55 protein-coding genes are annotated in these 54,259 nt (G+C 39.6%); 41 read left to right on the top strand and 14 right to left on the bottom strand.

The features are described from left to right. The first annotated feature begins 619 nt into the window (after positions 1-619). The 17 genes from EG2_RS19905 to EG2_RS13870 all read left to right on the top strand — a co-directional run bounded on the left by EG2_RS19905 (position 620) and on the right by EG2_RS13870 (position 12,014). A complete protein-coding gene (locus EG2_RS19905) occupies positions 620-805 on the top strand; it encodes a hypothetical protein (protein ID WP_029681101.1) in 186 nt (61 codons plus the stop codon). A 137-nt stretch (positions 806-942) separates the two neighbouring features. Then, positions 943-1,233, top strand: coding sequence for a hypothetical protein (locus tag EG2_RS13950; RefSeq protein WP_010709775.1), 291 nt, complete (start codon positions 943-945; stop codon positions 1,231-1,233). 274 nt (positions 1,234-1,507) lie between these two features. After that, positions 1,508-2,041 carry a hypothetical protein gene (locus tag EG2_RS13945; protein ID WP_225596072.1) on the top strand — a complete coding sequence of 178 codons (534 nt, stop codon included), beginning with the start codon at positions 1,508-1,510 and terminating at the stop codon, positions 2,039-2,041. A 78-nt stretch (positions 2,042-2,119) separates the two neighbouring features. Beyond that, positions 2,120-2,290 carry a hypothetical protein gene (locus tag EG2_RS19190; RefSeq protein WP_010709772.1) on the top strand — a complete coding sequence of 57 codons (171 nt, stop codon included), beginning with the start codon at positions 2,120-2,122 and terminating at the stop codon, positions 2,288-2,290. Continuing rightward, on the top strand, positions 2,287-2,532 hold the full coding sequence (locus EG2_RS13940) for a hypothetical protein (RefSeq protein ID WP_010709771.1): 246 nt from the start codon (positions 2,287-2,289) through the stop codon (positions 2,530-2,532). The genes EG2_RS19190 and EG2_RS13940 overlap by 4 nt, the downstream gene beginning before the upstream one ends. Then, positions 2,522-3,187, top strand: coding sequence for a DUF2786 domain-containing protein (locus EG2_RS13935; RefSeq protein ID WP_010709770.1), 666 nt, complete (start codon positions 2,522-2,524; stop codon positions 3,185-3,187). The genes EG2_RS13940 and EG2_RS13935 overlap by 11 nt, the downstream gene beginning before the upstream one ends. 18 nt (positions 3,188-3,205) lie before the next feature. Next, positions 3,206-4,000, top strand: a complete 795-nt coding sequence (locus tag EG2_RS13930) for a ParA family protein (protein WP_071870231.1) — start codon at positions 3,206-3,208, stop codon at positions 3,998-4,000. Between the two features lie 45 nt (positions 4,001-4,045). Further along, entirely contained in the window at positions 4,046-4,894 is an 849-nt protein-coding gene (locus EG2_RS19735; protein ID WP_255210089.1) for a hypothetical protein, read from the top strand. A gap of 76 nt (positions 4,895-4,970) precedes the next feature. Further along, positions 4,971-5,225 (top strand): hypothetical protein, encoded by a 255-nt coding sequence (locus EG2_RS13915; protein ID WP_010709766.1) that lies wholly within the window; start codon positions 4,971-4,973, stop codon positions 5,223-5,225. Positions 5,226-5,237: 12 nt separating this feature from the next. Continuing rightward, positions 5,238-5,537 carry a BRCT domain-containing protein gene (locus EG2_RS13910; protein ID WP_010709765.1) on the top strand — a complete coding sequence of 100 codons (300 nt, stop codon included), beginning with the start codon at positions 5,238-5,240 and terminating at the stop codon, positions 5,535-5,537. After that, on the top strand, positions 5,527-5,712 hold the full coding sequence (locus EG2_RS13905; protein WP_010709764.1) for a hypothetical protein: 186 nt from the start codon (positions 5,527-5,529) through the stop codon (positions 5,710-5,712). Before EG2_RS13910 ends, EG2_RS13905 begins: the two co-directional genes overlap by 11 nt. A gap of 50 nt (positions 5,713-5,762) precedes the next feature. Then, the gene (locus tag EG2_RS13900) at positions 5,763-7,148 is read left to right on the top strand and encodes an ISLre2 family transposase (RefSeq protein ID WP_060815135.1); all 1,386 of its coding nucleotides are present in this window, start codon (positions 5,763-5,765) and stop codon (positions 7,146-7,148) included. Between the two features lie 474 nt (positions 7,149-7,622). Next, positions 7,623-7,751 (top strand): hypothetical protein, encoded by a 129-nt coding sequence (locus EG2_RS19730; protein ID WP_005472549.1) that lies wholly within the window; start codon positions 7,623-7,625, stop codon positions 7,749-7,751. Between the two features lie 171 nt (positions 7,752-7,922). Continuing rightward, entirely contained in the window at positions 7,923-8,516 is a 594-nt protein-coding gene (locus tag EG2_RS13890; protein WP_060815134.1) for a uracil-DNA glycosylase family protein, read from the top strand. Between the two features lie 351 nt (positions 8,517-8,867). Beyond that, positions 8,868-10,337, top strand: a complete 1,470-nt coding sequence (gene abc-f, locus EG2_RS13880; RefSeq protein ID WP_060815132.1) for a ribosomal protection-like ABC-F family protein — start codon at positions 8,868-8,870, stop codon at positions 10,335-10,337. 385 nt (positions 10,338-10,722) lie between these two features. Continuing rightward, a complete protein-coding gene (locus EG2_RS13875; protein ID WP_060815131.1) occupies positions 10,723-11,553 on the top strand; it encodes a class I SAM-dependent methyltransferase in 831 nt (276 codons plus the stop codon). A gap of 203 nt (positions 11,554-11,756) precedes the next feature. Further along, positions 11,757-12,014: a TfoX/Sxy family protein gene (locus tag EG2_RS13870; protein ID WP_003127255.1), complete on the top strand. Its 258-nt coding sequence runs from the start codon at positions 11,757-11,759 to the stop codon at positions 12,012-12,014. Between the two features lie 150 nt (positions 12,015-12,164). On the opposite strand, the gene spxB is transcribed toward EG2_RS13870, so the two are convergent. The 4 genes from spxB to EG2_RS13845 form a co-directional block, all read right to left on the bottom strand. After that, a complete protein-coding gene (gene spxB / locus EG2_RS13865; protein ID WP_060815138.1) occupies positions 12,165-13,892 on the bottom strand; it encodes a pyruvate oxidase in 1,728 nt (575 codons plus the stop codon). A gap of 255 nt (positions 13,893-14,147) precedes the next feature. Continuing rightward, positions 14,148-14,840 carry an N-acetylmannosamine-6-phosphate 2-epimerase gene (locus EG2_RS13860; protein WP_003127257.1) on the bottom strand — a complete coding sequence of 231 codons (693 nt, stop codon included), beginning with the start codon at positions 14,838-14,840 and terminating at the stop codon, positions 14,148-14,150. Positions 14,841-15,214: 374 nt separating this feature from the next. After that, on the bottom strand, positions 15,215-15,442 hold the full coding sequence (locus EG2_RS13850; protein WP_060815130.1) for an aldo/keto reductase: 228 nt from the start codon (positions 15,440-15,442) through the stop codon (positions 15,215-15,217). Between the two features lie 200 nt (positions 15,443-15,642). Then, positions 15,643-16,110, bottom strand: coding sequence for a MerR family transcriptional regulator (locus EG2_RS13845; RefSeq protein WP_060815129.1), 468 nt, complete (start codon positions 16,108-16,110; stop codon positions 15,643-15,645). Between the two features lie 136 nt (positions 16,111-16,246). Between EG2_RS13845 and EG2_RS13840 the strand changes: the two genes are divergently transcribed. Next, positions 16,247-17,725 (top strand): MDR family MFS transporter, encoded by a 1,479-nt coding sequence (locus tag EG2_RS13840; protein WP_060815128.1) that lies wholly within the window; start codon positions 16,247-16,249, stop codon positions 17,723-17,725. Then, a complete protein-coding gene (locus EG2_RS13835; RefSeq protein ID WP_060815127.1) occupies positions 17,722-18,432 on the top strand; it encodes a DUF4811 domain-containing protein in 711 nt (236 codons plus the stop codon). The genes EG2_RS13840 and EG2_RS13835 overlap by 4 nt, the downstream gene beginning before the upstream one ends. Positions 18,433-18,539: 107 nt before the next feature. Here EG2_RS13835 and EG2_RS13830 read toward each other — a convergent pair whose 3' ends face one another. Genes EG2_RS13830 through EG2_RS13820 form a run of 3 tightly spaced genes read right to left on the bottom strand, consistent with a single transcriptional unit; the run spans position 18,540 to position 21,902 of the window. Continuing rightward, positions 18,540-19,691 (bottom strand): pyridoxal phosphate-dependent aminotransferase, encoded by a 1,152-nt coding sequence (locus EG2_RS13830; RefSeq protein WP_060815126.1) that lies wholly within the window; start codon positions 19,689-19,691, stop codon positions 18,540-18,542. Positions 19,692-19,708: 17 nt separating this feature from the next. Beyond that, a complete protein-coding gene (locus tag EG2_RS13825) occupies positions 19,709-20,431 on the bottom strand; it encodes an amino acid ABC transporter ATP-binding protein (RefSeq protein WP_060815125.1) in 723 nt (240 codons plus the stop codon). Next, the gene (locus EG2_RS13820; protein ID WP_060815124.1) at positions 20,424-21,902 is read right to left on the bottom strand and encodes an ABC transporter substrate-binding protein/permease; all 1,479 of its coding nucleotides are present in this window, start codon (positions 21,900-21,902) and stop codon (positions 20,424-20,426) included. The genes EG2_RS13825 and EG2_RS13820 overlap by 8 nt, the downstream gene beginning before the upstream one ends. 497 nt (positions 21,903-22,399) lie before the next feature. On the opposite strand from EG2_RS13820, the gene EG2_RS13815 reads away from it, so the two are divergent. From EG2_RS13815 to EG2_RS13780, 8 genes are all read left to right on the top strand, one after another. After that, the gene (locus tag EG2_RS13815) at positions 22,400-23,044 is read left to right on the top strand and encodes a 3D domain-containing protein (RefSeq protein ID WP_060815123.1); all 645 of its coding nucleotides are present in this window, start codon (positions 22,400-22,402) and stop codon (positions 23,042-23,044) included. A gap of 224 nt (positions 23,045-23,268) precedes the next feature. Continuing rightward, a complete protein-coding gene (locus EG2_RS13810; RefSeq protein WP_060815122.1) occupies positions 23,269-23,934 on the top strand; it encodes a 2,3-bisphosphoglycerate-dependent phosphoglycerate mutase in 666 nt (221 codons plus the stop codon). A gap of 103 nt (positions 23,935-24,037) precedes the next feature. Further along, positions 24,038-24,304 carry an ACT domain-containing protein gene (locus tag EG2_RS13805; protein WP_003127269.1) on the top strand — a complete coding sequence of 89 codons (267 nt, stop codon included), beginning with the start codon at positions 24,038-24,040 and terminating at the stop codon, positions 24,302-24,304. A gap of 10 nt (positions 24,305-24,314) precedes the next feature. Further along, positions 24,315-25,664, top strand: coding sequence for a PFL family protein (locus tag EG2_RS13800; protein ID WP_060815121.1), 1,350 nt, complete (start codon positions 24,315-24,317; stop codon positions 25,662-25,664). 259 nt (positions 25,665-25,923) lie between these two features. Next, positions 25,924-27,486 (top strand): TPM domain-containing protein, encoded by a 1,563-nt coding sequence (locus tag EG2_RS13795; protein WP_060815120.1) that lies wholly within the window; start codon positions 25,924-25,926, stop codon positions 27,484-27,486. 234 nt (positions 27,487-27,720) lie between these two features. After that, a complete protein-coding gene (locus EG2_RS13790) occupies positions 27,721-28,338 on the top strand; it encodes an HAD-IA family hydrolase (protein ID WP_003127274.1) in 618 nt (205 codons plus the stop codon). Between the two features lie 45 nt (positions 28,339-28,383). Beyond that, complete coding sequence (locus EG2_RS13785; RefSeq protein WP_060815119.1) at positions 28,384-28,980, top strand: helix-hairpin-helix domain-containing protein; 597 nt, start codon at positions 28,384-28,386, stop codon at positions 28,978-28,980. A gap of 544 nt (positions 28,981-29,524) precedes the next feature. Further along, complete coding sequence (locus EG2_RS13780) at positions 29,525-31,000, top strand: hypothetical protein (protein ID WP_003127277.1); 1,476 nt, start codon at positions 29,525-29,527, stop codon at positions 30,998-31,000. Between the two features lie 182 nt (positions 31,001-31,182). On the opposite strand, the gene EG2_RS13775 is transcribed toward EG2_RS13780, so the two are convergent. Next, the gene (locus EG2_RS13775) at positions 31,183-32,583 is read right to left on the bottom strand and encodes a glutamate decarboxylase (protein ID WP_021150904.1); all 1,401 of its coding nucleotides are present in this window, start codon (positions 32,581-32,583) and stop codon (positions 31,183-31,185) included. Between the two features lie 31 nt (positions 32,584-32,614). Further along, on the bottom strand, positions 32,615-34,129 hold the full coding sequence (gene gadC / locus EG2_RS13770) for a glutamate:gamma-aminobutyrate antiporter (RefSeq protein WP_005472579.1): 1,515 nt from the start codon (positions 34,127-34,129) through the stop codon (positions 32,615-32,617). A gap of 692 nt (positions 34,130-34,821) precedes the next feature. On the opposite strand from gadC, the gene EG2_RS13765 reads away from it, so the two are divergent. The 3 genes from EG2_RS13765 to holA are packed head-to-tail and all read left to right on the top strand — an operon-like array spanning position 34,822 to position 38,645. Continuing rightward, complete coding sequence (locus EG2_RS13765) at positions 34,822-35,376, top strand: ComE operon protein 2 (protein WP_005472581.1); 555 nt, start codon at positions 34,822-34,824, stop codon at positions 35,374-35,376. Beyond that, positions 35,348-37,588: a DNA internalization-related competence protein ComEC/Rec2 gene (locus tag EG2_RS13760; RefSeq protein WP_060815118.1), complete on the top strand. Its 2,241-nt coding sequence runs from the start codon at positions 35,348-35,350 to the stop codon at positions 37,586-37,588. The genes EG2_RS13765 and EG2_RS13760 overlap by 29 nt, the downstream gene beginning before the upstream one ends. A 31-nt stretch (positions 37,589-37,619) precedes the next feature. Then, entirely contained in the window at positions 37,620-38,645 is a 1,026-nt protein-coding gene (gene holA / locus EG2_RS13755) for a DNA polymerase III subunit delta (protein ID WP_003127282.1), read from the top strand. 44 nt (positions 38,646-38,689) lie between these two features. On the opposite strand, the gene rpsT is transcribed toward holA, so the two are convergent. Then, positions 38,690-38,944 carry a 30S ribosomal protein S20 gene (gene rpsT, locus EG2_RS13750; protein ID WP_003127283.1) on the bottom strand — a complete coding sequence of 85 codons (255 nt, stop codon included), beginning with the start codon at positions 38,942-38,944 and terminating at the stop codon, positions 38,690-38,692. A gap of 270 nt (positions 38,945-39,214) precedes the next feature. Between rpsT and EG2_RS13745 the strand changes: the two genes are divergently transcribed. Beyond that, on the top strand, positions 39,215-40,243 hold the full coding sequence (locus EG2_RS13745) for an inorganic phosphate transporter (RefSeq protein WP_172461419.1): 1,029 nt from the start codon (positions 39,215-39,217) through the stop codon (positions 40,241-40,243). A gap of 12 nt (positions 40,244-40,255) precedes the next feature. Continuing rightward, positions 40,256-40,879: a DUF47 domain-containing protein gene (locus tag EG2_RS13740; RefSeq protein ID WP_003127286.1), complete on the top strand. Its 624-nt coding sequence runs from the start codon at positions 40,256-40,258 to the stop codon at positions 40,877-40,879. Positions 40,880-40,927: 48 nt separating this feature from the next. On the opposite strand, the gene EG2_RS13735 is transcribed toward EG2_RS13740, so the two are convergent. The 3 genes from EG2_RS13735 to EG2_RS13725 all read right to left on the bottom strand — a co-directional run bounded on the left by EG2_RS13735 (position 40,928) and on the right by EG2_RS13725 (position 43,278). Further along, the gene (locus tag EG2_RS13735; protein WP_005472587.1) at positions 40,928-41,761 is read right to left on the bottom strand and encodes an undecaprenyl-diphosphate phosphatase; all 834 of its coding nucleotides are present in this window, start codon (positions 41,759-41,761) and stop codon (positions 40,928-40,930) included. 174 nt (positions 41,762-41,935) lie between these two features. Continuing rightward, positions 41,936-42,640, bottom strand: coding sequence for a histidine phosphatase family protein (locus EG2_RS13730; RefSeq protein WP_005472589.1), 705 nt, complete (start codon positions 42,638-42,640; stop codon positions 41,936-41,938). A gap of 20 nt (positions 42,641-42,660) precedes the next feature. After that, entirely contained in the window at positions 42,661-43,278 is a 618-nt protein-coding gene (locus EG2_RS13725) for an MBL fold metallo-hydrolase (protein WP_003127289.1), read from the bottom strand. A 322-nt stretch (positions 43,279-43,600) separates the two neighbouring features. Between EG2_RS13725 and EG2_RS13720 the strand changes: the two genes are divergently transcribed. Further along, positions 43,601-44,137, top strand: coding sequence for a hypothetical protein (locus tag EG2_RS13720; RefSeq protein WP_003127290.1), 537 nt, complete (start codon positions 43,601-43,603; stop codon positions 44,135-44,137). A gap of 283 nt (positions 44,138-44,420) precedes the next feature. Beyond that, positions 44,421-46,808 carry an ATP-dependent DNA helicase gene (locus EG2_RS13715; RefSeq protein ID WP_060815116.1) on the top strand — a complete coding sequence of 796 codons (2,388 nt, stop codon included), beginning with the start codon at positions 44,421-44,423 and terminating at the stop codon, positions 46,806-46,808. Between the two features lie 36 nt (positions 46,809-46,844). Here the strand turns inward: EG2_RS13715 and EG2_RS13710 are convergent, their stop codons facing one another. Beyond that, the gene (locus EG2_RS13710; RefSeq protein WP_003127292.1) at positions 46,845-47,336 is read right to left on the bottom strand and encodes a YajQ family cyclic di-GMP-binding protein; all 492 of its coding nucleotides are present in this window, start codon (positions 47,334-47,336) and stop codon (positions 46,845-46,847) included. Between the two features lie 149 nt (positions 47,337-47,485). Here EG2_RS13710 and EG2_RS13705 point away from each other — a divergent pair, with 149 nt between their 5' ends. The 7 genes from EG2_RS13705 to EG2_RS13675 all read left to right on the top strand — a co-directional run bounded on the left by EG2_RS13705 (position 47,486) and on the right by EG2_RS13675 (position 53,931). Continuing rightward, complete coding sequence (locus EG2_RS13705) at positions 47,486-48,421, top strand: YitT family protein (RefSeq protein ID WP_003127293.1); 936 nt, start codon at positions 47,486-47,488, stop codon at positions 48,419-48,421. An 82-nt stretch (positions 48,422-48,503) separates the two neighbouring features. Beyond that, positions 48,504-48,833, top strand: a complete 330-nt coding sequence (locus EG2_RS13700; RefSeq protein WP_005472593.1) for a metal-sulfur cluster assembly factor — start codon at positions 48,504-48,506, stop codon at positions 48,831-48,833. A 366-nt stretch (positions 48,834-49,199) separates the two neighbouring features. Next, positions 49,200-49,550: a hypothetical protein gene (locus tag EG2_RS13695; RefSeq protein WP_060815115.1), complete on the top strand. Its 351-nt coding sequence runs from the start codon at positions 49,200-49,202 to the stop codon at positions 49,548-49,550. Positions 49,551-49,738: 188 nt separating this feature from the next. Continuing rightward, positions 49,739-50,674: a dihydroorotate oxidase gene (locus tag EG2_RS13690; RefSeq protein ID WP_060815114.1), complete on the top strand. Its 936-nt coding sequence runs from the start codon at positions 49,739-49,741 to the stop codon at positions 50,672-50,674. A gap of 34 nt (positions 50,675-50,708) precedes the next feature. Next, the gene (locus EG2_RS13685) at positions 50,709-51,221 is read left to right on the top strand and encodes a GNAT family N-acetyltransferase (RefSeq protein WP_082709569.1); all 513 of its coding nucleotides are present in this window, start codon (positions 50,709-50,711) and stop codon (positions 51,219-51,221) included. A 335-nt stretch (positions 51,222-51,556) separates the two neighbouring features. Next, positions 51,557-53,653, top strand: coding sequence for a glucosaminidase domain-containing protein (locus EG2_RS13680; protein ID WP_060815113.1), 2,097 nt, complete (start codon positions 51,557-51,559; stop codon positions 53,651-53,653). Positions 53,654-53,745: 92 nt separating this feature from the next. Continuing rightward, on the top strand, positions 53,746-53,931 hold the full coding sequence (locus EG2_RS13675) for a hypothetical protein (RefSeq protein WP_003127300.1): 186 nt from the start codon (positions 53,746-53,748) through the stop codon (positions 53,929-53,931). Positions 53,932-54,259: the final 328 nt, after the last annotated feature.

The following is a 54,259-nucleotide window of genomic DNA, read 5'->3' as shown; positions in this document are numbered from 1 at the left end:
CCACTTATTGTAAAGCTTTGAGTAAGCTCCTAATATTTGAATGATTTTCAAGCTATGAATAGGATCAAGGTATTCTGTTGTCAAAGAAGTGAAAAGTCAGAAGATTTTCTAATTCATGCATCAGTCATTTGGCTAGTATAACCTAAACCATAACCTGTCAATCGCCAAGGGTAAAATGCACGCTGCGCGCCCTTGGCAATCGTCAGAACATGGTTTCGAGCCGGTTATGCCAAACGACCGACGCACGAAAAGAAAATCTAATCAGAATTTTCACTTTTGATCTTTGACAACAGAATACCTTTTCTTAATCTTTCAGCTGACTATGAAAGTCACTCAAATCAAAACCTTAGGGGCTTTGCCCCTAACACCCTAGCCAACTCCCTCCACCGAAAAGGTTGGAGGGAAGAACAACTTTCAAAAAAATAAAAAACTTTATTTTTAGGAGGAGTCAACTATGATCACACAAACAAAAAACACACCATATCAAGTCGGAGACATCTTTTATAGCTCCTGGGGCTATGAACAAACCAATGTTACTTTCTGGCAGATCGTGAAATTAACGGAAAAAACCGCCTGGTTTCGACCATTAAAAAAGCAGACTGTCAAAACATATACCTCAATGAGTGGAACGACTGCGCCCATACCAAATGAGTTTATTGATTATCCGCTCGCAAGAACAAAAGACAGCATTGTTAGAAAACGAATCAATTCAGCACTATACCCTAATGAGTTATATGGTAATCGCAGTTGGGACACTTTCTATCGCTATGATGGTCAACCAGTATATGAAAGTAGCTATTATTAAGGGGGATTTTCCCCCTTTCAAAGATTTTAACGGTAGCCTTCAAATAGTAGAGATGATTTTGTTTACTGATGATGAAGTATTGAACCCAAAGAACATTAATACGCGAATCGTTCTATAAAAGGATGGGAGGGAAAAAGATGGGTTTGATAGATATTTACCACGAGTTTACCTATATTGGATCTTTTGAGAATACAAATGAAAATATCATTAATTATGTTGCGAGTATTCCACCTTACAAAAATATTTTGCTCGTTGATTTTACAACAGATGATACAGTGCTTACTACGATCGGCAATTTCCCGGACTATGTGTCAGATCAAAAATGGTTAAAAACAATCTTGCCCAAACTGATCGAAAAACAAACTGGAAAACTACCGATCGAAAAAGTCCATATTTTTGATCGGTATGAAGATGCTATGAAGAAATGAGGGAGAAAGATGTATCAATTTTCAAATCGCGAGTGTTTTAATGGGAGATATTTGATTCCAGTCAATCAGTTTAATCAGCACCATCATTGGCCGCCAAGCCATATAAAATATGATTGTTCCGAGTTGGCAGAACACCAAATAAGAAGAAGTAGAGGAAATTTCTATCCAACCTATATTTGGGAATGTCCCAGCTGTAAAAGTAAGTATCAATTAATACGAGGCACAAGGCAGTTTGAACGCCTTTCTTAGAAAAAAGTCTTTATTTAGAGGTGAAATGATGGAATTGGAGGAGTATGTTGATCGTTATATTGAAATCATTAAAACAGGTGTGACTCGTCTATATCCTGAATGTGATTTGACGAGTCGGCGCTCCTTGAATCTTTTGCATAATGAGTATTTGTTTGCGGTACAAGAATATGATTGTTACGTAGCCAAGCACAAACGTAAACCAGACTATCATGTGTTGATGGAGTATTTTGAAGAATGGGGAATCAATCGTTCAGAGTTGTTTCAGGAAAACGAACGAGTGATCTCAGAACAAGATTTTCTTGAATACTACTTAAATGATGTAAAAAGTAGCGGGTTATTGAAAGCTAGTGAATACACAGAAGAAGATTATCGGTTTATTTTGAAGCGTGAAAGGTACTTAGCAAGCCAAATGTTCAAAAATAATTGCCCTGGCATATATGGATATCAAGAGTTAAATATTCGTCAGTCGAAAAAAAGACAAGACTATTGTTTAAACGTATTAAAAAAACGATTTGAGATAGATTGTGCCGGTTTTTATGCAGGAATGAAAAGAAAATGACCCAAGGGAGGGAAATCGATGGAAAAGAAGTATCGAACAAAATTATCACCGAGTCTATCAAAGGAGTGAAATTTCAAGATGAATAAACGATTAATTGTTGCACTTATTTTAGTAGGGATGGTTACACGATTATTACCTGGCATGATTCAACTAGGACTGTTTGCTAGTTTATTCATTTATTTGTTTTTGTCCTGGGACGAGTATATGTATAAGTATGAAGTAGAAGAAAGAAGGGAGTTTTCTAAATGAAAAAAGATGATTCAAGTCCACATGTGAAGGTAAAAGCTCCACATGTGGAAGAAAAAGTAAGAATTGATTGCTTAGTCTCAAGAGAAGTGAAAGAAATGTGGAAGGAGATTGTCGCAAGAGATCGAGCAGAAAGTAACATGAGGTATTTTCCAGCTCATACACTTGAACGAATGATTCGAGCAGAATATCAAGTGATGAAAACATTTGGTATTCAAGGAAGGAGGATAAAAAATGAGCGATAAACGATTTATGAAAATTCAAAAGCTTTTAGCTTTAGCGAATGATGCAAATGACGAAGAATCCATGAGTGCATTAGCTAAAGCACAAGAGTTAATGCTTGCTTACGGAGTATCTGAAGAACAACTATTTGATTGTGAACAATCTTCTTTTGAAGAGAAAGTGGTTGATTTTGTTGTCTATCAAGGAAAGCCGCAGAAATGGGTATATCTCTTAGCAGGAGTTATTTATTGGAATTTTCGCGTGAAATATTACTATGTAGCAGGTACACCAGTTGAATTGCATTTTTTAGGAACAAAATCAGATGTAGAAATTGCGGATATTACGTTTCATTTTGCGAAAGGTAGTATTGCTTATTGTGCAAGAACGTACATGCAACGGCCAGAAATCAAGCGAAAAAGAAAACGAAAATGGCAGTTAAAGCAAGATTATATTCAAGGATATCTTGCAGGATTGCAGGAACAGTTCTGGGAACAAGTAAAAACAAATGGGTATGAATTGGCATTGCAAGTACCAGAATATGTACAAAAAGAGTATAACGAATTATCGCTAGTACCAGGAAAAGACATATCTCAGAAAATAAAAGATCTGGGAGCATTTCAGGAAGGCGTACGAGAAGGAAAACAATTAAGACAAAAGGAACGCCTAGAATATCAATAATAAAGAGAGGGAAAAACAATGACAAAGTATATTGCAGTAAACAATAAAAAAGGCGGTACAGGAAAAACAAGTGTATCTTGTATGTTAGCAGTATATCTTTCACGATTTGGCCAGACATGCTTGATTGATTCCGACGAAAGCGGAAATGCAACAAAACGGTTTACCGAAGAAATCGAGGAACAAGCAGAATTGACACGATTATTTAGACGTCAAGAAGTGGTCCCAATGGCAGTAAGAGAGCAGTTGGATTTAGTGGCAGGTACAGCTGAATTAGAGCTAGTAAATACGGAATTGATTCAGCGAATCAACAATACCTTGATCTTTAGTAGCTATTTACGCCAATTTGATACATTCAAGAAGTATGCGTATGTTGTAATCGATACACGAAACGATAGCAATATTATCACGAATAATATGTTAGCAGCTTCTGATCTCGTTTTAGGTGTGTCTGATCCAAGCGCAGACGGTTTCGAAGCACTCCTAAACTTAAATGGACATATCGAGTATCTAGCGAATGAATTAACAGATGTGTTTACTGGAAAAAGCTATGTTCATGCGGAGGTACGCTATATAGGAAACCAAATTGCGCATAATACCGACGTTTCTCGGCAATTCAAACAAATTATTTCAGGAAATGATATGTTTTTAGGTTATTTCCAGGATCGTACCGCATTCAACGAAGCTAGTTTACAGCGTATTTCTTTATTAAACTTATTTGAACAAGAAAAGTACCAACAAAAACAATACCAGGAGTTCAAGAAGCAAACGTATGAATTGTTAGATAAGATCAAAACTTGTATTGATGGTGATTAGGAGGCGAGCGAAGCAATGCCTCCTAAATCCCTATGGAAAATCCCTATGGAAAATCCCTATGGAAAATCCCTATGGAAAATCCCTATGGAAAATCCCTATGGAAAATCCCTATGGAAAATCCCTATGGAAAATCCCTATGGAAAATCCCTATGGAAAATCCCTATGGAAAATCCCTATGGAAAATCCCTATGGAAAATCCCTATGGAAAATCCCTATGGAAAATCCCTATGGAAAATAGAAAAGATGAAAAGAGGAAAAAATTTGAAGGAAAAATCATGTAGTTGTGAGATATGCAGACAAAAGGAATATTTAGAAAAAATGTATCCAGATAAAATAATAGGTATGCAATATGCTTATTGGGAGATGATGGAAGGTGTTAATCTTTTGATTAGTGCAGAAGAGTTAGAGTTTTTAGAAGAAAAGAGTACAAGAATCAGCTTAACTAGTGAACAATCAGAAAAAATTTTGACGATTGCTTATGGTGTATTTGATAGTCGATGTGGATGGTATGATTGCTTATATGAATTAGAAATGAACAAAGGAACAGCTTATTACTATTTTGATTTAAAACGAATGACTTTAATTTCTGTTTGTTTTAAAGATTATTTTGTATTAGAACAAGAAGGAAATCAGGTGAAAGTTGCTGTTCTAATCAGTAGTTCAGAATCCCTTCCATTTCCCAAAAATCAATCTGAACGATCATTAACATTTACTAAGTTAATTACTAGTTTAGGAAAGCATTTGGATGAATTAATTTTTTCTAGACTAGAATATGGAATTTTTCGATTAGATTATGGGGAGCTTATTGGGACAAAACAGGATTGGAAGAAACAAATAAAAAGAGAAAAACTTTTTTCCATCTATTACAGAAGGTTCTTATTTGTAGATAAATAGATAAAAAATAAAATGAACTTGTTAAAAAAATGATTAAACAGATTACAATGACTATAAAGAGAAAGGAATTGATCGCATGAATCACTTTGAAGTCATTCAACAAAAAGTTACTACAAGAAAGCAAGAAATGACCAAAAATATTGTTCAGCCCTCCAATGCGATAAAAAAGATGGCGAATCAAGAAAAAGAGCAGAAGAAAGATTATATGTTTTCTTTGTATCCTTCTGATCGAGAAAAATTAAATGAATTAGCAAAACAAGCAGGTTATGTTACTCCCCAAGGGCGCCCGAATGCTTCCGCATTTTTTACAGCGTTGATTCGTCAATTATAGGAGGTAGGAAAAATGAATGAGGTCTTTGTGTTTACCGGAACATTGGACTGTTTTACGCGCAAACAAGCACAACAGTTAGTGCTTGCTTTAGGTAGTCGCGTTCAACAGTCAGTCACGAAAGAAACAACTTACTTAGTTGCTGGCAAACAACCAGTAACGCTGTTTGATTTTGGAGAATCACTGAAAAGAAAACAAGCCCTGAAAAAACAGGTGAAAATCATATCAGAAGAGACGTTTTTGCGGTTGTGTATCGAACAGCTTTCAAAATACCAGAAGATCGAATCAGAAAGGAAATTTACCCATGACAAATGAAAGTTTTTTATCACATATCAACAATGTATTAACACAGTCTGAGTTATCTCGAACAGAACGTAGGCAATTAGAAGAGATGTTAAAAAGCTTACTTGAAAATTATACGCCGGAAGAACTTTTACAAGTATTACTTGAAATGATCGGGCCGATGCACAAAACAACCTGCCAGGTCTAAGTTTTACCTGGTAATACATAAGTAATGAATACAGAAAGGACAAGAAGAATATGTTTGCCGCTTTTTTGACAGACTTACATGAAATTTTACGCACCAACAACGATGGTTTAGAGAAAGAGAAACAATTAATGAATTACTCTTCTAATCTCATGAATCGTGTTATTCAATCATGGATCAATTGGCAAGAGCCACAATTGATTCAAAGTTATCAAGTGAAAGGATATACCGTTGGAAAAGCTGTCGAACGTAGTGTGCAGTTCTTGTTTGGCGTGCTTACGTATACAAGAAAATCGGTTGAAAGAAACGGACACATTATTTACCCGATTGATAATTTGCTTGGTTTAGAGAGATATGATCGCTATTCTTTACGAACAAAATACGCCTTGGCAGAGTTAAGTATGGTAACTTCTTACCGGAAGGCGTCAGAATTGATTGAGGTGGTTGGTAATGTTCAAGCCTCAAAAGATACCGTCATGAAAGTTGTTCATGAATACGAGACAAAATACAAAGAACATGAAGCGTATCTAGAAGAATATGGCACAGAAGGAAAGTGTAAAGTGGACTATCTTTATATCGAAGGTGATGGTGTGTTTGTAGGTGGCAAAGATGGAACAAACAAAGAATTGGCACATTTTATCGTTCACGAAGGAATAGAGACAAACGGTCAACGGAAAATGGCTAAAAACCTCAAACAATTTGTCGGTTTAGGTCATCAGAAAACATTGAATCATGTAGAAAATTATTTGTATCGTACCTATGATTTGAAAAACACCGTTATTGTGACCAATTCAGACGGTGGAAAAGGGTATAGCCAAAAAACGTTTAAAAGTCTTTTGCCAGTAGTAAAAGGACATGAACACTTTTTAGATCGTTATCATATCTCATTAAAATTAGAGCAATGTGTCTTTGTACCAGAATTAATTCCTGTTTTTCAGAATTCAATCAATAATTATTCTACTAGAGATTTGCAATGTGCCTTAGATACACTAGAATCGCATGTAGAAACCAAAGAACAAGAAACTCATGTCAAAAAGTTAAGAGCGTATTTGCGGCGAAATTGGAAAATTATCAAGCCGTATCACTTGCGCGAGTTATCAGGTGAAAAACAAGGAATCGGTATTATGGAGAGTCTACACCGAATCTTGACCTTCCGGATGAAACGCAATAGTAAGTATTGGGGAAAAGGTTTAGAGGCAATGGCTTGGTTATTGACCACAAAACGCAATGGTACACTAAAAGAAATCTTTTTAGAGAAGTGGAAAGAAGCGTTTGCGTTGGATGATCGATTGGTGGCAGAGTTAGGAAAGTGCCCAAATCACTTTTTCGAGGATGAACGGCAAAAAGTAGACAATATAAAAAACTATGCCATAAACTATCATAAACCTTCAAAACAAACTAAAGAGCGATTGGATTGGTATAAAGGAAATGAAAACTAAAAAAAGACTCTTTGTAAAGAAACAAAGAGCCACGCAGACTAGTCATGCACTGCGACTAATCTAAATCTAAAATTAATTTTTACAGATTAATTTTACCTTGTTTTTGAGCTATTTTCAAGACTAAATGTCAATTATTGTTTATAAAATAAAACAGTTAGAGATTTTTTTCTAACTTCTCTCTTGCAAAAAGAGTGAAATATGTTAAAGTAAAAGGGAAGAAATCGATAAAGAAAATAATCAAAAGTAAATAAAATAACAATAGATACAAAGTGCACACACAGTGCATTTTTAATCTAAAATTAATTTTTACGGGAGAAAAGAGCTTCCGGGAAAATTACAGACACATACATTGTGCAATCAACGATTGACAAACGGTCAAAATCCAAGTAGATTTAATCAGGATGCTAAATTCTTTTATCAAAGTGATTTGTTTTATCAGATAAGAGAGGGTCTGGGGAAAACGAGGTGGAAATAGTGAACCAAAAAGAAAAAATGCTTGAACTGATCAAAAAGAAACAAGGTGGTGGCCGTTCGAAACAAATGGACACACCAAAAAATGATCGCAAGAATATGCGTAAAGGACCAAAGATTTACAATAAGTAATAAATGAGCGCGACTCATTGAGTATAACTGCGTAAGGAAATCCTCCTTACGCAGTTTTTTGTCTCTTTTAGAGAGGGGTACCGACTGATTTTCTCAACACAAAATACTCCTCGACTTCGCCGCTTTCCTTTTGTATGATTAAGGAAAAGAGAATAGGAACGGAGTGAGAAAATGAATGTGAAAGAGGCATTGATGGCTGGAGCAGAAAAAAGTATCTTTTTGAATGATATTGAAGTCGATCCGAAAACCATTAAAGCAGTATTGATCAATGAAGTCGTTCCCCTAGATCCAACAGATGATTTTTATGGGGCAACAGATGGCGCTTATCTTTCTACGACGTTGCCGTTGTTTCAACAAGCTGGGATCTATGTAGATTCTGCCCATGACTTATTGGATTTAGGGATTTATTTGACCAATGCGATCAAAACGCCAAAACACGCGACGACAATTGAAACACAAACTATCACTGAGAATCTACCGCTATTAGAAAAAGAGTTGTCGTTATTTCCAAATATTGAAGTGATTATGCTAATGGGGGATGTCGCCAAAAAAGCCTTCAATCAAATCGCCAAAAAGCAGCAAAAAAAGAATGCGATTCCCTCCGTTGCAACTTACAAAATACGCCAGACTGAAATCTATTATGGAAAGATCCGCTTATTGCCTTCTTATATTATGACAGGGAAGAACGTATTGATCGAAAAATCTAAAGTTACGATGGCAGCCGAGGATATCGCGAAAATGTATCAAGTGATTACGAAGGAATGATTTGATTAGCAGACGATCCCATGAGCTCGCAGGATGACAGATCTTCCGCTGAAATTATAGGACACACTGGTGTAAGGGACTTCCAGCGAACTCATGCGAACCTTTCTGTACAAGTATTTTCGGATCTGCTATACTTAAGGAAATCATTTACTGAAGGAGGAAAAGTCATGACAGCGGCAATGAAATTGTGGATCGATCTTTTGAATCGTTAATTTAATACTATTCAAAAGTCTAGGTGATCGCGATTTCAAGGGATGAGTGTCTACTTTTCCAATTATTTATGAAGGGATAGCGCCAGGCTATGCCTTTTTTGTGTTTTCCTTTTTCCTAGACGAGAGAGGGAGATCATTCATGGAAACATTAACAGTCCAATTCAAACAGATCAAAAAACAATATGGCGCTAAAGAAGTCTTGTCAATTGAGGCGTTATCCGCCTATCATGGAGAACGAATCGGGATCATTGGTAGAAATGGGGAAGGAAAGTCAACACTGTTAAAATTAATTACTGGAGAAATCCAGCCTGATAGTGGCACGATTCAGACAACCACGACCTTTAATTATTTTGCCCAAATTGGAGGGATCGAGGATTCTTACGATTTTTCATCCGTTGACTGGGAAATCATGAGCCGCTTTTCGTTACCAAAACATTCAATGGATAGCTGGAGCGGTGGGGAAGCCGCAAAGTCACGATTGGTTCGAACACTATCGAACTATGAAATGGGTCTTTTGTTGGATGAACCTACCACCCATCTGGATCAGAAAAGTATTTCATTGCTTATTGAGGAGTTGAGGCATTACTATGGTACATTGCTTTTTGTCAGTCATGATCGGTTTTTCTTGAACCAATTAGCAACGAAAATTTGGGAAATTGATCAGGGGTGTGTACGGGAATATCACGGAAACTTTGATGCGTATAAACAGCAAAAGGAAATGGAATTACTGCATCAAAAACATGCGCTTGAAAGTCACTTGAAAGAAAAGAAGCGCTTGGAAGCGACGATTGAAAGTAAACTTCAGCAAGCTGAAAAGATTAGTAAAGTCTCTAAAAAAATGCAGCAGAAAAATAGTCGTCCTGATCGATTGGCATCATCCAAACAAAAGGATACAATTCAAAAGAATCTTCATAAAACAGCAAAGGCAATGAAAAGCCGTTTGGATCATTTAGGTGAGCATCATTCATTGACTGAGCCGAGACAAATTATTTTTCCAGCACCAAAAGGCATAGAAATTCATAATCCTTATCCGATAAAAGGAGACAACGTTTCAATTCAATATGAACAGAGAGTTTTGTTTGATGATTGTGATTTTCAATTTGGATTAGGAAAGCGTATCGCGATTGTAGGTGCAAATGGTTGTGGAAAAACGACTTTATTGAATCATATTTTAAATGATGGTAAAGGAATTGTCTTATCTCCTAAGGTAGTTTTTGCTAGTTACCAACAATTGTCCTATAAAATGACTGAATCGGAATCAATTCTTGTTTATTTAATGAAACAAACCGATTATTCTGAATCATTTGTCAGAAGTATTTTGCATAACCTTGGTTTTTATCAAACAGAAATTTTAAAGCCCGTAAAAAATTTGAGCGGAGGAGAAGCGACACGAGTTCAAATTGCGCTGCTTTTTGTTAAACCAGCAAATGTTCTCATTTTGGATGAACCAACTAATTTTATTGATCTTCCTACGATTGAAGCCCTGGAAAAACTAATGAGGGATTATCTTGGAACAGTTATATTTACTTCTCATGATCAATTATTTGTTGATCAAGTTGCTAATGAGGTCTATCAAGTCGTTGATCAAAAACTTAAAAAAATCACTTAAACGTATGGCCATTTTCTTAATCGCATATGCTCGTAACGTTGAACGCAAAATCGTGAAAGGGTTTGCTGCAACTGCTTTAATGTGGTAAAGTATAGTCATAATTGAATGAACAGGTGATGAAGTTCGGCATAGCTGATAGTACACAATCAGTGCTATAGGTATGACTGGAAAAGAGTAAATAAAATCAATTGAACAGGCTAAAAATAACCGCTTTTGTAGGTTTATTTAAGTTGCCTAGCTATTGATTTTATCTTACTCTAACTTCTCTTTTCACGGAAGCGATGGGTAACCATCGCTTTTTTTTATTCTTTTATAGTAATCACGCAAAAGGAGGACTAAAGAAAACTATTCAGTTACACAAATAATCAATCAAAGGAGCAGAAAAATGCGAAACAAAATGAAAGACTTCATCAAACAGCCAAAAATCTATCAACAAACCGATACACCATTCTGGACAGATGACTATATTTCTCAGAAAATGCTAGAAAATCATTTGGATCCGAGTATAGATGGGGCCAGTCGAAATCGGTCCTTTATCAAAAAATCTGCTAGCTGGATCTGTCAAAAAGTTCCACCAGCAGATTATCCAACCCTTCTTGATCTAGGGTGTGGACCAGGGCTCTATTCAGAATTGTTTGCTGAATCTGGCTATCAAGTAACAGGGGTAGATTTCTCAAAGCGATCGATCGACTATGCAAAAGAGTCTGCACGAAAAAAACAGTTGCCTATTTCCTACCTAAAACAAGACTACCTTGAGATGGAATTGACAGAAACTTTTGATTTGATCGTGATGATCTATTGCGACTTTGGTGCATTATCTGCAAACGATCGACATCTGCTGGCAGCAAACATTTATCGCTGGTTGAAGCCTGGCGGAAAATTCTTGCTAGATGTCTTTAGTGCAACGAAATATGATCAGACTGTAGTGCAGCAATCATGGGACTACTCAGAAGGAGCTGGCTTTTGGAGCGAGAACTCCTATCTTGCATTGAATAAGACCAGTAAATATCCCAACTTTGTTTGGCTAGATCAAACAATGGTGATCACTCAAGAGGATCAGATAACTTACAATGTGTGGACTAGTTGTTTTACAGAGCACTCATTGGCTGCCGAACTGGCTGCGGTTGGATTTAAAGAGTATCAGCTTTATAGCAACGTTTGTGGCGAAAGCTATACGAAAGAGAGTGAAACAATTGCGATGTTGCTAAAGAAGTAAACGGTAGGGTTACATTTTAGGGGACAATTCGCTAAAATAAAGAGGAGGGATAAAATGAAAAAAGTCTTATTGTTTCTGATGAAGCTTCCTTTTTCTGCCCATCAAAATTAATGCAGATTTGTGAAGGAATATAGGGTAACAATCAAACAAGATTTGTGCAATAAATATAAAACTGCAGAAACATCGTTGAGAGGAGGAGTATCATGGAAGAATTACAAAAAATACCGAATGTAGGAAAGGTTCTTGCCGAACACTTGCATGCGATTGGCATCGATTCGGTGGAGAAAATGAAGTCTGCAACAGCAGAAACCATTTTTATGCGTATTCGTACCCAACGGGATCCCGGGGCTTGTCTACACATGCTCTATGGGATTGAGGGAGCAATACAAGGAATTCCTAAAACGCAGATTTCAGCTGCAAGAAAGCAAGAATTGCGAACGTTTTTCCAGACTGTTTCTTGATTGATTTGCAAAGGGAGTCAAACCAATCAGATTTGTGATCTAAAACACAAAAAAGAAAGACCAAACAATGCCTGACAACTTCCGCGAAAAACATTGGAAGTGTCAGATTGATTGTTCGGTCTTTTTTGTTTCTTAGGGCATAGCTTTATGCTAATTACCTTTAAGCAGTTCTCTCAAAGTAGGCATTTCTTGGACTTGGTATTTTTCTTTAAAGGCGGCGATTTCAGCTGCCGAAAATTTTTCTGGATCCAATTTCAATTCCTCTACAGGAAGTGGACGAGCATTTTCGATCTTGATATCAATAACTACAGGGCCGTTGCTGGTTTTTGCTGCATCAAAAGCAGGTGTTAGGTCTTCGTAACGAGTGATAGTATATCCTTTTGCACCAAGTGCTTCCCCAACTTTCCCAAAGTCTGCGCCTTCTAGAAAGACTCCAAATTTCTTTTGTTCGGTATCCTCTTGTTCTGCTTCAATAAATCCAAAAGAATCATTAGAGAAGACGATATTGATGATTGGTAATTGGTATTTGACTTGGGTCAAAATATCCTGCATTTGCATGGCGAAACCGCCATCCCCACTCAATGTAAAGACTTGGCGATCGGGGAAACTCAATTGGGCGGCAATTCCTCCTGGAACACCGTTCCCCATCGTAGCGAACCAGCCAGAAGTGGTAAAACGCTGTTCTCCTGTCATGTCTAAATGTCGAATACTGTTGATCGTCACATTTCCGACATCACTGACGAAAATCGCATTCGGCTCGGCAATGCGGTTAATTTCTTTGAAGATCGGTTCTGGACGAAGAGGAGCTTGTTGATTGGTGTCAAAGTGATGGCGCCAAGCATGCCAGCGAACAATGTTTTCTTGATTTGCTGCCAGCCATTGGTCTGCTGGTCGTTCGGTTCCTAGGGTGACCCATTGATTCAACGCAGTGATCCCATCGCCTAACACCGAGACATCTGTGTTGTGCCGACGCCCAAATTTCGAGGAGTCAATGTCAACTTGAACAAAATTGGCTTTCGGATTAAAGAAACGACGACCAAATGGAAAATCGCTCCCCACGAAGACAATCAGATCCGCTTCGGCTAGTGCTTCGTTCGCAGGTTTCGTGGCAACTCTTCCGGCAAAGCCAAGAAAATTCTTATACATATCAGGAACGATTCCTTTCGCCAAAACAGAAGCCGCAACTGGCATTGAAAAGAACTCGGAAAATTTTTTGATCGCTGGAAATCCGCCGAACACCCCTTGTCCAATATAAAGAACGGGTTTTTTTGCTTGTTCAAAATAGGGGAGGGCAGCTTTTAAGTCTGCTTCATTAGGTAGGATAACCTCAGTTTTATGGTTTTTGGCTGTGGCGATCTCTTGGGCTTCAATCTCTTTAAAGCCAAAATCAACGGGAATCGTCACGACAGCGACGCCCCGAAATTTATAGGCAGCCTTGATAGCTTCATCTACCACGTGTGGTAGACTTTCAGGGGACATGACCGTTCGATTGTAGATGCTGACATCCGCAAACATCGGATTTTCATTCATTTCTTGGAAATCATTGTAATTCATTGAACTTGATGCCACTTGACCGAGTAATGCTACTACGGGCACATTATCCATTTGAGCATCATACAATCCATTGATTAGGTGGGTAGCTCCAGGGCCTGCTGAACCAAAGACAGCCCCGACTTTACCAGTTAGTTTGGCATCAGCAGCGGCGGCGAGAGCGCCTGCTTCTTCATGGCGAACTTGGATATAGCGAACGGATTCGCGTTCTTGGTATAGTGCATCCATTGTGGAATTAAATGAACCGCCGGGAATGCCATAAATGTGATCGATCCCCCAAGCCTCAAAGACTTTTACCATGGCGACACCTGCATTGATTTTTGTCATTTTCTTCACTCACTTTCTCCTCTTTCTTTCAGTATAAAGTATTCTAAAAAAGACAACAAAAAATGTGACTCGACTCACAAGGGAAACTCCCGGTTATCAGCAATCAAATTCAACAGAGGAAAAATAGTACAAAGAATAGAATACCTGCAAAAAAAGATGCACCTGTGTCAGATGCATCTAAAATCATGGTACCCTTATTCAGCCATCAGAGGCTTGTTCGCTAGAAGCCCTAGAAGTATGCGATTCTTTATGAAACTAATTGGATAATTCTGTGATAAAACGAGCCGCGATTTCTTTGGGGCGGGTAATCGCACCGCCTACAACGATACCTGCAACCCCTAGACGCTGAACTTGTTTGGCTTGTTCAGGAGAATGAATTCTTCCTTCAGCGATGACGGGCAACTGTTCAGCGACAAGTTGTTGGATCAGTTCGAGGTCGGGTCCATCTGTTGGCTCACGGTCTTTGGTATAACCCGCTAATGTTGTGCCAACAAAATCGACCCCAGCTTGGTAAGCATTGCGGCCTTCTTCAAAAGTCGCAATATCTGCCATCAGCAGCTGGTCAGGATACTTTTCTTTGATTTTTTTGATAAATGCATTGATGGTTAGACCATCGTGCCTTTTTCGCAAAGTACAATCCAGCGCAATGACTTCGACACCGGTTGCAACTAATTCATCTACTTCGCGCATCGTAGCAGTGATGAACGGTTCTTCAGGTAGGTAGTCTCTTTTTATGATACCGATGATTGGCAAGGACACTTTTTCTTTGATTTGCTGGATGTCTCGTACAGAGTTGGCACGAATTCCGACCGCACCTGCTTCTTGAGCTGCCACCGCAAAAAGAGGGATCACGCCACCTTCTTCGGTATAAAAGGGTTCCCCTGGCAGAGCTTGACAAGAAACGATCAAGCCACCAGATATTGCTTGTAAAAATTCTGTTTTGTTCATGGATACAGACTCCTTTTCTCGATTTGGTAGCTAGCGCTACGAATGCTACTAAGTTAATTTTGTCAATTTTGTCAATTTTTCAATTAAGTCAGCTATTCAAAGCGGCTTCTACCTTTGACTTCTTCAAAGGGACTATAGCATGGAAAAATGGCTTTTGTAAATGATTTCTCTCGGAAGCAGTCAAATGGACAATGACTGCGAGGGCTGTGAAGATCCTTCTCGTTTTACTGAAAACCGCCGCTCATTCTCAAAAGGAACACTTCAAGCAAGAAACAAAATAAGTTTAGGGCTTTTTCTCATCAAAAAAGCTTTCCCAGAATTCAGATTCTGCACTGAGACAGAAATGATTCTGGGAAAGCGCTCTTCAGTTGCAATTATTTTGTAGCGGCTCGTTTGAAAACAGGAATTTCATTATTAGAGCCATAATCATTCATAGTGATTTCTTTTAATTGAGTCAGATCTTCTTCTGAAATTGTAAAAGCAACATCGGCGTTGTTTTTCATATGTTCAATAGATGCTGTTTTCGGTAAAGGAAGGAGATCTAATTGGAGGCAATAGCGAATCGCTAGCTGTGGCGCTGATACATAATATTTTTTAGCCAAAGAACGAAAGAGGCCCGCAAACAATTACTAGTCGAAGAACGAGAAAATTTGCGGCAACGTTTTGAGGAACTAAAAGGGACTTTGAATCGTTTAGATAACAAAATCAAGTATTATGACGAGCTATGGCAAGAGTAAGGATTGCTGCATTCCCGAAAGACGAAGGGCGTGCAGCAGTCCTTTTTTAACTATTGTTTGTTTTCTCAGAGATTACGGTATTTATCAATGTCCAATGGCTGGTTTTCCGGTAATAATTCGTAGTCAAGCTGATTCGATTCATCATCATGGATAATGTGCAGCCATTGGTTTGAATCCTTGATGGGTCCTAGGCTGATAATAGTAAATCGGTCATTGATTACTTCCAAATTCTGGAGTGCCCCTGTAAAAACTTTACGTATATGGTGTGCAGTTTTTATTTTTTCCTCTGCTTTTTCTACCGCTTTTGTTAAAGTAAAGCCTTCATCAAGGAAACGTTTGATCAACTCAACTTTGATCACCGTGGGCAGTCGATATTTACGTGGCGCATTTTCTTCTTGAGGAACGGATTGGATAAGGCCTTTTTGTTCCCAGTAACGCAATTGACGCGGAGAGACTTCACACATTTGGCTCAGCTCGCTGATTCCTACCAGCAAATTGTCATTTTCTAATAATTTACGAAAGGTTTGAGACATGCTTTCTCCATTCTTGTAAAGGTATTTGTTTATATTGTAACTTGTTTTACTTTTGTGTCAAGTAGGTTGACAAATAAGTGAGAAAGTTTTAAAGTGTATAGTGCTGTTGAAAAATTTTGTGAAAAGAGTGTGAAATATGACAAATAATCGTCCTTTAGATATATACGGTAAACCGTACAATCGTTCTTTATTGGTTGTCGTTTTGCTGATCGGTACGTTTTGTACAGTATTGAATCAAACATTACTGACGACTGCCTTTCCAACCTTGATGAATGCCTTCGATATTACGGCTTCTGATGTTCAATGGTTGACGACCGGATTCTTGCTTGTTAATGGGATCATGATTCCAATTACCGCTTGGCTGATTAATAAATTCAATTCGAAAAATTTGTATTTAACTGCCATGACGATTTTCTTAATTGGTACAATTGCTTGTTTTGCAGCACCTAATTTTTCGATCTTACTATTAGGTCGTTTGATTCAAGCTGCCGGTGTTGGTATCTCCATGCCGTTGTTGCAAAATATCATGTTATCGATCTTTCCGCCAGAAAAACGCGGTTCTGCAATGGGAATGTCGGGGATCGTTATTGGGTTGGCACCAGCTTTAGGCCCAACACTATCCGGCTGGATCATTGACCACTATACTTGGCGCTATTTGTTTGGAATGGTCATTCCAATCGTTATTTTAGTATTGATCTTAGCTGTCTTCTTGATGAAGAGTGTTATCGAGCTGTCTCATCCGAAAATTGATATTTTTTCTGCCATTCTTTCAACCATCGGTTTCGGAACATTGTTGTATGGTTTTTCCAGTGTCGGAGACAAGGGCTGGGGAAGCGTGGAGGTCATTAGTTTCTTAGTAGTTGGGGTCTTGTTTATCGCCTTTTTTGCTTGGCGACAATTGCACATCGAGCATCCATTTTTGGAATTACGCGTCTTTTCATCGAAAACATTCACATTAGCGGCCATTCTTTCTGGTGTGACCAATATGGCCATGGTGGGCGCAGAAATGGTCTTGCCTTTATATATCCAAAATATTCGGGGAGAATCTGCCTTTCATTCTGGTTTGATGCTTTTACCTGGGGCATTGGTAATGGGGGCGATGATGCCGATCACTGGGGCAATTTTTGATAAGTATGGGGCAAAGCGTTTAGCTATTACCGGTATGTTCATTTTGACTGCTGCAACATTGCCTTTTGCCTTTTTAACAAAAGACACACCGATCTTGCATATCGTCATTCTTTATGCGATTCGTATGTTTGGGATTTCCATGGTTATGATGCCAGTTACTACTTCTGGTATGAATGCTTTGCCAGGAAACTTGATCAGTCATGGTACAGCAGTTAATAATACTTTCCGTCAAGTTGCCAGCTCAATTGGAACGGCGATTTTGATCAGTGTCTTATCAAATGTAACCAAAGGAAATCTTCCAAGTGATGGCTTGTTGAAGGCAACACCGCTTGCTTACAAAGAAAAAGCGATCGAAGCAACGCTTTCTGGTTATCATGCTGCTTTTTATGTCGCTGTTGTCTTTGGCTTTTTAGGCTTTTTGATTGCCTTTGCATTGAAGAAAAAAGAGCCTCAGTTGACTGTTCTTAAAGGAGGTGACGGCAAATGATGTTAGTGATTGTCGTCATCAGTGTAATTGCCTTTGCGTTATTAAATGTTTTTGCCAAAAATAAAGTCCAAACTGTTATTTCACTTCTCTTTGGTTTGGTTTTTGTCTTAAGCTTAACAGCAATGATGGCCAATCTATCCGCACATTTTGGGATGGAAAAAACCACCACAACGACTACACAGCCGTTAGTTTCAAGCAGTGACAATGATCAGTTGCCAATGCTGTTGTATCAACCTTTGGGTGATGGAACTGAGAAAATCTATTTGTACCGCACAGATGAGTCGCAAAAGAAACCAAAACAAACAAGAATGGACCATGTGACGAATCATGTCGTCGAAGATGCCAAATCGGCACAAAAAGAAACGAAAACGACCCGTTGGACGTATAAAAATGATTTTTATCGTTTCTTGTTTGGAATAGCTGGGAATGATGAAGAGTTTATTCGTGAAAAGAATACGTTCTCTCTTCCAGATTCTTGGACTCTCTTAACTGTTGATCAAGCGAAAAAACTAGCCAGTCTTGTTGAAAACCAACAAGAAGCGATGAAAACAGAAGCAAAAACTTTTGTTCAAGAGAAGATGCAAGCCGCTTTGATGGCTGACCCAACAATGGATGCGGCGGAACAAAAAGCAAAAATCAGTCAATTCACTGCAGAATATCAAAAAGAAGCAATAGCAAAACTGATTGAAGAAGCAAAAAAAGAATAAAAAATCCCTCTGCAACTAGAGTGATTGAACCATTCGCCAAAAGTTAGCCATAAAAGCTAACTTTTGGGAGTGATTCACTCTCTTGGAGCAGAGGGATTTTTTGTTGATTAAAAAGTGAACTGCTCAATGCGATCAAAGGCTTCTCTTAGCATTGGCATTGATTGCGTAGCAGCTAAACGGACATAATGATCACCAGTCGTCTCACCAAAAGCTTTACCGGGAATCATTAGCACGCTAGTATCTTTTAAAAGTTTTTCAACGAAAGTAACAGAATCCAAGCCAGTTTTTTCTATGTTGATGAAGGCATACATACTTCCTTTGACAGGAGACAAAGAAAGAAAAGGAATAGTAGCGACTCGTTGTTGAATGTAACTTAGCCGTTTTTTGAAGGTTTCCACGACTGCTGGAACAAGTTCGTCGTAGTGATTCAACGCATAGATTCCCGCTCGTTGTGAGGGGGTAGGAGCAGAATAAGCAATACTTTCATTAATCAACTTGGCTGTCTGATTGATGGATAAAGGAGCGATCATGTAACCAATCCGCCAGCCAGTCATAGCAAAAGCTTTTGAAAAACTGCTAAAAGTAATCGTCCGCTCAGGCGCAAAAGTTGCCATAGGAACAAACTCTTCCATAAAACAAAAGGCTTCGTACACTTCATCTGACAAGATCAACAAATCATTTTCTTCGGCAACTTCAGCAATTGCTTTAAAAGTTGTCGGCGAAAAGACAGCACCAGTGGGATTGTTGGGAGAATTAATGATAATGGCTTTTGTTTTGTCGGTAATCGCTGCTTTTAATACATCAATAGCGATCTGAAAACCATCTTTTTCAAAGGTAGGGATGAAAACCGGGCTTCCGCCAGCCATTTCAACTTGCTGCTTATAAGGAGAAAAGTAAGGCTCATGGATAATTACTTCATCTCCAGGATCTAAGATCGCGCACAAGGCAAGATACATGCCGTGTAACGCACCAACTGAGGCCCGTACTTGATCGTTGGCGAAAGTCAATCCATAATGGTTCTGATAAAAATCGACAACAGCTTGAATAAAGTCGGCACTGCCATCAGAAGCCGTGTATTTTGTATGTCCATTTTTGACGTCCGTAAAAGCGGCAGCAATGATCGACTGATCAGTAATCAAATCAGGATCGCCGATGGACAGATCTATCAAATTTGGTGTTTTCTTGGCAATCGTTGCAATGTCCATTAGTAGATTTTCTTCGGGTGTTTGAAATCGTTGTGCAATCATCGACTGTTTCATAGGTTCATCTCCATTTTTTATAGTACTTTTCTTAAAAAATCTTGTGTGCGGCTATTTTGCGGATGGTCAAAGATCGCTTCAGGTGTTCCTTGTTCTTGAATGACACCGTCAGCCATAAAGATCACGCGATCCGCTACTTGCTTGGCAAAGCCCATCTCATGAGTCACAACGACCATCGTCATGCCTTTCTCGGCGAGTGCCTGCATCACCGCTAATACTTCACCAACCATCTCCGGATCTAGTGCAGAAGTCGGCTCATCAAAAAGCATCACATCTGGATCCATAGCCAACGCACGAGCAATAGCTACTCGCTGCTGTTGCCCACCAGATAAACTTGCAGGATAGCTAGTCGCTTTGTCTGCTAATCCAACTTGTTCCAAAAGTGCGTAGGCTTTTTTCTCAGCGGTCTCTTGATCTTGTTTTTTTACTTTTATGGGGCTGATGGTGATGTTCTCCAAAACTGTTTTATGAGGAAACAGATTAAAGTTTTGGAATACCATACCCATTTTTTGACGAATTTGATCGATCACAATCTCTTTAGCCAAAAGATCGTTTCCTTCAAATTCGATTTGACCACTGGTAGGTTGTTCTAAAAGATTCAAACAACGCAGAAAAGTACTTTTGCCGCTTCCAGAAGGTCCAATGATCACAACGACTTCACCCGTGGAGATTTCAAGATCGATCTCTTTCAGAACTTCTGTCGCACCAAAATTTTTTAAAAGTTTTTTTACGCTAATCACTTGTTTTCATTCTCCTTTCTGCAACTCCTAGTAATCGTGAAAGAGCAAAAGTCAAGACAAAATAAATCAAGGAAACAATCACGTATGGTAGGAAAGGTTTGAAACTGGCACCTTGGACGACCCCTGTTTGGAAGATCAATTCGGAGACACCAATGACAGAGACAACAGAAGACTCTTTGATGACTGTCACAAATTCATTGCCGAGAGCAGGTAAAATGTTCTTGATGGCTTGCGGAAAAATAATGAAGCGCATCGCTTGAACTTGATTCATTCCTAATGAACGGGCTGCCTCCAACTGACCTTTGTTGACCGCATTGATCCCCGCACGAATGATTTCAGCCACATAGGCGGCACTATTAAGTGCAAGAGCGATACAACCTGCCGTTAATTTGGATAAATCCAGACCTAGTACGCCAGTCCCAAAATAAACGATAAAGATCTGTACTAAGAGCGGGGTACCTCTCACGTATTCAATATAAACAATCGCAATCCAACGCAAAATTTTTGACGCAGAAAGTTTCATAAATGCCAGTAGACTACCAGCAATCGAGCCAAAGAGTACACCGACAAAGGCTAAAAAAATAGTATAACCGGCTCCTGAGAGATAAAAGGGCAGATATTTGCTAAAGAAGCCTTCTTCAGGTGCTCCTGTTTCTTCATTGAACATTAGAGCATAGGCTTCATCTTGATATTGACTCAATAGATCGTTATCGACAATCGTCTTGATGGAAGCATTGATTTTTTCCAGGAGCAGCGGCGCCTCTTTTGAAATAGCAATCGCTGTTTCTTTCGTACCTTTCTCAAAGACCACATCGTCGGCAATTGCTAAGTTATCATTTGATTGAACATAGGCTTCCGCCACAGGACCTTCCATCACAATAGCATCCACTTTTTTTGAGTTTAAATTTGTGATCAGATCCGGAACTTTTTGCAAAGAGGTTACAAGTGAGCCGGACAACTCATTCTTAGCTAATTCTTCTTGTGTGGTTTGTTTTTGAGCACCGACAGCTACACCGTTGAAATCTGCTGTTGATTGAAACCGGTTCTGATCTTCTTTTCGAACAATCACTTTTTGTTGGACTTCCATATAAGTGTCAGAAAAGTTGACTTCCTTTTTACGTTCATCGGTAGCAGCCATCCCCGAAATGACAAGATCGATTTTTCCAGTTTTTAATGCTCCTAACAGCGCATCGAAACCTAATTCTTCAATTTTAAGATCGACACCTAGATCATCAGCGATTTTTTTGGCAATTGATAGATCAAAGCCGACAATTTCGTCTTTGCCATTAATCGTGGTATGAAATTCATAGGGGGCATAATCCGCAGATAAGCCAACGATCAATGCGCCATTTTGTTTTATTTTTTCATAGACGGGATCTGTTGTTTCAGCGTGTACCAGTTTTGTGGTAACACAAAAGAACAGGACGATCAGTATCATTGTTGAAGCGAACCATTTACACATCTTTTTCATTCAATTACTCCTTTTTGTTTTAAAATACAATAATAGCTTGAATTATGTATAAAAATACAACAAACGTTAGAAATATCGTATCATACCTTTGTGGGAAGTCAATCCCTTTCTTGGAAAAATCACGAAATATATTTGAGTTTTCAGAAAAAACAGTGTTTTCTATAAGTTTACAGGTTGAATTGTTTTTTACAAATTTGTAATATAAGAAAATTTGTTTCAGAAAATTTCCGGAAATTATGAAAATATTTAAGATTCATTCGGCTTTTTTGATTAGCTTAAAAGAAACTTGTAACAGTTAATTGATCTTCTGTTTATTATTAAAGCCTTATTTAGCAAGGTTTTTAGTATTTCTATTTTTTATTTGGTACGTTATTTAATTTCTTTTATCAAAGTGAAATATTTCGTCATCGAACTGTTACCAAGGACTTAACGTATCTTGCTATTATTTATCAAGTCGTTACGACGAAAACTTACATAGAGCGAGGGAAATAAAATTTATGAAATCAATTAAAACATTCGTATTAACTACAGCCACAATTGCTGGTTTTGCTGCATTAAGTACAACTGCTAACGCAGACGAAATCAAACATGTGGTGAAATCTGATGACACATTATCTGGTCTTTCTTTAAAATACTTTGGTAATTTAGATCATATTGATCAAATTGCAAAAGACAACAAACTGAAAGATCCTAACATCATCTACGATGGTACAACTCTGATTATTGACACCGACAAAAAAGTATCATCAGATAACCAAGCAAGTGAACAACCTGCAAAAGAAACCACACAAGCAGAAGACCAATCTGACAACGAAAACCAATCTGAATCTGCAGCAAGCAGCTATTCTGGAACAACGATGACGATGGAAGCAACAGCATATAGTTCTGATCCAGCAGATGTTTTAGGCGGCGGAACTGTGACAGCTACCGGCCAAAACTTGTTGGAAAATCCGATGGCAGTTGCGGTGGACCCATCTGTGATCCCTCTAGGCACAAGACTTTATGTTGAAGGTTATGGAGAAGCCATCGCCAGCGATACCGGTGGTGCGATCAAGGGAAATATCATCGACGTGCATTTCCCAACAAACGCACAATGCGAACAATGGGGCCGTCGGACCGTTCAAGTAACGATTCTTGATTAATTTCTCCAAATTTTAAGAACAGACCCATGCACGTATGAGGCTAGGGCATAAGTAAAAACAGTCAGAAAGATTTACGAGAGGACAGTTGTTCCTTAAAGATCGGGTCTGGCTCAACTTATGCCTAGCCTTTTTGTATACTCAGATAAAAAAGGATGTCTCTGTGAACTTTGCCCAAGACATTTTGCTTTTTTCTTGAGATAATGAATCAAAGAGGAGGCGTTCAAGTGAAGGTAGTATTGATACGGCATGGCGAAAGCGAAGCAAATTTTGAAAACTATTGGACGGGCTGGCTGGATGTGGCCTTGACAGCAAAGGGTCGGGAACAGGCTTGGCAAGCGGGAGAAAAAATCAAAGAATTGGGTATTTCTTTTGATGTAGCATTTGCTTCTTATCTTCAGCGAACCATCATCACCTGCAACACTGTTTTGGAAGCAAGCGCTCAATTGTGGGTACCTACCTATAAGACATGGCGGTTGAATGAACGACATTACGGACAGTTAGTCGGTGTCAATAAAGATGAAATGGTTGCTCGTTATGGAAAAGGTCAAGTCCAAAAGTGGCGACGAGGGTATAATGAACCGCCGCTGTATGTTTCAGAAAATCATTTTGATCGTCGTTATGACGACTTAGATCCACGCTTGATTCCTAAAGGAGAAAACCTAGGAATGGTCGTTGAAAGGATCACCCCTTTTTGGTCGGATGATGTTGTTCCCTTCATTCGATCAGGAAAAAATGTCTTGATCACAGGCCATGGCAATAGTTTGCGGGCTTTAGTGAAGTATTTGGAGAGTGTACCTGAAGAAGAAGTCGACAAAATCGATGTCCCCAATGCAGAGCCAATCATTTATACCTTTGATTCACAAGCTGTTTTACAAGAACGGCTGGGATAAAGACGAACATTATTACTAAAAACCGCGCTTTCGTATGAAGTTTCATCGAAAGTGCGGTTTTCTTATGCTATAATAAGAAAAATTTTATGAAAGGCGGGCTCTTATGAAAGCAGTATTGACCGTTATTGGAAAAGACAAGGTAGGGATCATCGCAGGCGTCAGCCAACTATTGGCAGAATTAGACATCAATATCCTCGATGTTTCACAAACCATCATGGAAGAATACTTTACGATGATGATGTTATTATCGATGGAGGCAAATGCAGATTTTGAAACGATTCGTGAGCAATTGCATACCAAAGGCGAAACACTAGGTGTTAAAATCAGTATTCAAAACCAAGAAATTTTTGATACCATGCATAAATTATAGGAGGGCTTCTATGGAAATCAATCAAATACTAGAAACCATTCGCATGGTTGAAGAAGAAAATCTTGATATTCGTACCATTACAATGGGAATCTCTCTTTTAGACTGTATCGATGCCGATATCGATCAGATGTGCGAAAAAATCTATCAAAAAATTACGACAAAAGCCAAGAACTTGGTGCGAGTTGGCGAACAAATCGAAACAGAATATGGTATTCCAATCATCAACAAGCGAATCTCTGTTACCCCGATTGCCATTGTTGTGGCAGCCAGTCAACCGACGCCACAAGACTGTGTGAAGGTAGCTAAAACATTGGATCGGGCAGCTGAGACAGTAGGGGTCAATTTCATCGGTGGCTACAGTGCTCTGGTTGAAAAAGGGTATCAAGGCGGTGATTTAGCATTAATCCAATCGATTCCAGAAGCGCTGGCAGCAACGAACTTTGTCTGTTCTTCGGTCAATATTGGATCAACCAAAGCTGGAATCAATATGGATGCTGTTCGGTTAATGGGGGAAACAGTCAAACAAACGGCTGAAACCTCAGACATGGGGTGTGCAAAATTAGTTGTTTTTGCTAACGCAGTGGAAGACAACCCGTTTATGGCCGGTGCTTTTCACGGTGTCGGAGAAGCAGATGTCGAGATTAATGTAGGCGTCAGCGGTCCTGGAGTGGTCAAGCGTGCGCTTGAAAAAGTCAAAGGAGAATCTTTTGACGTCGTTGCAGAAACAGTCAAAAAAACGGCTTTCAAAATAACCCGTATGGGGCAACTCGTAGGACGTGTAGCTTCAGAGCGTTTAGGGGTTCCTTTTGGGATCGTCGATCTTTCTTTAGCACCTACTCCGGCTGTAGGGGATAGTGTGGCGCTCATCTTGGAAGAAATGGGTCTGGAATCCGTTGGAACTCACGGGACAACGGCTGCATTGGCGTTGTTGAACGACGCCGTCAAAAAAGGCGGCGTCATGGCCTGCAATCATGTTGGTGGTTTATCGGGTGCTTTCATCCCGGTTTCAGAAGATGCAGGCATGATCAAAGCAGTTGAAAGTGGTTTGTTGAATCTAGAAAAGTTAGAAGCGATGACAGCAATTTGCTCGGTGGGCTTAGACATGATCGCAATTCCTGGAGATACTACTGCAGAAACGATTGCTGCGATGATTGCTGATGAAGCAGCAATCGGCGTCATCAACCATAAAACAACGGCGGTACGTATCATTCCGGCTAAAGAAAAACAAGTAGGAGACCGCATCGAATTTGGTGGTTTACTAGGCACAGCACCTGTTATGAAAGTTAATCCAGCTAAATCTGCTGACTTTATTCAGCGAGGCGGCCGAATTCCTGCGCCGATTCATTCTTTCAAAAACTGATCATCTTCTGAAACTGCGATATAAGGAACACACAAATCAAATGCTCTCGATTGGACGAAAAGGTGATTACTTTTCGAACATTCGCTCATAAAGACCTAATGGTATTTTGGAGGGGATGCTAGTAAAAAAATCGGACATTTTGTTTAGTGTAGCACTTAGTTCGCAGTTTCTTCTTTGTGATCTAAGGCTTTAGCCCTATGCTGATCATCTGGAAGTAATATACAATTAACGTAATTTTATACAGATAGGGGTGTCAAGAATGAAAAAGAGGGTAGTGGGCAGCTCCATACTGATAGTGATCGTCATGTTCGTGCTACTTGTTCCCCAAAAAGTATTTGGTCAAAGTTTTGTGAAGGATAATGCAGGGGTCCTCTCAGCAGAGACAATCGCAAAAATCAATCAATTAAACCAAGAGAGGTTCCAAACGTTGCCAGGAAGTCCAGAATACGCTGTTGTCACGCTTAAAAACTTAGACGGCCAATCGATCGAGACAGTAACCAATCAGTTATTTGATGAATACAGTTTTGGTCAATCCGCGTATAACAATGGCTTAGTTTTTGTGTTTGCCATCGAGGACCGGGAATTTCGTTTAGGCTATGGGGATGGCTTAACGTATATTTTTTCTGATTTGTCAGATGATGACCTGATCGATGAAGATACAAAAGATCTTTTGCGTGATGAAGACTATGATCAAGCTGTTTTAAATGCTTCTGATCGCGTCTATGAGGAAATGAAAACAGCGGACGAAACGGTTGGTCTGAACAAAATTTATGCGGATGGGCAACAGCTACTGGCAGAAAAAAAGGCCCGAGAAGCCGCAGAGTCAAAGAAATTCTGGTTGCTGTTTTGGCAACTTGTTAGTTCAGTTAGTGCATTGGTTATTGCAGCTATTAGCGGAGTGATAGGCTGGCGCAAGCGCCAAACGAAGAAAAGTTTTCAAGCAGCCAATGTGATTCCTCCTCATATTCATTCGGATCCAGCGTTTGATGAAAAGGCTTTTTACAGATGGGCAAGTAAAAGAAGGAATTATCAGACCTTCAATCACTATATTGTTGCTGGAGAGTGTTTGAAGGCGTTAAAAATGTACCTGCTTAGTGAAGTTATTCCGAGGCAATTAGCTGAGTTTGAAAGAATCAGTCCGCAACCAGCTAGAAACCAAATGATTCAACAAGCATTGAAAAATCCGCAGTTGGCCGATCAATTCGTGCAAGAATATATGAAAGATCATAAAAATTTGAAGATCTTTGGGCAAGAGTTAGCCCAAGGCCATGACACATTGCGAACCTATGAAACACAATTGCAGCGGCAACTCAAGGAACAATTACGAGATTATGATTTAACTGGAGATATTCTTGCAGAAAATGCTTATTTGATTCCACAGTATAAAAAAGAGATTCAGCAGTTGGCGGAAGAAGAAATTCAGCGGCGTAGTCTCAACAACGATTATTTGGCTATGCTGCTTACGAAGGAAAAGACGTATCCTGAAATGGTGCAGACGAGTTCTCAGGAAATAGCTAGCTTGATTGATTCTGTTAAAACGGATGCTTTGTTTACTATCGATCTCCATGAAGTATATAAAAATCATCCAGATCTACAAAAACAAGTAGGTGATTTTTCGGGGGAAGATCGTTCAGAACTATTGAATAATGCTCGTCGTGAATACAATCCAACCACTATGGATCAATCTTTAGTTTATTTGTTACTCATCAATCATGTCACGCGACAAGAACAGGTCATCGCAGAGAGTAAAAGCTCGGATAGTGATTTCGGTGGCTTTGGCGGTGGGTCCAGTAGTGGGGGCGGAATTTCCGGAAGCTGGTAATTTTTAAGGGCTGTGACAAAAGGTTGTCATAGCTCTTTTTTCGAACGCACGGTAAGCGGTCGCTTTTGCAGTAATAAGCCGTAATTTCTTGCAACTAATCACTTCTGTCTCAACCACTTTGCCTTTTGATCTAAAGACAAAGGCGGACTTTTGTGATAAACTTTGTAAAGTTGCTGAAAAAACATTTTTTTCACGGAAACATTTCAGCTTATTTTTAGAAAATGAGGGTTGTACATGTATCATTCGTATATTTGGGACTTTGACGGCACATTGTTTGACAGTTACCCAATCATGTTAGAGGCGTTTCTTAAAACATTGAAAGACGCTGGATTTGATCCCGATTCGAGAGAAATTTATCGCATCTTGAAAGCATCGTCATCAAAACAAGTAGCTGAGAAATATCAATTGGATTTCATTGATTTTAGCGCTCGTTTTAAAGCATATGAAGCACTAGATGAGCGGCTACCCGTTTCATTTCCGGGAACGAAAGAAGCTTTACAAGCAGTAGTAGACCATGGCGGAAAGAATTATATTTTGACCCATCGTGACGTTGTTTCAACGAAAGAACTTTTAATGAAAGAAAATCTTGACCATTTGATCGTAGAGATCGTGGGACCGGAGAATAATTTTCCCCGCAAGCCGGACCCAACGTCTTTGAATTATTTAGTGGAAAAATATCAATTGGACAAAACAACGACTGTAATGATCGGTGATCGTGCGATGGATGTGCTGGCTGGACGAGGGGCAGGGGTGCAAACGATGTTCTATGATATTGAAGGATTGCTAACTGATTTGGATGCAGACCATGTCGTTCATTCCATGAAAGAAATCGAAGAAATTATCAAGTCTTGAGCAATCAAGACTTTTTTTGCGTACTTCTTTTTGAGGTGATTCATTATGGACAAGTGGGTGGATTTTGGGAAAAAATATTGGCATTTATCCTTGAGCGCGCTGTTGGTCATTCTTTTTCTATTTGGTTTGTTTTTTACCCCGAATGAGCCAGAATGGCCCGAAGCAGAAGAATCTTCACCAATTTTCGAATCAGAGAGTAGGAAAGAGTCATTGGACCAGATCGTTGTAGATATCAAAGGAGAAATCCGAAATCCGGGTATTTACACCTTACCTAGTGGAGCTCGACTGTATGAGCTGATCCAATTAGCGGGCGGGGTCACTGATGAAGGAAATGAAGAAGTCATGAATTTTGCCCAAGAATTGTCAGATCAACAATTAGTAATCGTTCCTCATTTAGATGATCCGGTAGTTTACGCTGACAACGGAGCAGAAGGAACACTTGCTCAGAACCAGATCGATTTAAATACAGCAGATAGCAGCCAGTTACAAGAGCTTCCAGGCATTGGCGCGAAAAAGGCAGAGGCAATCATCGCTTACCGTGAAGAAAAGGGTTTTTTTAAAACCGTGGAAGAAGTGAAAGAAGTTTCTGGTATTGGCCCTAAAACTTATGAGGCTTTGGAGGGGTTGATCAAGGTGCGATGAAAAATAAGAGAAAGAATAAGAGAATAAGCTCGCGATTCAGTGGCTTTTCTGTTTCGTTGTTGTAGGGGGTATAGGGAGTATAGGGGTATAAGGGGTATAAGGTAAGTAGAGAAGTCATTTTTATTTAGTAGAGCGATCGGGTGAAACAAGTCAGTATCGCGACGTATTATGCTAACAAAAACACACTCTGTCGCAGGCGGCCGGTGGTTGTAAAAATTAATCTTTTGCTCAAAAAGAGTCAATCGATACAACTATATGTTGTATCGAATGCTAGGGGATCTAAGGAATTTATCGTGTGAATACAAAGTAGACCTTTTCTCACTGTGTAATCCATTTGTTTATTTCAGCAGGAAAAGATTTGCTAAAGGTAAGCTATACCGATTACATGAAAAATTCTTCATTTTTCCCAAGATAAAATTAAAAATAATTTTGAAAACAATTTTTTTGCCTAAACTTTTCCTCAGAATGCTATCAATTTCATTTCTTCCTATTTCCTGATAGTTTATAATAACGGACGTAATAAATTCGGGAAAGGAGCGAGCCTATGCTGGAAAGGTATATAGAAAAATGCGTGATTCGTCAAGTCTATCTTTGCGAGCAGTTGTATGAGAAGGAAAGCGTGCTTATTGACCGTTTAGCCGAACAGCTGGATGTCTGTCCTGCGACCATTATCAATGACATTGATAAAATTCTGCTTTTACTAAAAGAACGCATTGCTACCGCCACTCACGAGAAGCATACATATCAAGTGGTTTTTACTGCCGGATCTTCCTTATCAGAGCTTACTCAAACCATTTATCAAGGATCCTATTTTTTACAAGTTCTCTATCAATTTTTGATTGGAGAGAGAAGTTGGCAAAAAATATCGGAAGAGGTGTTTATTTCATTAAGCAAGGTTTATACCATTCGGACAGACTTATGGAGATTTTTTGAGGAAATGGGCTATTTAAATGAAGAGCAAGAGGAGGTCGAGATCCCCGAGAAAGACTTCCGCTATCTTCTATTGGCTGTAATGAACTATTTAGGAAAACGTCCTGAAAAAAATCAGTCTTTTATTGAGCAGGCTTGTGAAGAACTGATCCAATTCGTGGAACAACGTTTTTTTCTGCGTTCTTATCCTGAAGACGAACGTCAAATCATTCATTTAGGGATCCACATCGGATTAGCAAGAAGCCGAATAGCTCCTATTTGTTTTGCATCAAGGGACAAGGAGATGGCACGACAGACACCGCTATTTCAATTATTACAGCAAGGTCTTAAAGAACTTGTAGTTTCTTTGTGTAGCAATGAGGACGAAGAATTTTACATCTATTCACTTTTTAATTCACGCAAGTATCAGTGCAATAATCTGGAGCTGTTGCAAAGAGATTTTGAAGTCGTTTATCGTAATCACATTCATCGCTGTCCGGAGATGTTGGAACTCACGCATTTATTACAAAACCGATTAGGAATCTCCGAGAAAAATCATTTGTTGTTCGAAAAAGCGTTACTACCGTTTCTTCGTTCCGCTTGGGGGGACATGCAGATCTTTCAAACGGATCGTCTATTCTTTCTCTACCCAAGTGAGAGGGAAATGTTTGATCAAATAATGGAGAGCCTTGGGTTATGGGCAAACCAAAACCAGCAGATGATTCGATGGAATGACAATCTGGTTCGTAAATTGACGATTTTACTAAGTTTGCTTCCTGATGCTGAAAAAACTGAACATTTGGAAGTGTATATTGTTGCACCTTCTGATTTTAAATACTTGTATTATCGCCAACAGTTAGAAGAAATGTTAGATGAGCACTTTACCATAAGCAATATGATCTATCACCAATTAACTGATGTGGTGGATGATGTCTTTTTTTGTACCAAACGAATGATTTTATGTGATGCTTCTCTTTATCAAGAAACACTTCAAACGAAAAATACTAAAATTTATCCGGTGACTTTCAACACTGTTTCCTCTGTTATCTTAGCTATCAATCAGACACTATATCAACGAGTCGAGGAAATCTTTGCAACAAAGAGTAATTGAAAAGACTGAAAAAGATAATTATTGATACAAAGAGAGGGATTGCGCACAGCCGTGCGCAATCCCTCTCTTTGAACTAAAGTAGTGCAAGCGAATGGCACTACTTGGGACAGTTCCGCAATAGAAGTAACGTTGAGAGCTCTAATGATTTTGGGGAAGTTTCTTGCTAGAACGTGTTGGCCTTTTTAATGAGTAAAGCCGTAGGTTTTGATTTCTTGTTTTTTATGATAGACCAGATGAGCCTGATCAAGTGCCAGCAGAGCTTCTTTCATGTCTTGAATATAATCGTGGGCCATATTCATACCAAAGTCTGCACGAATGACCAATCGTTGGATGATTTGGTCGTCTAAATTGGCTGGTAATGGATAAGCTGGAACTTGCCAACCTTTCATGAGTAAACGGTCTGCTAAGTCATACAACGTCCATTCCCGTTTTGGATCGTCTTTCAATTTGTAGCAGACGATCGGAAGTTGAGCGCCATCATTGATCATTTCGAATAGATCGGTTTTTTCGATTTCTTTTGCCAAATAAAGAGCAACTTTATGGGTCTTGTCATGAATCGCTTTGTAACCATCAAAACCATAGCGCACAAAATTATAGTATTGTCCGATCAACTGAGCAGCACTATGGGAGAAGTTGATGGCCATGGTTGGTAACTCACCGCCTAAATAGCTGACTTTAAATACAAGTTCTTGAGGCAAGTAAGATTGATCGCGCCAAAGTACCCAACCCACACCCGGATAAACGAGACCGTATTTATGACCCGATGTGTTGATTGATATGACATTTGGTAATTGAAAGTCCCAGACGAGATCCGGTTCAGTAAAAGGGGTATAGAGACCACCAGAAGCAGCATCCACATGAATGTAGACTTTATAGTCCGTTGTTTGGTTGTATTGTTCAACAAGTTCATTCAATCCTTTAATGTCGTCATAGCGTCCTGTATAGGTGATTCCTAGAATGCCAACGATGCCGATCGTATATTCATCAACATAGTCCATCACTTTATCAAGATTGATCGACAAATGGTTTTCATCCATAGGGACTTCTCTCATCTCGATATCCCAGTAGACACAAAATTTTTCCCAACAAACTTGATAACCGCTTGAAATCACTAAATTAGGTTTATGAGCATTTAGATCGAGACCGAGTTTTTCCGCCCGATTACGCCAAGCAAATTTCATTGCCATCCCACCTAACATACAGGCTTCTGAAGAACCAATGGTAGAAGTGCCCATGAATTTTTCTTCTTTGCTTGCATGCCACAAATCTGCAATGATATTCACACAGCGATTTTCAATTTCTGCTGTTCGTGGATACTCGGATTTGTCGATGGCATTTTTTTCTAGAGTTTGTGTCATCAGCTTAACTGCTTCCGGTTCCATGTAGGTTTGACAGAATGTAGCTAAATTCAAACGGGCATTTCCTTCATCAAGTAGCTGATCTTGTACGAGCTGATAGGCCATTCTAGGTTCAACAGATTGTGGATTTAGTTTGTATTTCGGTAAATCTTCTCCTTCACAAACAGCTCCAAAAATTGGTTCCAAATAGTCTGCTTCTTCGCGGTTTTCTTTTCCATATAACATGATAATTCCTCCTAATAGATAAAAAATACGGTTAATGTTTGATTGTATACTTCTCGTTTTGAACGATGTGGTGTTCTCCTCGAGCGCTTGGATAAGTGGCAGGGTTCACATCTCCTGTTTTCATATGAACCGGTTCGTCGATTTGAGCTTCTTTGCCACGTTTGTCATGAAGTTCATAGAGAATGAATGGTAACAATAAAGTAACGATGAAACTAATCAACAAGATGACTTGGTAAGTTCTGTCTTCACTGGCAGGAATCGAAGAAGGTGGGAAGAACGAAACGAATAATGCGAGCAGCGACATGATGAGCCCTAATCCTGCGATTATTGTTTTTCCGATTGTTTTTCCTGGAACATTATAGGTACGAGGAAGATCTTTTTTCTTAAAAAGCAGAACAAAATAGCCCAAGAAAAACAGCAAATAACCAATCAAATAAATCACTACTGTCAGCGAAATAGCTACCAAGAAAGATAAGTTGTTTCCACCGCCGCCAAACGTTAGAACAGCACCCCATATTGAAACGATGATTCCTTGAATCATGATTAGCGGAACAGGGACGCCATGTTTATTGTGCTTTCGCAAAAAAGTCGGCAGTAATCCTCGTTGTGCCGCTGCAAACATACCTCTTGATGGGCCAACGACCCATGAGCTGACCTCACCCATGACACCAAAGGCAATCATTAGTGCGATTAACTTCACTAGCCAACCAAGATGCGGATTGAAGTGAAGCAACAACGATTCAAAGGTTTGAATCACTCCGGCACTGAGAGATAATTCTTTTTGCGGAATGACCGCAGCAACAGAGAAGCCGCCAATAGCGTCTAATGCAATGGCAAGAATGACTAGCAAAATCATTGCTAGTGGATAATTTTTTTGCGGATTTTTTAGTTCATTAATGTGGGAAGCAGAGGCCTCCACACCCATATAAGCCAAAATAAAAGAAACAAATACCACGAGAGTAGAAACTTTTGAAAAGTCAGGGATAAATGCTTTTTCACTCAGGGGTATTTGAATAGGATTTCCACCGATGAAATAAGCTGCTGCTAGCACAAATAAGAGGATAGAGGGAATGACGATCCCGATAACAAATCCTGCTTTTGCAATTTTTGCTGTTCTTTTGGTTCCACCTAACTGAGAAAACGTTAAGAGCCAAAAAATAATCAGCAAACCGATGTACTTCATCAATGGATCATTGTTGAGGGCGGGAAAATTCAGCACATAAGAAAGTGCTCCTAAGATGAAGTAAATCATCGTAACAAACCCGACAGTAATCTGAAACCACTGAAAGAAGATCGCTGCAAAGCCAAACCGTTCGCCTAATGTTTCACTAACCCAACTAAATATCCCACCGTTCTGCCAGCCTTTTACCGTCGACATTTCTGCCGCGCAGAGTGCAACAGGCAAAAACCAGAGGATACCTCCTAATAATAAGAAGAAAACCAAATGAAGTTGTGACGTGGCAAAAGTTGGGTACTCGTACACAGTCAGGACCATCGAGGCTGTTAGTGCGAAAAAACCAAATAAAGATAATTTTTTCTCGTTCATCAAATCGCTTCTTTCTAAGTCTAATATCTTTTTGGCGCTGTTATCTCGGAGGAGAAAGCTGATGTATGCTTCTGTTCATTGTGTGTCCACCTCTTTTCTTACAAAACGAAGTATAAAACTTTTTGGGTAAGAAAATTTCCAAGTTTTTTCTGAAAACAAAAGTGAAAAAGAAAAAAAGCTGGAAATAAAAAAGAAGCGTGTATTTTGCTGTTAAAAAAAAGCAAGAGCACTCGAAAGGCGTATTATTTTATGTACCCCTGAAAAACTAGAAATAGGCAGATGGTGTTGCTACAAAGGTTTTATGAAAAATTTGCGTTAGGCAAGTGTTTCAATGAAAGGGAGGAATCGGAAGAAGAAAGAGAGAAAAGGCGAAAAAACTATTATACCTGGGAAGAGTAAAGTGAGGATCTTTCGTTCCATCCGTTAATAGCATCAAATATTAGTAGCATCAAAGAAAATAACAAGCAGTTTTATTCCCAGTCCCTTAATCAAAAACAATACCCAGCAGGTAGTGGAGTCATTTTGAGAACTGTTTGACTGACGGTAGCAGTAGGAAAAACAAGCAGAAGTGAATGGAGAAAAAGACACTAAAATTCATTAGCCCCTAGATTAATCAGTGGGGGTATAGTATATTATAAAAAATTGTGTACTATTATTTCGCAATCGGAAAAATAGAAAAAGGAGGTACGCAGATGACAAGCGATCTGAATAAAAAGAATCAATGGGTTAATTCTCAAAACCGATCGATAGAAGGAAATAAACGAATCCCTTGGGACCAGTATTTTATGGCTCAAGCTGTTTTACTTTCTCTTAGAAGTACATGCTCTCGGTTAGAGGTGGGGGCGACACTAGTCAAGGACCGACGGATTATTGCCGGCGGCTACAATGGCTCAGTTAGTGGAGACGTTCATTGTATTGATGAAGGCTGCTATGTGGTTGACGGACATTGTATCCGCACGATCCATGCAGAAATGAACGCATTACTGCAATGCGCCAAGCTAGGTGTTTCAACCGACAATGCCGAGATTTATGTGACACACTTTCCATGTTTGCCTTGTACGAAGGCGATTTTGCAGGCAGGCGTCAAGAAAATTCATTATCTGAATGACTACCGCAATAATCAATATGCTCTAGATTTGATTCAACAAGTTGGTGCTACCGTCCACCAAGTTGAACTTGATCCAGCATATTTTGAAAAATTATCTTTTGGTGCCTTGAATGGGGCTACACATACAAACATGCCGTGACCATTTCCTTTTTGTTGGAGTGATCATTGGTTGCTGGGTAACAGGTTTCTATTTGAAATCTGTTCTTTTATTTATTATCGCAAGTTATCTTCTTCTGGGACTACTGATAAAAAAACAAGTTGCTTTATTGGCACTTTGTTGTCTTGGCAGTGTATTGATAGGGGGACGTATGGTCAGTTTTCAAAATCGTCAGTTGGAAGAAGGATCGTTAACTGCTGAGGTTCTTATCTATTCTGATACGATCAAAGTTAATGGTGATTTAGTGACATTTGAAGGGAAACTGCCTGAAGGTAAAGTGATGGGGCGTTACCAAGTTTCTTCTCTTTCCGAAAAAGACCAATGGCTCAGCCGACAAAATTGGCAGAAATCACTAAGAGTACATGGAAATTTCAAGATAGCAGAGCCAATCCGAAACAAACATGCCTTTGATTACTCATTTTATTTGGCTAGCAGGAACTTCTTAGGCACATTGACGATTACTGAGATTCTCGCAAGCAAACAAACTGCCGGGATTTCTTCGATCTACAGGTGGCGAGCAGCTGCAGTGACTCACGTGAAGCAGTTTTTCCCTGAGAAGCTGGCATCTTATATAAACGCATTGTTATTTGGGTATAAAGATCATGAGTTTCAAGAGATCCGTCAATTATTCAGTAGCAGTGGCTTGCTGCACTTTTTTACTGTGTCCGGACTGCATGTGTCTTTCTTTTTCTACTGGTTAGAACGAGGTCTGAGACGAGGAAAGCTCACCAGAGAGGAGATGCTGCTTCCTCTTTTGCCAATTATCCTGATAGCCGCCATTTTATTTGGTGGTTCTATCAGCGTGATTCGAGCTGTTCTCGCTTATGGGATGACCGTTCTTTTGCGACTGTTTTCCTGTCACCTTTCAGCCTGTGATCGTTACGGTATCGTGCTTTTTCTAACACTTATGATCGACCCAAAAGTTTTTCTGCAAACGTCCGGGCAGCTATGTTTTTTGATGACTTTTTTATTGCTCATGCAAAGAAACGTACAGGTTTCCTCAGTGATCCGTTCTCAGTTTTTGCCGTTATTGGCAGCGCCGCTGCTGATGCACTTATTCTATGAATTTCCTTTGTTGGTTGGGATTTTTACTCTTCTTTTGCTTCCGTTGTTTCAACGTTTTATCTTACCTAGCTGTTTTGCTCTTTTTGCCGTAAGTCTTTTGATACCAAAAATACCCTATCTGGATAGTTGGAGTGAAACACTTTTGCATGGAATAGAGGAAATCGTCTTTTTTCTTGGAAGATTTGCCCTCACGACTGGAAGGATTCCCATAGAACTTGCTATTTTCTGTAGTCTTCTTGGTTTATTTTTGTATCAGCGACATCAGTTCTTTTTTTGTTTCTTAGTCAGTTTGTTTTTACCGCTACTTTTACAGCGTCTTTTTGTCCCTGCTGCCGTTACATTTGTCGATGTTGGGCAAGGTGATAGTATTGTCCTACAAACAGCCTTTAACCGGGAAGTGTATGTGATTGATACCGGCGGCAGTTTATCTTTTCCTAAAGAGGCGTGGCAGCAACGCGCGTATCAAGAAAATGCACACGCCTCATTGATTCCATTTTTAAAAGGCGAGGGAGTCAGGCAAATCGATGGGCTTTTTTTGACTCATGGAGACACGGACCATCTAGGTGATGCACTGGCATTAATGACAGCAATCCCTGTCAAAAAAATATACCTAGTTCCTGGAAGTGAACACCATCCTCAGATTGCCGCGTTAATCAAGCAGCTTCCGCAAGGAACTGTTCACTGGACAAAAGTGGGTGAAACCATTGGTCGCGACCTTGCTATCACTGTTTTAGCTCCTGAGTCTGGGCAAGGTGAAAATGAAGATTCTTTAGTTTTGAAGGCTGAAATTGAGAAGTGGCGATTTTTATTTACCGGTGATTTAGATCAAAAAGGGGAAGAAAAGTTGATTCAACAGTACCCTCATCTCCAGGCAGAAGTGGTAAAGCTAGGGCATCATGGCAGTCGTACCTCCACTTCTGCTCGTTTTATCGAGAGCCTTTCACCCAAAATCGGCATCATTTCTTGTGGCAAAGACAATCGCTATGGACATCCACATTCTGAAGTTTTGGAAGTGATGGAAGGAAGAAGCATCTTGAGAACAGATCAGCAGGGGATGATCCGCTTCAGCTGGTCAAATTGGCATCGTGTCCAACAGCTAGAAACATGGCTAGACTATCGATTAGAATGATGATAGGATGGAAAAGAAAGCGGGGGAATCTATGGAACTGCAAAAAGCGTTGCAAGAGATTCGGACGAAATCTCTGCAACCTATCTATTTAGTGACAGGCACAGAAAAATTTTTACAAGAACAAGTACGTCAAGCATTTTTGACGCGTTTTGAAGTTTCAAAAGATGACTTGAATTTTGCTTCTTTTGATATGGAAAGAGAGCCTTTGGATTTGGTGATTCAAGAAGCGCAATCGTTGCCGTTTTTCGGTGATCAGCGATTGATCTTTGTGGAGCGGCCTTTTTTTCTAACAGCAGAAAAAAAAGCCAATGTTCCAGAACATGACCTTGATGATTTTTTGCTGTATTTAAAAAATCCAATGGACACGGCTGTTTTGGTGATTTTTGCCGAATATGATAAGCTGGATGAACGAAAGAAAATCACGAAGCAGTTGAAAAAAGCAGGGATCATCATCGATGTGGCACCAATGAAAGAAGCGGATGTTCGTCGGTACTTGCAACAGACATTGACAAACGATGGTATTGAAATGACTAGAGAAGCTTTTGAACTGTTCCTGCGGTTGACTGATCTCCATTTATCAAAAGCGATGCAGGAGCTGCAAAAATTACGCTTGTATGCAGGAAAAGATGCGAAGATCACAAAAGAAATCGTTCAGCAATTGATTCCTAAAACCTTAGAACACAATGTTTTTGAATTGACTAATGATGTGTTACAAGGAAAAGTAGCGGATGCCTGGCGGTTGTATGATGACTTGTTGTTACAAGGGGAAGAGACCATTAAAATCAATGCAATTTTGATTGGACAAGTACGCTTGCTTTTACAAGCGTCGATTCTGATGAAGGTGGGCTATCAACAGGCAAATATTGCTGAGACACTAAAAATCCATCCCTATCGGGTCAAGTTAGCGATGCAGCAGGCAAGAAAGTTCAATGAAAAGCAATTAGCAGCCCTTTATCATGAATTGATTGAGAATGATTATTTGGTGAAAAGTGGTCAAATCGATAAAGAATTTCTGTTTCAATTGTTCGTTTTAAAGCATGGTAAAAGACAAGGGTAAAAGAAAGCCGAAGCAATCATTTGATTGCTTCGGCTTTAATTTGCTTATTTCGCAATTTTTTTACTTAAACGAGATTTGTCACGACTAGCTTTGTTCTTGTGGATCAATCCTTTAGTCTCAGCCATATCGATTGCTTTAACAGCATCTTTATATAACGCATCTACGTTATCAGCACCAGCTTCAACAGCTAGATCAAATTTTTTGATTGCTGTGCGCATTGTGCTTACTTGAGATGAATTCTTAGCATTAGCCGCTTCGCTTGTGCGAACACGTTTGATTGCAGATTCAATGTTTGGCATGTATTTCACCTCCAAAAATAAGTTCTTATACGTTTGAAACGTATAAATCAACACTAGTCATTATACCTAATGCAAGTTTCATTTGCAATAAAAGTTGTAAAGAAATTTTACTTAACACAAAAAAAGGTGCTTTTGCCAGCTATTTTTTCTTGTTCTATATTATTATTTTAATCCTTTACATATTTTTTAATGAATACTTACAAAAAGTTTACACTTTGTTCACTTTCTATGCTATGATTACTTCGGAATTTTTAAATGAGGTGTATAAATGTGAATATGGCTTTAGTTATAACCATCGTGCTCTCGTTAGGCGTTATTTTCGTCAATGGGTGGACGGATGCTCCAAATGCAATTGCCACCGCAGTCTCTACGAGGGTCCTACGTCCAAATGTCGCTATTGGAATGGCGGTAGTGATGAATTTCCTTGGGGTCTTAGTGATGACGTATTTCAATGCGCAAGTTGCTGAAACCATCAGTAACATTGTCAGCTTTGATACTGCTGGCGGCTTTCATGTTGCACATGTTGCACAAATTGCTTTAGCTGCTGCACTTTTTTCAATCGTCGTCTGGACGGTTGCGGCTTGGTACTTCGGTATTCCAACTAGTGAATCCCATGCATTGATTGCTGGACTTACAGGAGCAGCAATGGCACTGGGCGGATTACATGCAGTAAACGGACAAGAATGGGTCAAAGTACTGATAGGGCTGGTGGTCTCAACATTGATGGGGTTCATTGGTGGGTTTATCATCACCAAATTGATCGTTTGGCTCTTCCGGGGAACTTCTCGTCGTAAAGCAAATAAAGTTTTTACGATCGGGCAAGCGGTCGCAGCTGGAGCAAACGCTTTTTTGCATGGCGCACAAGACGGTCAAAAGTTTATGGGGGTCTTTATGCTAGGTCTTTACTACAATAACCTTGTAGAAAAAAGCGGCAACGGCTTTACGATCCCTTTGTGGGTAATGGCGTTATGTTCTCTTACTATGGGAATCGGAACCTCTGTCGGTGGGATGAAAATCATTAAATCTGTCGGCATGGACATGGTCAAACTGGATAAATATCAAGGTTTTTCGGCTGACTTAACAGCGGCAATCTGCTTGTTCTTATCTTCCGTGTTTGGGATTCCCGTTTCGACGACACATACAAAAACAACTGCCATCATGGGTGTTGGCGCATCACGTCGCTTTTCCAGCGTTGACTGGCGCATCGTGAAAGAAATGATTTATGCTTGGATCTTGACTTTCCCAGGCTGTGGCTTGATTGCCTATGTAATGGTAAAAGTATTACTTGTGATTTTGTAAGGAGAGAGAAGAATGGCACGAAAAAAAAGTTTTGATTATTTTGCAGCGATGGAGCAGCTGGCAACCAATGGTCATTTAGCGGCAAAACGTTTCTCAGTTCTGATAAATGATTATTCAGAAGCAGCGTTAACTGAAGCAGCAGCAGAAATTCACGCATTAGAAAAAGAAGGCGATCAAGTGATCGCAGAATTGACCAATGAATTATATGATTCTTTTATCACACCGATCGATCGTGAAGATATTTTGATCATTTCTGAACGCTTGGACGATATTTTAGATGGCATCATGGGATTGACTTATTTATTTGAAAATCTTGTGATCAAGTCATTACGTCCGGAAACAGCTGATTTCGCTGTCATGATCGAACAGGCCACACAAGGTGTGCAGACGGCATTAAAAGAGTTTCCTAAGTTCAAAAATTCAAAGACGCTACGTCAAATGATCAATGATGTCAATCGTATCGAGTCTGAAGCGGACCTTTTGTACTCTAAATTGAAAAAGGCCCTTTTCACCGATGAAAAAGATGTCTTAGAAATCATTAAATGGAAAGATATTTATGACCGCTTTGAAACAATCATCAACGACACAGAAGGTGCTGTCGATATTATTGACGGCATGGTCATCAAAAATACGTAATTTAGCTAAAAACACTGCGATGTCCAAAAGGACATCGCAGTGTTTTTATTATAAAGATACTAACCAGTAAACGATCAAAACCGCACCAAGTACGATACGATACCAACCAAAGAAAGTGAAATCGTTTCGTTTGATATAATTCATCAAGAAGCGGATGGCTAACACGGAAACGATAAAGGAAACGATCGTTCCAGTTAATAAGATAACTGTTCCTTGCAAGTCAAAAGCATTTCCATCTTTCAGAAATTTAAATATTTTTAAGGCACTTGCACCGAACATGGTAGGGATACCTAAGAAGAATGAAAATTCTGTTGCGACAAAGCGGGAGGCACCAATCATGATTCCTCCAAGAATCGTAGCGCCAGAGCGTGATGTTCCGGGAATCAATGCTAATACTTGAAACATCCCGACAATTAGTGCTGCTTTATAAGTGAACTTGTTCAAATCGGTACATTTTGGTTCTTTGTTTTTGTTTCTTTTCTCAACGACGATGAAGCCGATCCCGTAGATGATCAGAACGATCGAAACAGAGAGGAAATTATAGAAGTGAGCGTCTAACCAATCGTCCAGTGGCAAACCAATGATGACAGATGGTAAGACAGCAATGATCACTTTCGACCAGAGTGTCCAAGTGTCTCTCTTTTCCAATGCATTTTTGGTGGGTGAAAAAGGGTTTAATTTATGGAAATAGAGGTAAACAACCGCCAGAATCGCTCCTAACTGGATCACGACGTTGAACATCGCCATAAATTCCGGGCTTACTTTCAACCCAATAAATTCATCAGCAAGGATCAAGTGACCGGTACTACTGATGGGAAGCCATTCGGTAATGCCTTCAATGATCCCGAAAAGGATGGCTTTAATAAAATTCGCAAAAAACATTTGTTCAGTCCTTTCTTGTATGGTGAAATACATTACATAGTATACCTGTTCTAGGAAAAAATACCAAACACTTCCTAAAAAAGAGCAGTTTTTCTTGCTGAAAAAATCGTCAAGCCGAGGATCTTTTCAGCAAAAAACTACTCTAACTTTTGTTGATTCATTATTGCAAGAAAATCAAGCGAGGAGATCTTGTGAAAGGGCAAGTCCTTTCTTGATATATTCAGTGTTGCCCACTTCCGCAATTGTGAATTCACCATTTTCATAAATCAGTCGGGTAACCGAACCATTATCGATGTCCATACGCACGTTGTTTTCGTTATTGATCAAATGCAGCAAGAAGGCGATCGTTAGACCATGGGACACAACTAACGCATTGCCGCCGCCTTTTTTCTCAACCCGATACGCGATGTCTTCAAAGCCGGTTTTGACCCGTTCAGTCAATTCATCGAAGGATTCGGCCCAATTCGCTGTGTCCGCACGATGAATCGCATTGGCAACAGCCTCAAAGCTGACATGGCTAGCAATCATATTGTCATAATCAGGGAAATCCAACACACGAGGAATGACGCCCCACATTTCTGCATCATAAGCCCCTTCTAAAGACCCAAAACACCATTCTCTGATTCGTTTATCAATATGATAAGGAATCTGAGGCCCACGTAAATGCTCGCCCAAGATCAAGCGCATGGTTTCGATAGCACGACCACTATCACTGGATACTGCTTCCACAAAATCGATCTCCCGGAGACCAAGCCCAAGATAATGGATTCCTTGTTCACCTGTGCGGGTCAATGGAGTATCACACCATCCCTGAACGCGCTGTAATGTATTGAACATTGTCTTACCGTGTCGCACGACATATAATTCTGTTCTTGCCATATCGTTTCCTCCTTTTACATTTATCTAAAAAATGGATTTGTCCGTTTTTCGTTTTCAATCGTCGTTGGCTCACCATGCCCTGGATAAACAGTTAATTGGTTGGGCAGAATAAACAACTCAGATTGGATACTCGTTAATAATTGTTCCAAATTACCAGTTGGTAGATCCGTACGTCCAATACTGCCTTTAAAAAGGGCATCTCCTGAAACGACAAAATCATCAAAAATAAAGCTGACACTCCCAATGGAATGTCCCGGAGTTGCCACAACGCGAAAAGAGATGCCGTCAATTTGATAATCTTTTAACGCCAATTCATGCTCTGCAGGACGTGCAGTAATACCGCCTAAGTCAGGATGGCGACCAGAAAGATTTTTTAGAGGATCTCCTAACCAATCTTGTTCTAATGGACTGACATAAACTGGGATACTGTAATAGTCTCTTAAGTGATCCACTGCACCGATATGGTCATAATGAGTATGGGTCAATAAGATTGCACTAGGCTTTGCTTCTGTTTTTTCGATTTCAGCAATGATTCGTTCAGCCTCTGCTCCCGGATCAATGATTAATAAATGCCCATCTTGCCAAACCAAGTAACAATTCTCTTGAACAGGGCCGGTGACTAAGCCAATGATTTTCATATTTTAACCTCCTCTGTTTCTTCTTTTAGTATAGCCTAAAGTATTCAAGGAAACAAAAAAAGCTTTTTAAAGATTCACAGTTTTGCTCTTTATTTAGGAAAAAGCAAAAGAGCGTAAAATGGCTCTTCTTGCGCTGGTGGAAGAAACCAAAGAGAAAATGAGATTAAAAAAATCTGCAAAAAACGGCAGTTTGATTAAAAATAGGGTCGTTTTTAAAAAACTATCCCGAAAAATTTTCTAAGAAACCTCCGTAAAAAAAATACACTGTTATACTGTAATTAATTTAAAAAACCTTAATTATGGAAATAGTGGAGGCGGTAACATGAATAAGAAAGTATGTCTAGTTTTATGCTCATTCTTTTGCAGCTTGTTACTCGCAAGCTGTGGGCAAGAAAATCAAGCAATCAAAACGAGCGAACCTACGACAGCTACTGCGACCAAGCTCAGCTCCACAAATGCCGAGAATGTCGACTTGATGCTGATTCAAGAAGAAAGCAGTCAATTTCCGCAAAGCCAAGGTGTCTATGATCTGCAAGGAGAAGAATTGACCATCGTCAAACAATACTTGCCTATGACAGAAAGTAGCAGTGATGAAACGTTGAGTGGTTCGGCACTCAAAAAAAGAAATGAAACGATCCAAGCAGACTTTGAAAAAAATTTTGCTTCCGCGAATCTTCGCTTAAAAGATGATCCCTTTGAAATCTACGAGACGACCTTACATGGGGCTTCGTTTTCCATCGATGGAAAATATTTATTTTTACGAGCCCATGGGTTGGAATTAAAATTTCAGTATGATGAAGCAACCAATCGTGCCTACGATGAGAACAATGTGCGCTATGAAGTTCAAGTGGATCAGTGACGGATACTAATGAGAAATGCCTGAAAATCAGAACAGTATGAGAAGTTTAAGAGAAATAGATGCCACAAGAAAGTGACAAGTCGATTGAGACAACTTTCGATTGCGATGATGCCAAGAATTAAAACACATCATTAGGCAAGAAGAGAGGTTGTTTTTGATATGCTGTAACCATTGTAGGCATTTTTTAAGAAAATGTGAAAAAGACTGCAAATCCTGCAGGCTTTTTTTGTTCGCTTTAAAATCAGTGAAGCTTCCGATATAATAGCTCCGAGAAGGTGATCACGTGTATAAAGGAAAAATTGCTGTCCGAAAAATCGTTGAATTTATTTTGCGCCGTGGCGATATCGATAGCCGCAAAGTCAGTAACCATACTGCTCAAGAAGGCGCTCGTATCCATCGACGATTGCAAAAAGAAGCCGGCGATGTCTATCAAAAGGAAGTCTTCTTCAAAATAGAAAGCGAGATCGAAAAGGATAAGTTGACTATCGAAGGACGTGCAGACGGCTTATTCTATGACGAAGAGAAACAATGTTGGGTAATCGATGAGATCAAGACGTCAGAACCCTACTTTGAAGATCTTCCTGAGGATCAAATCGATTTATTTTTTGCTCAAGGGATGGTTTATGCTTATATTTACCTTCAAGAAGAAAAGTTGACGGAAATTGAAGTCCAACTAACCTATTACCAGACGACGGAGCAGCTGATCACCCGCGTCCGTCGCCATTTTACAGTGGAAGAACTTACTGAATTTTATACCCACTTGATCAATGAATATCATAAATGGCTGGTTTTTCAGGAAAATTGGCGCCGTGTTAGAAATACTTCACTACAACTGTTAAAATTTCCTTTCGAAACGTATCGAAAAGGGCAACGGGAATTGGCTGCTGCCGCTTATAAGACGTTAAAAAACGGCAAGCGATTGTTTGCTGAAGCGCCAACAGGTACTGGAAAAACCATATCGACTCTTTTTCCTGCACTAAAAGTATTAGGAGAAGGGGATGGCGATCGTTTGTTTTATTTGACGGCAAAAACGATCACTCGCCAAGTAGCTGAAGATGCTTTAATCAAGTTGGCGGATAACGGCAGTGAAACAAAAAGTGTGACCCTCACTGCCAAGGATAAGATTTGCTTTTTAGATGAACGGAATTGTACGCCGGAACATTGCCCATATGCGAATGGCTATTATAACCGAATCAATGAAGCGCTATGGGATCTGCTTCATCATGAAAATCAAATCACACGAGAAGTGATTGAAACGTATGGAAAAAAGCATACCGTCTGTCCCTTCGAACTTTCGCTGGATGTCAGTGTGTTTTGTGATGTCATTATTGGTGATTATAACTATCTGTTTGACCCGACTGTTTATCTCCGACGCTTTTTTGAGGAACCAGAAGAAGATTACTTTTTCTTGATCGATGAAGCCCATAATCTCGTCAATCGTTCAAAAGAGATGTATTCAGCAGAGATTCGTCGCAGCACGTTTAAAGATCTTAGAAAGCAATTGCCAATGGATCAACAAAAGCTTCGTCGAGCATTGAATAAAGTGGAGAAAGAATTCTCTGCGATTGAAAAAATCGCTGAGACGGATCATTGGGAGTACCATCATCAAAAAGAACCCCATGAAACGATGAACAAGCAATTAGCAAAGCTAGCTGAGCTTATGAAAGAATGGCTGCCAGCTAACCCTGAACATACGGCTCAGGAAGCGGTGCTGCAAAGTTATTTTGAAGTGAATCACTTTTTGAAAATTGCTGAATTCTATGACGATCATTATGAAACAACAGTAGAGGTCACTCGATATGAGCTGACTCTTCGTCAATTTTGCATTGAACCGGCTCCTTTTCTACAGCAAGTGTTAGACAAAGGAAAAGCCAGCTTGTTGTTTTCAGCCAGTTTCACGCCTCTTGATTATTACCAGGAAGTGCTGGGAGGCGGAGAAAAAGCATTACGCTATCGACTGCCAAGTCCATTTGATCCTGCAAATCAAAAAATCCTGATCGCAAATTACATCCAGACGACTTACCGGCAACGGACAGCCAGTCTGCCAGCGATCGTAGATGCCCTTTATCGAATGGTTCACGCAAAGTCAGGCAATTATATGGTTTTCTTTCCTTCTTACCAGTATTTGGACGAAGTAGCAGAAGCATTTCATCACGCGTATCCGACTATTAAGATGCTCGTACAGGATACAGCTATGAATGAAACGGAACGAGAAAATTTTTTAGCGGAATTCAAATACGACACGGCGGACGCTGAAGAAAAAACTTCGTTGATAGGATTTTGCGTATTGGGCGGAATTTTTTCGGAAGGCATCGACTTGAAGGGAACTCGTCTGATCGGAACGGCGATTGTTGGTGTCGGATTGCCGCAAATCAATCACGAACAAGAACTGATTCGGGACTATTATGAAGAAAAAAAACATGCTGGTTTTGCCTATGCCTATCGGCTGCCTGGAATGAACAAAGTTCTGCAAGCAGCGGGACGTGTCATTCGTGATTCTACGGATCAAGGCGTGATCCTGTTGCTGGATCAGCGTTTTCATACAACGGCTTACCAGCAACTGTTTCCATTGCATTGGCAACACGCCCAAACCTGCTTTCGACCAGAGCAGCTTAGCAAAGCAATGGACCATTTCTGGCAAAAACAAAAAGACTCTCAGCACCGATCGTAGACCGTACATGCGGTTTGCGATCGGTACAGAGAGAAGTCAACGATAATTTGTGAATTGTAAATCGATCGGTAATTCAAGCTTGCGCAGCAGCTGGATGACTTCTTGTAAATCGTCACGGCTTTTACCAGTGACACGAATCTGATTGTCTTGAATCTGCGTTTTAACTTTCAATTTTGCATTTTTGATGGCGGTCGTAATTTTTTTCGCCTGTTCTTTATCAATGCCGTTGATCAATTCTGCAGTCTGACGGGCTTTGGCGCCAAGTGCATGTTCAGTCTGTGAGAATTGGATATTTTTTGTCGGAACACTTCGTTTGATGAGTTTGCTGCTTAACACATCTTTGATTTGTTCAAGTTTGAATTCATCGTCTCCCACGATTGTTAATTTATTGCCATCCATTTTAATTTCAACTGTCGAACCTTTAAAGTCAAATCGATTCTTTAATTCTTTTTCTGCTAGTTGGATGGCATTTTTTACTTCTTCTGTATTGATTTCAGATACAACATCGAAACTTGCTTCTTTTGCCACAAAGATCATCCTTTCTATTTTTCTTTGATTTTACCATGAGTCAGAAAAAAGAGGGGAGAGAAACTAAATTTTTGCAAATAATAGTTTCAATTTTAGACACAAACTGCTATTCTTTGGAAGGAGATTTTTTGTGAAGGAGAAATGGCATTGTGAGTAAATTATGGACGAAACATCAGCAGTCGGAAAGACTGAAAAAAATCGGGGTTATTTTGTTGTCAGGATTGACTGCAGCGATCGCGTTGAATTTCTTTTTGATTCCTGCAAAAGTACTTTCTGCAGGGATGAATGGTGTTGCCCAGTTGATCGTAGCAGTCGGGTGGGAACAATTCGGCTTGCATCTTAGTACCGGTCTCTTTATTTTGCTTTTGAATGTGCCAATCTTTATTTTAGGCTTTATCAAACTAGGCAAAGCTTCCACTTGGATGAGTTTTATTAACGTTGTAGTGGTCTCTTTAATAACGATGATTTTGCCTCAAGGAGAAATCACAAACAATATCCTCGTGAATTCGTTGATTGGCGGCGTATTACTTGGTGTTGGAGTCGCTTATTCGTTAAAAATGGGTTTCACAACGGGAGGAATGGACATCCTCTCATTGATCTTATCAAAAACGACAGGTAAGACTGTCGGCAAATATATGTTTATGCTTAATGGCATCATTGTTATGCTATCAGGGTTTATTTTCTCATGGGAGAGCGCCTTGTACACGATCATTTCCATTTTTGCTATGAGTTATGTGGTGGATATGCTTCATACAAGCCATCAAAAAGTTACGGCATTGATCATCACCACCAAAGCGGAATCTGTCGGCAAGAATATTTCGAAACATGTGTTTCGCGGTATGACATTGTTGCCATCTGTAGGAGGATATTCTGGTGTTCCTGGAAATATGATTATGATGGTAGTTACTCGTTATGAAATCTATGATTTGGAACAAGCTGTTTTAGAAGCGGATGAGAATGCATTTATCAACTTTGTTCCCACTCAATCGATCACAGGACGTTTTGCAACAGACGATGAACAGCGTACATTCAAAACAACCGGAGTCTTTCCAGAATTGAAAGTTAACAAAAAGAATCGTCCCTAAGGAAAACGAAAGCGAAAGTGCCATTTACAAAGGGATTAAAACAAGTTATGATTTGAACAGATCATCAAAGGAGGTTTCGACTATGCCTTATACTGAAGCAGAAAGCGAAGCAATCAAAGAACGTGTCTTAGCAGCGTTAGAAACAGTTATTGACCCAGAATTAGGGATTGACATTGTCAATCTTGGTTTAATATATGAAATCGAATTTGACGGGGAAACAGGCGATACAGTTATTAAAATGACATTGACCACTATGGGTTGCCCATTAGCCGACGTTTTGACCGAACAAATTCATGAAGCATTAAGCGACATTCCAGAAGTCAAAAATCCAGAAGTAAAATTAGTCTGGTATCCCGCTTGGACGACCGATAAAATGAGCCGTTATGCACGGATTGCTTTGGGGATTCGCTAGGGGATTTGCTGATTCCAATGCAGCGGCTGTTAGTTTCGTAAGTCGTTTGAAATAGTATGGATGTATAAGTACATTTCATTCTCTAAATAATCCGTAGAAATTTTGGAACTCTTTTATTAACTTTTAAGATAAGTTAATAAAGGAGTTTTTTAGTTAAACAATTTTTTATTAGTATCTGTTGCATTTTCAATAAGGAAACGCGACCCCATACCCCTGTTAAACAGGAAGCTTTATAGTAAAAGAAAAGTGAGTCTGAATTTAGCGAAATGAACGATTTTCGTGCGACGACTGCTTGTCGTTTCAGAGACCATTTTTGTAAAAAATGATAAAATAATGATCGATAACTAAAGAAAAGGAATCCGGCCTATGCTATTAACAAAGAAAAAACTCTCTCGCCTAGCGGCTCCCTATAATGAAGGAGATATGAGTATTGGTTTTGCCGAATCACAAAGTATAGAAAGTATAAGCAGCAAAACGATTTTACTTGTGAATGATCGCCAAGTAATCATTTTATTTTTGAACTTTTTTCAAACAAAAGTCATTGATCACATGGCTTACGCCAGAAAAGATCTAGTCAATGAGCAATTAAGTCAAGGGTTCAATGGGTTAGACGTTGTTTGGCGTTTTACAGTCCAAAATAAAAAATGGCGTTTTCGCATACTAAAGAAAATAGTCACACTAGGAAAAATGCAAAGAGAATTGATCGAGCGGCTCTAAAAGAGGGTACGTACCTAAATTGTAAAAGAATTTTGATCGGTAATTTGATGAAGACTGATTGTCTTTTTTTCAAGGATCTCAGCGAATAGAGAATTGCTACAAATAAAATAATGACGAAACCTAAAACGGCAATTGCATTTTGTAAACTAGAAAGGTAAACTATTTTCAATGAAGAAAGGAGACGAACAATGTTAACGACTAAATTTGGTGAATTCACCTACGACAATCCCTTTATGAATGCTTCCGGCGTTCACTGTATGACCACTACGGATTTGGAGGAACTTGCAGCATCAGAAGCCGGTTCTTTTGTTACAAAAAGTGCCACTTTAGCACCGCGAGAAGGAAATCCCGAACCGAGATATGTGGATCTCGCTTTAGGAAGTATCAATTCAATGGGATTACCAAATAAAGGCTTAGACTATTATTTGAATTTTGCTTTAGAGAAACAAGAAGCAATCGCTCCTGAAGCACCTTTCTTCTTTTCTGTTGCAGGCATGAGTGTTGAAGAAAATATTGAACTTCTAAGAAAGATTGAAGCTAGCAACTTTCGTGGTATCACAGAGTTGAATCTTTCTTGCCCGAATGTCCCAGGAAAGCCACAAGTTGCTTATGATTTTCCATTGACAGAACAAATTTTAGAGCAAGTTTTTAGTTTCTTCACGAAGCCTTTAGGCGTGAAATTACCGCCTTATTTTGACCTGGCGCACTTTGATCAAATGGCTGAAATTTTGAATAAATTCTCTTTAACATACATCAATTCTATCAATAGTATTGGTAATGGTCTATATATAGACCCAGAAACAGAAGCAGTAGTGATCAAGCCTAAAGAAGGCTTTGGCGGTATCGGTGGCGAGTATGTCAAACCAACAGCACTCGCCAATGTTCGGGCTTTCGCGACCCGACTAAAACCAGAAATCAATGTAATCGGAACTGGCGGCATTCGTTCTGGACAAGATGCATTTGAGCATTTGTTATGCGGAGCGACGATGTTACAAATCGGAACGGAATTACAAAAAGAGGGACCAGCGATTTTTGCCCGTCTGAAAAAAGAATTGACAGAAATTATGACTGCCAAAGGCTACACATCGATCGATGAATTCCGCGGTAAACTTCGCTCATTGTAGCCGATTAGCAAATTGCTGCTGAAGGAGGAATGGCATGATCCAGTTTAGAAAAGCGACGCTCTCTGATTTGCCGGAAATGATGGCTCTCTTTGAGATGGGCATACAATCCTTAAAAAAACAAGGCTCACCTCAATGGCAAAATGGCTATGGTCCCACTCGTGAAAAAATCAAAGAAGATATCAATAAACAAGAAAGTTATCTCTTGTTATATGACGATCAAATTGCTGCTTCTGCCGCTTTAGTCAAAGGGGTCGATCCCGTTTATACTGCGATAATCGAAGGTAGTTGGTCAGGGGATGGGCCTTATGCATCAATCCATCGTGTCGTAGTCAGTGACCATTTTAGAGGCAAACAATTGAGTGCACATTTACTAAAAGCGCTAGAGGAAGAAGCGGTAGCAAATGGGATCCATGATTTACGGATTGATACCTATCAAGCAAATATTGGAATGCAGAAAGTGATAGAAACCTGTGGTTATCAATATCGTGGGCAAGTTATTTTCCCTATTCCACACGGTGAACGACTGGCCTATCAGAAATTAATCTAATTGATTGGGTGAATATAGTAATATCTGCTGTAATTGCCAGACCATAAGCGGAATGGCTGAGCCATACTAATTCCTTAATTTCCTTAGCGGGTTCAGGTCGAATTTGGGCAGCGTGTTTAGCTCATAAATAAGATGTTTTTTGAAAGATTGATCATGACGGAAAGAAAGATAGCAAGTTTTGCGTAGCTTTATTATGCAGGGCTTGCTATCTTTTTGTTTATTTTTATTCCGAATAGACGAAATTAATTAAATGTATAAAAATAGAGAGTTATCACTTTATTTTAATATTGTGCATATGGTAAAGTTGATTTGAGTAAACAATGGAGGAGAATCCAATGAAAAAAAGAAAAAGTATGCGTAAGGCGTTGGCAATGCTAGCGGCTCTATTGATCACCCTTGGACAAGGGGTGCCTGCGGTTGAAGCATTGACTGTCTTAGAGAATAACGCAGAATCAGCAATAGTCGATTCAGGCTCATCAATCTCAGCCGAATCAAATGAATCCTCAGAACCATCTGAAGACCGAACGGCCGATTCTTTCGAAACGACATCAAGCAGTCAAAGTATGGAAACAGAAGAATCCATTGATGAAAGTCATTCTACTGAACCATCGTCTTCTAGTGAAACGACTGAGGAAACAAGTGAAAGTACAAGTACGTCTGAAAGTGAGACATCTTCCTCAAGTAGCAGTGCGTCGACAACGGATTCAACTAAGGATTCTACAACGCCTAGTATGTCTTCTACTACCGAAAGGCCATCAGGAACCAGTCATTCATCAAAGCCAAATGATACGACAGCAAATTCCACCCAAAGTTCTTCGGAACCAAAGACATTCGACACAGGTTCTTCAGTCAGCCAATTGCCGCCATCCAATCAGCCTATAGCAGATTCTTCCCAGACAGTTGATTTATCAGATAAATTGGTTACCACCCCAACTGATTCTAATTTGAATGGCTATATCTTGCCGTTGTTGAATCAGTTAGCAAATGAACGATCCGCAGCGCTGATTTCAGAAGCGCTGAATCAACTAGGCAAACCATATGAAAAAGATGCGCAGGGTACTGGATTTAATAATCTTTCGTTGCCTATTGCTGTTTATCGTGGCGTTTTTGATATAAAAGGGATCGAAACTTATGATCAGCTCAGCCGGGTAGGAAAGCAAACATCACTTGAAAAAGCCGTACCTGGAGATCTTTTGTTTTGGAAAGACGGTCAGCAATTAGTCAAAGCAGCAATTTACCTTGGACAGGATAAACTGATCATGGCAGATCAACCCCAAGCGGAACAAATAGTCAAGGAAGAAAAAGCGGCGACAGAAAACAATGGCGTACGCATTTATACTATTACTGATAAACAGAATAGTACTGCGGAAACAAAACAATTGATCCAAGAAGATCAGGTAAACAAACCAGATGTAGTGGTTCATTTTTCTGACTCGCAAAAAGTAACACCTCATGGACAATCACTAATCGCTAAGTATGCGGCTAGCTATGATTTTCGCAAGAATCCGCAAACAGAAGCATTTGTTGCGGCAATTGCAGAAGATGCTCGGGAACTAGGCTTAACTTATGGTGTGTATGCGTCGGTTATGATTGCACAGGCAATTTTGGAAAGCGGATCTGGTCAGAGTGGCCTTGCTTCTCCCCCGTATTATAATTTGTTTGGAATCAAAGGAACTTCCGGTAGTCGTTCCGTTTCTATGATGACAGCTGAGGATAATGGGGCCGGAGAATTTTATACGATCCAAGCTGCTTTTCGTGCCTATACAGGATACAAGGAGTCGTTAAAGGATTACGTTCATTTACTGCGGACAGGAATTAGTGGGAATGCTGATTTTTACAAAAAGGTTTGGCGTTCTGAAGCAAAAAACTACCTGCAAGCGACTGAATATTTAACGGGGCGTTATGCAACGGATACGAGCTACAACAATAAACTGAATTCATTGATTGCTGTCTATGAATTAACGAAATATGATGAAGCCAAAGCTGGCAGCGGCGTTGTCCTGCAATCAAAAGAAGCGATTCCCAAAGAGTATCGGCAGCTGTTGGTGTTTCCTGATTATAACGGTGTAAATTATAATACCTCAGGTTCTTATCCAGTCGGACAATGTACTTGGTATGCTTACAATCGGGTCAAGCAATTGGGCGGCAGTGTGGATGAATACATGGGGAATGGTGGAGAATGGGGAGCAACCGCAAAACGTTTAGGCTATAAAACGGCGGCTACTCCAAAAGCAGGCTATCTGATCAGTTTTAGCCCAGGCACTGCTGGCTCTAGCACACAATATGGACATGTCGCCTTTGTGGAAGCGGTTGGCAAAGATGGCATTTTAATATCAGAGGGCAACGTTATTGATGGCAAAACGATTTCTTATCGAATCATTCCCAATGAGCTTGCTTATTCGCAAAGTGTCAGTTATATTGCCCCAAAATAAAATTTCGACCAAAAACTCTAGCGAATCGTAAAAATTCGGTTGTCAACTTCTGCCACAATTGCTAAGATAGAGCACGTAAAGGACGGTGCCGAATGAAAAAACGTATCAAAAAGAAAAAAGCCTATAAAAAGTATATCCAAGACATATTCACAGGATATGAAGAAATGTTGGAAAATCCTGAGCTCAAGGAGAGATCCTTTAGTTATTTGAAAGAAGAAACAGTCTTGAGACGTGATGAAAACGATCAGATTCGTTTTCGGACTCGGGACATTGATTAAACTGCCTATTTTAGGCAGTTTTTCTTTTTCAAAAATAATTGAAAGTATTTCAGAAAAACACTTGCTCTTTCATACGCTTAATGATAAAGTAGTGAACGTTGGCAAAACACGCCGACAGTCAAAACCTTTCAAAAAAACTTTTTGGAAAAAGGGCTTGACCAAAACAGAAACAGATGATATTATAACGAAGTCGCAAATTTAAGAAATCAATTTGATGCTGATGCAGCAACAAAAAAGATTGAAAAAAGTTGTTGACAAATAACAATTCATTTGTTATTCTAATGGAGTCGCTGATGACGCACAGGAAGTTGTTGAATAAACACTTTCG

This window comes from Enterococcus gallinarum NBRC 100675, from assembly GCF_001544275.1.
Lineage (GTDB): Bacteria > Bacillota > Bacilli > Lactobacillales > Enterococcaceae > Enterococcus_D > Enterococcus_D gallinarum.
Note: the sequence above shows the minus strand (reverse complement) of the source record. Positions and strands in the feature narration are given on the sequence as shown.

Bases quoted from the DNA above. Each gene is read 5' to 3' on its own strand.
- EG2_RS19905 (WP_029681101.1), top strand. From the start codon at position 620: ATGAGTGGAACGACTGCGCCCATACCAAATGAGTTTATTGATTATCCG.
- EG2_RS13950 (WP_010709775.1), top strand. From the start codon at position 943: ATGGGTTTGATAGATATTTACCACGAGTTTACCTATATTGGATCTTTT.
- EG2_RS13945 (WP_225596072.1), top strand. From the start codon at position 1,508: ATGATGGAATTGGAGGAGTATGTTGATCGTTATATTGAAATCATTAAA.
- EG2_RS19190 (WP_010709772.1), top strand. From the start codon at position 2,120: ATGAATAAACGATTAATTGTTGCACTTATTTTAGTAGGGATGGTTACA.
- EG2_RS13940 (WP_010709771.1), top strand. From the start codon at position 2,287: ATGAAAAAAGATGATTCAAGTCCACATGTGAAGGTAAAAGCTCCACAT.
- EG2_RS13935 (WP_010709770.1), top strand. From the start codon at position 2,522: ATGAGCGATAAACGATTTATGAAAATTCAAAAGCTTTTAGCTTTAGCG.
- EG2_RS13930 (WP_071870231.1), top strand. From the start codon at position 3,206: ATGACAAAGTATATTGCAGTAAACAATAAAAAAGGCGGTACAGGAAAA.
- EG2_RS19735 (WP_255210089.1), top strand. From the start codon at position 4,046: ATGGAAAATCCCTATGGAAAATCCCTATGGAAAATCCCTATGGAAAAT.
- EG2_RS13915 (WP_010709766.1), top strand. From the start codon at position 4,971: ATGAATCACTTTGAAGTCATTCAACAAAAAGTTACTACAAGAAAGCAA.
- EG2_RS13910 (WP_010709765.1), top strand. From the start codon at position 5,238: ATGAATGAGGTCTTTGTGTTTACCGGAACATTGGACTGTTTTACGCGC.
- EG2_RS13905 (WP_010709764.1), top strand. From the start codon at position 5,527: ATGACAAATGAAAGTTTTTTATCACATATCAACAATGTATTAACACAG.
- EG2_RS13900 (WP_060815135.1), top strand. From the start codon at position 5,763: ATGTTTGCCGCTTTTTTGACAGACTTACATGAAATTTTACGCACCAAC.
- EG2_RS13890 (WP_060815134.1), top strand. From the start codon at position 7,923: ATGAATGTGAAAGAGGCATTGATGGCTGGAGCAGAAAAAAGTATCTTT.
- abc-f (WP_060815132.1), top strand. From the start codon at position 8,868: ATGGAAACATTAACAGTCCAATTCAAACAGATCAAAAAACAATATGGC.
- EG2_RS13875 (WP_060815131.1), top strand. From the start codon at position 10,723: ATGCGAAACAAAATGAAAGACTTCATCAAACAGCCAAAAATCTATCAA.
- EG2_RS13870 (WP_003127255.1), top strand. From the start codon at position 11,757: ATGGAAGAATTACAAAAAATACCGAATGTAGGAAAGGTTCTTGCCGAA.
- spxB (WP_060815138.1), bottom strand. From the start codon at position 13,892: ATGACAAAAATCAATGCAGGTGTCGCCATGGTAAAAGTCTTTGAGGCT.
- EG2_RS13860 (WP_003127257.1), bottom strand. From the start codon at position 14,840: ATGAACAAAACAGAATTTTTACAAGCAATATCTGGTGGCTTGATCGTT.
- EG2_RS13845 (WP_060815129.1), bottom strand. From the start codon at position 16,110: ATGTCTCAAACCTTTCGTAAATTATTAGAAAATGACAATTTGCTGGTA.
- EG2_RS13840 (WP_060815128.1), top strand. From the start codon at position 16,247: ATGACAAATAATCGTCCTTTAGATATATACGGTAAACCGTACAATCGT.
- EG2_RS13835 (WP_060815127.1), top strand. From the start codon at position 17,722: ATGATGTTAGTGATTGTCGTCATCAGTGTAATTGCCTTTGCGTTATTA.
- EG2_RS13830 (WP_060815126.1), bottom strand. From the start codon at position 19,691: ATGAAACAGTCGATGATTGCACAACGATTTCAAACACCCGAAGAAAAT.
- EG2_RS13820 (WP_060815124.1), bottom strand. From the start codon at position 21,902: ATGAAAAAGATGTGTAAATGGTTCGCTTCAACAATGATACTGATCGTC.
- EG2_RS13815 (WP_060815123.1), top strand. From the start codon at position 22,400: ATGAAATCAATTAAAACATTCGTATTAACTACAGCCACAATTGCTGGT.
- EG2_RS13805 (WP_003127269.1), top strand. From the start codon at position 24,038: ATGAAAGCAGTATTGACCGTTATTGGAAAAGACAAGGTAGGGATCATC.
- EG2_RS13800 (WP_060815121.1), top strand. From the start codon at position 24,315: ATGGAAATCAATCAAATACTAGAAACCATTCGCATGGTTGAAGAAGAA.
- EG2_RS13795 (WP_060815120.1), top strand. From the start codon at position 25,924: ATGAAAAAGAGGGTAGTGGGCAGCTCCATACTGATAGTGATCGTCATG.
- EG2_RS13790 (WP_003127274.1), top strand. From the start codon at position 27,721: ATGTATCATTCGTATATTTGGGACTTTGACGGCACATTGTTTGACAGT.
- EG2_RS13785 (WP_060815119.1), top strand. From the start codon at position 28,384: ATGGACAAGTGGGTGGATTTTGGGAAAAAATATTGGCATTTATCCTTG.
- EG2_RS13780 (WP_003127277.1), top strand. From the start codon at position 29,525: ATGCTGGAAAGGTATATAGAAAAATGCGTGATTCGTCAAGTCTATCTT.
- EG2_RS13775 (WP_021150904.1), bottom strand. From the start codon at position 32,583: ATGTTATATGGAAAAGAAAACCGCGAAGAAGCAGACTATTTGGAACCA.
- gadC (WP_005472579.1), bottom strand. From the start codon at position 34,129: ATGAACGAGAAAAAATTATCTTTATTTGGTTTTTTCGCACTAACAGCC.
- EG2_RS13765 (WP_005472581.1), top strand. From the start codon at position 34,822: ATGACAAGCGATCTGAATAAAAAGAATCAATGGGTTAATTCTCAAAAC.
- EG2_RS13760 (WP_060815118.1), top strand. From the start codon at position 35,348: ATGGGGCTACACATACAAACATGCCGTGACCATTTCCTTTTTGTTGGA.
- holA (WP_003127282.1), top strand. From the start codon at position 37,620: ATGGAACTGCAAAAAGCGTTGCAAGAGATTCGGACGAAATCTCTGCAA.
- rpsT (WP_003127283.1), bottom strand. From the start codon at position 38,944: ATGCCAAACATTGAATCTGCAATCAAACGTGTTCGCACAAGCGAAGCG.
- EG2_RS13740 (WP_003127286.1), top strand. From the start codon at position 40,256: ATGGCACGAAAAAAAAGTTTTGATTATTTTGCAGCGATGGAGCAGCTG.
- EG2_RS13735 (WP_005472587.1), bottom strand. From the start codon at position 41,761: ATGTTTTTTGCGAATTTTATTAAAGCCATCCTTTTCGGGATCATTGAA.
- EG2_RS13730 (WP_005472589.1), bottom strand. From the start codon at position 42,640: ATGGCAAGAACAGAATTATATGTCGTGCGACACGGTAAGACAATGTTC.
- EG2_RS13725 (WP_003127289.1), bottom strand. From the start codon at position 43,278: ATGAAAATCATTGGCTTAGTCACCGGCCCTGTTCAAGAGAATTGTTAC.
- EG2_RS13720 (WP_003127290.1), top strand. From the start codon at position 43,601: ATGAATAAGAAAGTATGTCTAGTTTTATGCTCATTCTTTTGCAGCTTG.
- EG2_RS13700 (WP_005472593.1), top strand. From the start codon at position 48,504: ATGCCTTATACTGAAGCAGAAAGCGAAGCAATCAAAGAACGTGTCTTA.
- EG2_RS13695 (WP_060815115.1), top strand. From the start codon at position 49,200: ATGCTATTAACAAAGAAAAAACTCTCTCGCCTAGCGGCTCCCTATAAT.
- EG2_RS13690 (WP_060815114.1), top strand. From the start codon at position 49,739: ATGTTAACGACTAAATTTGGTGAATTCACCTACGACAATCCCTTTATG.
- EG2_RS13685 (WP_082709569.1), top strand. From the start codon at position 50,709: ATGATCCAGTTTAGAAAAGCGACGCTCTCTGATTTGCCGGAAATGATG.
- EG2_RS13680 (WP_060815113.1), top strand. From the start codon at position 51,557: ATGAAAAAAAGAAAAAGTATGCGTAAGGCGTTGGCAATGCTAGCGGCT.
- EG2_RS13675 (WP_003127300.1), top strand. From the start codon at position 53,746: ATGAAAAAACGTATCAAAAAGAAAAAAGCCTATAAAAAGTATATCCAA.